This window comes from Aeromonas sp. SE22 (genome assembly GCF_038739755.1).
Lineage (GTDB): Bacteria > Pseudomonadota > Gammaproteobacteria > Enterobacterales > Aeromonadaceae > Aeromonas > Aeromonas jandaei.
This window is the reverse complement of record NZ_JBCGFD010000004.1, coordinates 1-57671: the sequence shown is the minus strand read 5'-3', so window position 1 is coordinate 57671 and position 57671 is coordinate 1. Positions and strand designations below refer to the sequence as shown.

Sequence of the window (57671 nt, the reverse complement as noted above, 5' to 3'; positions counted from 1 at the left end):
GCCCATGCTCCGGGCGCCGTCGAACCGCTTGCCAGCGCGATCAAGTATTTCCGCTCCGAGTTCGAAGCGGGGATCAAGGGCAGCGGCGATAACCGCAAGCCGGTCAAAGGGATCCAGCCCAATCTCTTGGGTGAACGCTGGTAAACGCCAAGCGCATCAGACAATAGCCGAATTCACAAAACAGGTTTCAGGGAAGTTGTATGGCGACCATTCATGTAGACGGTAAAGAGTACGAGGTAGACGGGGCAGATAACCTGCTGCAAGCCTGTCTGTCCCTCGGTCTCGACGTCCCCTATTTTTGCTGGCACCCGGCGCTTGGTAGCGTGGGAGCCTGCCGCCAGTGCGCGGTGAAACAGTATCAAAATGCCGATGACAAGCGTGGCCGTCTGGTGATGTCCTGCATGACACCGGCCACCGATGGCACCTATATCGCCATCGAAGATGAAGAGGCCAAGGAGTTTCGCAAGAGCGTGGTGGAGTGGCTGATGACCAACCACCCCCACGACTGTCCGGTGTGTGAAGAGGGTGGTGCCTGCCACCTGCAGGATATGACGGTGATGACCGGCCACAACAGCCGTCGCTACCGCTTCACCAAACGCACCCACCAGAATCAGGATCTCGGCCCCTTCATCAGCCACGAGATGAACCGCTGCATCGCCTGCTACCGCTGCGTCCGTTACTACAAGGATTATGCCGGTGGCGAGGATCTTGGCGTCTACGGTGCCCACGACAACGTCTATTTCGGTCGGGTCGAGGATGGCACGCTGGAGAGCGAATTCTCCGGCAATCTGGTGGAAGTCTGCCCTACCGGCGTTTTCACCGACAAGACTCACTCCGAGCGTTACAACCGCAAATGGGACATGCAGTTTGCCCCGAGCGTCTGCCAGCAGTGCTCCGTGGGCTGCAACATCAGCCCGGGCGAGCGTTATGGCGAACTGCGCCGTATCGAAAACCGCTTCCACGGCAGCCTCAACCACTACTTCCTCTGCGATCGCGGCCGCTTTGGCTATGGCTATGTCAACCTGGCTGATCGCCCGCGCCAGCCGCTGCTGCGTGAAGGAAACGACAAGCTGGCCATCACGGTCGATGGTGCTCTCAACCGCGCCGCCGATGCCCTGCGCACCGCCAGTGGAGTGATCGGTATCGGTTCGCCCCGCGCGTCGCTGGAGAGCAACTTCGCTCTGCGCGAACTGGTGGGTGAAGAGAACTTCTATTGCGGCATGGAGCAGGCCGAGTGGGAATGCCAGCAGAAGATCCTGCAGATTTTGCAGCATGGCGGCGTATCTACCCCCAGCCTGCGCGACATGGAAGAGGCCGACGCCATTCTGGTTCTCGGCGAAGATGTCACCATGAGTGCGGCTCGAATTGCACTGGCCCTGCGCCAAGCCGTCAAGGGCAAGGCCCGCGAACTGGCCCGCAAGATGAAGGTGGATCTGTGGCAAGTCGCTGCCGTTCAGACCCTAGGTCAGAACGAGCGCTATCCGCTGCTCATCACAAGTCTCGACACCACCCGTCTCGATGACGTAGCTGCCGACAAACTGCACTCTTCTTACGCCGATCAGGCGCGCCTCGGCTTTGCCATCGCCAATCTGCTCGACAATGCGGCGCCAGCTATCACCGACCTCTCTGCCGAGCAGCAGGCTCAGGCTGCACGCTGGGCCGAACTGCTGGGCAACGCCAAAAAGCCGCTCATCATCGCCGGCTCCAGCGCACGCAGCGTGGCGCTGATTGAAGCTGCCAGCAACATTGCTCGTGCCCTGAAAGGGCGTGGTCTGGAAGCCAGCATCGCGCTGGTTGCCCAGGAGGCCAACTCGCTCGGCCTGGCCATGCTGGGTGGCAAGCCGCTTGAAGCTGCTTTCGAGCGCATTGAAGCGCAAGAGAAGCTGGCGCTGGTGACACTGGAGAACGATCTTTATCGCCGTGCACCGCGCAACCGTGTGGATGCTGCACTGGCAAGACTGCAGCACCTGCTGGTCATCGATCATCAGGACACCCGGACTGCACAAAAGGCAGATCTGATCCTGCCGGCCGCCAGCTTTGCCGAAGCCGATGGCACCCTGGTGAACATGGAAGGTCGCGCCCAGCGCTTCTTCCAGGTCTATTCCCCAGCCTTCTACAACGCCGATATTCAGGTGCGTGAAGGGTGGCGCTGGCTGGCGGCGCTGCAAGGTGCTCTTGAGCACACATCTCTGCGCTGGCAGAACTTCGACCAGATCAACCATGACTGCGCCACCAGCAATCCGCTGCTGGCCACCATGCTGGAAGCTGCCCCCAACGCAGGCTTGCGCATCCGCGGCATGCGTCTGGCTCGTGAACCGCACCGCTACAGTGGCCGCACCTCCATGCTGGCCAACCAGAACGTCAGCGAACCACGGGTAGCTCAGGATCCGGACTCCCCCTTCAACTTCTCCATGGAAGGGTATGCCGGGGCCCGTCAACCGCTGCCGCAAGTACCGTTCGCCTGGGCACCGGGCTGGAACTCTCCTTCAGCCTGGAACAAGTTCCAGGATGAGGTGGGTGGCAAACTGCGCGCCGGTGATCCGGGTCGCCGTCTGCTGGAAGCAAGCGAAGATACCCTTGGCTGGTTTGCCACCATCCCCTCCCCCTTCAAGGCAGAGGATGCGCTGCAAGTGGTCAACTATGTCCAGTTGTTTGGTGGCGAGGAGCTCTCCGCCCGCAGCCCGGTCATCCAGACCCGGATGAACGAGCCCGAGCTGGTGCTGAATCCGGCAGATGCGCAGCGTCTGGCCCTGCATGCAGGCAATCAGGTCTCTTTCTCCTGGGGTGGCAGCCACTGGCAACTGCGTCTGCGTCTGAGCGAGCAGCTGGCAGCCGGTCTGGTCGGTCTGCCCCTTGGCGTCAACGGCCTGCCAACTGCGCTGCAGCAGGCATATATCAGTAACCTGCAGGAGGTCATCGCATGAGCGACTCGCTGATTGATCTGTTGCTGGAGGTCGGCAAGGCACTGCTCGTGCTGGTGGGGATCGTGGGGGCTGGCGCCTTCATGAGCTTCATCGAACGCCGCCTGCTGGCGCTGTGGCAGGATCGTTACGGCCCCAACCGGGTTGGCCCGTTCGGCCTGCTGCAGCTGGCGGCCGACATGGTCAAGATGTTCTTCAAGGAGGACTGGATCCCGCCGTTCGCCGATCGGCGGATCTTCATCCTGGCTCCCATCATTGCCTTCACCGCCTTTATTCTGGCGTTTGCGGTGGTGCCGATCAGCCCGACCTGGGGCGTAGCGGATCTCAACGTGGGTCTGCTTTACATCCTGGCCATAGCGGGGCTGGCGGTCTATGCGGTGCTGTTCGCCGGCTGGTCGAGCAACAACAAATACTCCCTGCTGGGTAGTTTGCGCGCCTCGGCCCAGACCCTCTCCTACGAGGTGTTCCTCGGCCTATCCCTGATGGGAGTGGTGATCCAGACCGGCAGCTTCAACCTGCGCGACATCGTCGAGGCTCAGGCTGGTCTGTGGAACGTGGTCCCGCAGATCCTTGGCTTTGTCACCTTCCTGTTTGCCGGCGTTGCCGTAACCCACCGCCACCCGTTTGACCAGCCGGAGGCCGAGCAGGAGCTCGCCGATGGCTATCACATCGAGTATGCGGGGATGAAATGGGGTCTCTTCTTCGTGGGCGAATATATCGGCATCGTGCTGATCTCCTCGCTCATCGTGACCCTCTTCTTCGGTGGTTGGCATGGTCCCTGGTTGCCCCCCTTCATCTGGTTTGCTCTGAAGACCGCCTGCTTCATGGTGTTCTTCATTCTGCTGCGGGCCTCCCTGCCTCGCCCGCGCTTTGACCAGGTGATGGCGTTTGGCTGGAAAGTCTGCTTGCCGCTGACCCTGCTTAATATGCTGGTCACCGCGGCAGTAGTGCTGATGAATGTGCAGTGAGGCACGAGATGAAAATTTTTAGCATTATCCAGGGTGTTGGCACCCAGTTACGCAGTCTGGCCATGGTCTTCTCCCATGCCTGGCGGCCTCGTGAAACCCTGAACTATCCGGAAGAGGCGGTCTATGTGCCGCCCCGCTACCGCGGCCGTATCGTGCTGACTCGCGACCCGGACGGTGACGAGCGCTGCGTGGCCTGCAACCTCTGCGCGGTTGCCTGCCCGGTCGGCTGCATCTCGCTGCAAAAATCCGAGCGGGAAGATGGTCGCTGGTACCCGGAATTCTTTCGCATCAACTTCTCCCGCTGCATCTTCTGCGGCTTGTGCGAAGAGGCTTGCCCCACCACCGCTATCCAGCTGACGCCGGATTTCGAAATGGGCGAGTATCGCCGCCAGGATCTGGTGTACGAGAAGGAAGATCTGCTGATCAGCGGGCCAGGCAAATACCCGGACTACAACTTCTATCGCATGAGCGGGATGGCCATCGACGGCAAACCGAAAGGGGAAGCCGAAAACGAAGCCAAACCCATCGATGTCAAGAGCCTGCTGCCCTGAGGAGTCAATCATGGAACTGGCATTTTATGCCTCGGCCTTGGTGGCCATTTACAGCACGCTGCGGGTGATCAGCACCAGCAACCCCATGCATGCGCTGCTTAATCTAATTATCTCCCTCATCGCCGTGGCCATGATCTTCTTCTGCCTGGGTGCCGCCTTTGCCGGCGCCCTGCAGGTGATCGTCTACGCAGGCGCCATCATGGTGCTGTTCGTGTTTGTGGTCATGATGCTGAACCTGGGCTCTGCGCAGGCGCAGGAGAAAAACTGGCTCACCCCCATGACCTGGGTGGGGCCAGCCCTGCTCTCGCTGATCCTGCTGGGCTTCCTGGCCCACGGCATCCTCGGGGTGACCGGCGGCCTGCTCGGGGTGACCGACGTCACCGCCAAACAGGTGGGTGTCGAACTCTTTGGCCCCTATGTGCTGGCAGTGGAGCTTGCCTCAATCCTGCTGCTGGCGGGTCTGGTGACCGCCTACCATCTGGGCCGGGAAGACAAGAGCGGCGAAGTGCTCTCTGTCCCCCGCAATCAATCACGTCCGTCACATGAAGGAGGTCAGCAATGAATGGAATCCCCATGGAGCACGGCCTCCTGCTGGCCGCGGTGCTCTTCTGCATCGGGCTGTGCGGCCTGCTGATCCGCCGCAACCTGCTCTACATCCTGATGAGCATCGAAATCATGATGAATGCGTCGGCACTGGCATTTGTGGTGGCGGGTAGCCGCTGGGCTCAGGCCGATGGCCAGATCATGTACATACTGGTGATTTCTCTGGCAGCAGCGGAGGCCAGTATCGGCCTTGCCCTGTTACTGCTGCTCTATCGTCGTTACCACACCCTTAACGTGGATACTGTGAGCGAGATGCACGGATGAGCCTCTTATATCTGACTTTTCTATTTCCGCTGCTGGGGTGGCTGGTATTGGCCTTCTCCCTCGGCCGTCTGGGGGAGCGCACCTCGGCGCTGATCGGGGTAGGTTCCATTGGTCTCTCGGCGCTTACCACACTCTGGGTCGGCATGGACTTTCTGGCCAACCCGCCCGAGGGTGGCGTCTATATCCAGCACCTGTGGCAGTGGATGGCGGTAGGCCACTTCACCCCCACCTTCAGCCTGGCGCTGGATGGCCTGTCACTGACCATGCTGGGCGTAGTGACAGGGGTGGGCTTCTTCATCCACCTGTTCGCATCCTGGTACATGCGCGGTGAAGAGGGCTACTCCCGCTTCTTCACCTACACCAACCTCTTTATCGCCAGCATGCTGTTTCTGGTACTGGCCGATGACCTGCTGTTTGTCTACCTCGGCTGGGAAGGGGTGGGGCTGTGCAGCTACCTGCTGATCGGCTTCTACTACAAGGATCGCAACAATGGCGCGGCGGCCCTCAAGGCCTTCATCGTGACCCGTGTGGGTGACGTGTTCCTCGCCATCGGCCTGTTTATCCTTTATCGCGAACTGGGCACTCTCAATATTCACGAGCTGCTGGTTCGTGCGCCGACCATGTTTGCCGAAGGCTCCCCAGCCCTGTCACTCGCCTGCCTGATGCTGCTGGGCGGTGCGGTCGGCAAATCAGCCCAGCTGCCGCTGCAAACCTGGCTGGCAGATGCGATGGCAGGCCCGACGCCGGTCTCCGCGCTGATCCACGCCGCCACCATGGTGACCGCCGGTGTCTACCTGATTGCCCGCACCCATGGTCTGTTCCTGCTTGCGCCGGAGATCCTCCATCTGGTCGGGCTGGTTGGCGCCATCACCCTGGTGCTGGCCGGTTTTGCCGCGCTGGTACAGACCGACATCAAGCGGATCCTTGCCTACTCCACCATGAGCCAGATTGGCTACATGTTCCTGGCGCTCGGTGTCGGTGCATGGGAAGGGGCCATCTTCCACCTGATGACCCACGCCTTCTTCAAGGCGCTGCTGTTCCTCTCCGCCGGTGCCGTTATCGTCGCGACCCATCACGAGCAGAACATCTTCAAGATGGGTGGCCTGCGCAAGAGCCTGCCGCTGGTCTATGCCTGCTTCCTGGTGGGTGGTTCAGCGCTGGCCGCGCTGCCGCTGGTCACCTCTGGTTTCTACAGTAAGGACGCCATCCTGTGGCAAGTAGAAGCCTCTGGCCAAAGCGCTCTGCTGTGGGCCGGTCTGGTAGGGGCATTCCTGACCTCCCTCTACACCTTCCGACTGATCTTTATCGCCTTCCATGGCAAAGAGCAGACCAAAGCTCACGCTGGTCACGGCCTGGCTCATCATCTGCCGCTCTTGGTTCTGCTGGTGCTCTCCACCGGCATTGGGGCTCTTATCACCCCGCCACTGGCAGGTGTGCTGCCGGCAGGCCCGGGGGATCATATCGAAGAGGGTCGTCATGCACTGGAGATAACCTCCGGCATCATCGCCATTGCAGGGATCGCGCTGGCCGCGTTCCTCTTCCTTGGTGAGCGCCGTCTGGCCACATCCATTGCCAACAGCGCCCCGGGCCGTCTGCTCAGCACCCTCTGGTTCAACGCCTGGGGCTTTGACTGGCTCTACGACCAGCTGTGGGTCAAACCCTATCTGCTGGCAACCCGTCTGGTCGGACAGGATCCGCTGGACTGGATGATGGGCCTGCCCGCCTGGTTCGCCCTGCGTGGCAACCAGCTGCTGGCCTGGACAGTCACCGGCAAGTTGCGCTGGTATGCCGCTTCCATGGGGATCGGTGCCGCATTGGTGCTGGCACTGCTGCTACTGGGGTAAACGCGATGAACAACACGAAAATCGTACAGCCGGGCTGTTTGCCGACCTTGATGGAACAGGGCGTGCAATCTCATATGAACTTGAACGAGAGCTGATACCGTGACCTTACTCTGGATCTTGTTAATTCCTTTCATCGGCGGCTTGCTCTGCTGGCAGATGGAGCGTCTCGGCGGGCAGTTTGTCCGCTGGGTTGCCCTCCTCTCCATGAGCGCCAGCCTGCTGCTCTCCTGTGCCATCTGGCTAAGTGGTGATTTCTCTCTTGCCACCACCGGCCTCGATAGCGCGGGCGTCACTGGTGCCGCTTCCCCATGGGCTGCCGAATGGCGTCTGCCCTGGATCCCCCGCTTCGGCATCTCCCTGCATCTGGCAGTGGATGGTTTGTCACTGCTGATGGTCATCCTCACCTGCTTTATCGGGGTACTGGCCATCCTCTGTTCGTGGAAAGAGATCGTGCAACGCATCGGCTTCTTCCATCTGAACCTGCTCTGGATCCTGGGCGGCGTGCTCGGCGTCTTTATGGCGCTGGACCTGTTCCTCTTCTTCTTCTTCTGGGAGATGATGCTGGTTCCCATGTACTTCCTGATTGCGCTCTGGGGCCATTCGGTCACTGACGGCAAATCACGGATCAACGCGGCGACCAAGTTCTTCATCTACACCCAGGTGAGCGGCCTGATCATGCTGGTGGCCATCATCGGGCTGGTGCTGACCCACCAGCATGCCACCGGTGTCTTCACCTTCAACTATCTGGATCTGCTCAATACCCCGATGAGCAAGGGTGTACAGTGGCTGCTGATGCTGGGCTTCTTCATCGCCTTCGCGGTCAAGATGCCGCTGGTGCCGCTGCACGGCTGGCTGCCGGATGCCCATAGTCAGGCGCCGACCGCAGGCTCGGTGGATCTCGCCGGTATTTTGCTGAAAACCGCGGCCTATGGTCTGCTGCGCTTCGCCCTGCCGCTGTTCCCGGAGGCCTCAGCCGAATTTGCCCCCTACGCCATGGTGCTGGGTCTTGTCGGCATCGTGTATGGCGCCATCGTGGCCTTTGCCCAGACCGACATCAAACGGCTGGTGGCCTACACCAGCATCTCCCACATGGGTTTTGTGATGATCGCCATCTACTCGGGTAGCGAAGTGGCCCTGCAGGGTGCCGTTGTGCAGATGATCGCCCACGGTCTCTCCGCCGCCGGCCTCTTCATCCTCTGCGGTCAGCTCTATGAGCGGCTGCACACCCGCGACATGCGCCAGATGGGTGGTCTGTGGGGACGCCTGCGCTATCTGCCGGGCGTGATGCTCTTCTTCTCGGTCGCCTCTCTGGGGATGCCGGGCACCGGCAACTTCGTCGGCGAGTTCCTGATCCTGATCGGCAGCTTCCAGGTCGCCCCGGTGATCACTGCGGTCGCCACCTTCGGTCTGGTGCTGGCCTCGGTCTACTCCCTCATCATGCTGCAGCGCGCCTGCTTTGGCCCGGCCAAGGACGAGAGCATCCTGAAAGGACTGGATCGCCGCGAACTGACCATGATGATGGTAATTGCGGGCCTGCTGGTTCTGCTGGGCCTCTATCCCCAACCCGTGATTGATACCGCCAGCAGCAGCCTCATCAACGTGCTGCACTGGTATCTGCTGCCAACTGCTGGAGCTCTGCAATGACTTTCTCCGCTTCCCAACTGCTGGCACTGCTTCCCCTGCTGCTGACCACCGGGGCCATGGCGGCCCTGATGCTGGCCATCGCGTGGCGCCGCTGTGTCACTACCGCCTTTACCGTCACCATCATTGGTCTCAACCTGGCGCTCTTCTCCCTGCCCATCGTCATGGCGCAAGGAGATCAGGGGGTCACCCCGCTGCTGCAAGTCGATGGCTATGCCGTCTTCTACATGGGATTGGTGCTGATTGGTGCGCTGGCAACCTGTACCTTCGGCCAGTCGTGGCTGAAAGCCTACCCGGATAACCGGGAAGAGTTCTTCCTGCTGCTGCTGATCGCCACGGCCGGTGGTCTGGTGCTGGCCTGCTCCCGCCACCTCGCCTCCCTCTTTATCGGGATCGAGATGCTGACCCTGCCGATGTTCGGTCTGGTCGGGTACGCCTATCGCGAGCGCCACTCGCTGGAAGCCGCGGTGAAGTACATGGTGCTCTCTGCCGCTGCCACCGCCTTCCTGCTGTTTGGTATGGCGCTGCTCTATGCCCAGGCTGGCAGCCTGAGCTTTGATGCCCTCGGGGTGACCATGGCCCAGAGCCCGGCTCACCATCCGCTGCTGATGGGCGGTCTTGGTCTGATGCTGGTCGGTTTTGCCTTCAAGCTCTCCTTGGCTCCCTTCCATCTCTGGACGCCGGATGTCTACGAAGGTGCACCGGCACCGGTCGCCACCTTCCTTGCAACCGTCAGCAAGGTCGCCGTGTTTGCCGTACTGCTGCGCTTCTATCTGGCCGTACCGGCTGCTGCCGATCCCATGATCCACTGGTTGCTGGCCGCCATGGCCTTCATTTCCATCCTCATCGGCAACCTGCTGGCACTGGTACAAAGCAACATCAAGCGGATGCTGGGCTACTCCTCCATCTCCCACTTTGGTTATCTGCTGGCGGTGATCGTGGCGAGCCGTATCGGCCAGATGCCGGTGGAAGCGGCCGGGATCTACCTGCTGATGTATCTGTTCACCAGCCTGGGCGCCTTTGGCGTCGTCAGCATGATGTCGAGCCCCTATCGCGGCAAGGATGCGGACTCTCTGCACAGCTATCGCGGCCTGTTCTGGAAGCGTCCCTACCTGACCGCCGTGCTGACCGTGATGATGCTCTCTCTGGCCGGTATCCCGATGACGCTCGGCTTCATCGGCAAGTTCTACCTCATCGGTGTGACTGTCGAGGCCCAGCTCTGGTGGCTCTCCGCTGCCATCATTTTGGGCAGTGCGCTGGGTCTCTACTACTACCTCCGTGTGATGGTGACCCTCTATCTGCGCGAGCCGGGCATGCAGCAACGCGATGCCAGCGCCAACTGGGCGCTCTCCTCCGGTGGCGTGGTTGTGCTGCTCTCGGCCGCGCTGGTGGTATTGCTCGGCCTCTACCCACAACCGGTCATCTCGCTGGTACAGGGTTTCCAGAACGTCGTACTGCAGTAACTCAAACTGCGGCTCAATCAAAACCGGCTCCTGTGGCCGGTTTTTTATTGCCACCTAACCGGATACATCCTGCCACGACTCAAATTTGTCAGTTTTTAGAAAGGCTTATACCGACACATTAAATATTGATAGGTATTCACCCAGCCCCCTTACTGATATATTGATGACTGGCAGGAATGGAGTTCCGAGCGATGATGCAGCCTACTTTTCATCAATTTGATGCGCATCCACTGACCGACACACTGCTTCCCTACCGAGGGGGACGACTCGATGTGTTGCTGGCCGAGCGGGATGCCGCACGTGTTGCCGAACTGCAGCAGCAGTGCCAACGCCTCGATATTCAGCTTTGCGGGGCCATCTTTCCAAGCCTGGTCAGCCAGCATGGTTTCCACGAAAAGGGGGCCTGGCTATTGCCCCGCCCGGCATCTCACAACCCTCTGCTGATCCCACTCTCCTATACCGCCAGCGCCGATGAGCTGGCCGCCATCATCTGCGAGCAGCTGGCCCCTCGGCTCTCACAATGGCCAGCTCCACAGAAAGTCCCCACCCTATTTCTTACTTTCGACGCCATGATCCCCAATATTGCCTCCATTCTCGAAGGGCTTTATCTGCGGCTGGCGGACAGGGTCAACTATGCCGGCGTCAATGCTGGCAGCGGCCAGTTCACGGCAATGCCCTGCCTCTTCGACAACCAGACATTGCTGGAACACGGAGTCAGTTGCGCACTGCTTCCCTACCAAAGTTACTCACTGCTCGAGCACGGCTACCAACTCACTGCCCAACCCATGCTTGCCACCAGCAGCGAGGGCAACAAGATCTCCTTTATCGACTGGGAACCTGCCTTCAGCCGTTATCAGTCTCTGATCCGGCAGCAATTCCAGCAGAGCCTCACGCCGGAGCTGTTCTACAAGTACGGCGTCCACCTGCCGCTCGGGTTACTCAGAGCCAATGGCGACGTGATCGTACGCATCCCGGTCGCCGTCACCGAAGAGGGTGCTCTGCTCTGCGTCGGAGAGGTGCCTGACCACAGTATCCTCACTCTGCTCAAGGCGCCGCAAAGTCCGACCGCCCATGCCATCGAGCTGGCTGGGAAACTCAGCCAGCATGGTGTGCCTGAACGCATCGAGATCTACTACTGCGCCGGGCGTCAACAGCACTTCGGTGAGCAGAGTGCGCTTGAGCTGGAGACCCTCTTCACCCACAGCGGAGCCCACGAGCTGGTCGGCGCCCTCTCACTTGGCGAAATAGGCAGCCTGCGACCGGGGGACTATCCGCTGTTTCACAACGGCGCCATTCTCTGCAATGGGGAGGGGTCTCGGTGAACAACGATCACGCCATGGCCATTGTCTGCGACCTTTCTCTCTGTATCGGGCGTGAGGTCACCCTTGATGCCTTGCTGACCAAGGTGCTGCAACGCTTCCTATTTCACTGTGCCTGTCCGGTCGGGGTGGTACTGCAGCAGTTGCCGAAAGGGGGGCAGAGGATCGTCAAGGCTATCGGGGACGAGCGGTTGCTCCAGCATCAAGGGCAATCCGTGAGCCTCCCTTCCTGGGTCATCGACGGCGATCAATGCATCCTGCGTGCCCCGATCCCTCTGCCCGGCTCTCGCACCTATCCATTTGCTTATCGCCTCAAAGTCGAGGGGGGATATCTGATGCTGCTGCTCTCCCCCAATCCGGAGCATCAGGGTGAACAGATCTGCCAACTGTTCAGCCCGATCCTTGGCAACCTGGCCCGCGCCATCCAGTTGTGCCGTGACAGCGAGCAGCTGGCGCTGCGCCAGCAGGCAGAGCTGGTCGATATGCAGCGCTTCAACGAATCCCTATTAAGGGCCATCCCCATCCCGGTGTTCAGCAAGGATGTCGAGGGGCGTTTCATCAGCTGCAACCCGACCTTCACCCAGATCACCGGTATCAGCAAGGCCGAGCTGCTGGGCAAACGAGTGGACGAAATACTGCCGCCCGAGCTGGCCGAGGAGTATATACAGCGCGATCTGGAGGTGTTGCGCAGCAGGCAACCGCAATATTTCGAACACCTTCTGCTGGATCGCAATGGCAGGCGCTATCAGGTGCTCAACTTCAAGGATCTCTTCTATGACCATCAGGGCGAGGTGGCCGGCATCATAGGGGCGCTGGTAGATATCACCCGCATAAAGGAGAGTGAACAACAACAGCGAGCCCTGTTGTTTCAAACCATAGCGGCGCTCTCTTCTGCCATTGCCCACAAGGATCCCAGTACCGCAGGCCATGAGCGGCGCGTGCACGATCTGGCACTGGCCATCGGCCAGCATCTGCAACTTTCTCAGGATCGGCTGGATGGACTCGGGCTCGCGGCCATGGTGCACAACATCGGTCTGCTGCAGATCCCGGCGGAGATCCTCACCCGCCCCCGCGAACTGAGGCCCGTTGAGTTCGAACTTATCAAGCAGCATCCGCAGGCCGGTTGCGAGATCCTGCAACAGATAGACTTCCCCTGGCCCATCACCACCATAGTGCTGCAGCACCATGAAAACATGGATGGCAGCGGCTACCCGCATGGACTGCAGGGTGACGACATCTGTCTGGAGGCACGGATCATTCGGGTGGCCGATTCTCTCGCTGCCATGACGGCCCACCGTCCTTTCCGGCGGGCCATGTCCCTCACCGAGGCCTTCGCCGAGCTGACGCGCTATGCCGGCGTTCGCTATGACGAGCAGGTAGTCAGTGCCTGCTTTACCGTGTGGCAAGCGGGCGACCGCTTTACCAACTGATCCAGGTGGTCCCAGATGACGTCAAAGCAAATCACTTGCCCAACCTCACCACAGACAATCAACCTGCCACCCGATGTCTTCCTGCTCAGTCAGGTGATGGATCAACTGCCTTATCGTGTCCTGCTCAAAGACACACGATCCATCTTCATCGCCTGCAACAGGTTGGTAGCCGACGATCTTGCCCTCCCTCCGGAACAGATCATCGGCAAATGCGATACCGACTTTTTCCCGGCCGAGCTGGCCCAACGCTATCGGGATGACGATCTCAGGGTCATGGTCAGCGGCACGCCCCAGCATCACGAAGAGCCCTATCTCAGAGGTGGCGAGGCTCGCTGGCTCAGCACCACCAAGTTTCCCCTGCGCGACAAGCTGGGCGAAGTGGTCGGTGTCGGCGTCTTCTTTGACGACATCACAGAAGCGAAGCAACAGCAGGAGCGGTTGCAACAATACACCTGGACCCTGGAGGCCATCGGTCGCGCCCACCATGCGATGCTGGAGCAGGACGATGAGAAGAAACTGCTGCAGGAGATCTGCGACGCCATCACCTTTGATGGCCGCTTCCCCCTCGTTACCGTATTGCAGGAGGTAGCTGGCCAGAGCGTACTACAGGTGCTGGCACAGGCGGGCAATGCGGTCTGGTTCTCCAACGATGAGTGGCTCACCCGGGATCGGACTCTGCACCACGCCATCCGCGAGGGATCCGTGTGTAACGAGGCGCTGGCCAACGAGTTTGTTCACCATACCGCGACCCTGCGCGCTCGCCTGCTGCTGCCGCTGCAGTGGCACGACAGCTTGCGGGGCGGCCTGCTCATTCACAGCGAGCAGGCACGCGCCTTCACCGATGAGGAGATGCATCTCTTCAGCCGGCTGGCTGACTACCTTGCCTACGGTCTGCAGGCCCGTAGCACCCAGCAGGCCTATCTCGCCGCCCAACGCGACAAGGTGTTGCATGCACGTCAGCTGGAGCTGGCACTGGAAGATGCCCTCGGAGCCATTGCCGCCGTGCTGGAGCAGCGCGATCCCTACACCGCCGGCCACCAGAAGCATGTCGCGACCCTGGCGCTGGCCATCGGTCGCGAGCTGCAGCTCGATGAGAAGCGGCTTAGAGGGCTGTATCTGGGAGCCATGGTGCACGATATCGGCAAGATCCAGGTACCGGTCGACATCCTCACCAAACCGGGCAGGCTGACACCTCAGGAGTTCAATCTGGTCAAGGAACACCCGATCGCCGGCTATCAGGTGCTCAAGGATGTCGCTCTGCCCTGGCCCATCGCCCAGATGATCCACCAACACCACGAGTATCTCGACGGCTCCGGTTATCCATCAGGGTTAAAGGGCGAGCAGATCCTGCTGGAAGCGCGCATTCTCACGGTGGCCGATATTGTGGAGTCCATGTCCTCCGATCGTCCCTACCGCGCCGCCCTTGGCATTCCTCAAGCCAGAGCCCACATCATCGAGCTGCGCGGCACCAAGCTGGATGAAGCAGTAGTGGACGCCTGCCTGCGCATTCTCGACCGTGGGGACTTCACCCCCCATGAGCTGGGTCACGGTCAAACCTGAGGTCGTACATGCCATAAAAAAACCGGCCAATTGGCCGGTTTCTGTTGTTACGCGCTAGCGCCGTCTCTATTAACCCAGACGAACCCGGGCGTTGCGGAACATCCGCATCCAGGCACCGTCCTCGCCCCAGTTGTCAGGGTGCCAGGAGTTGGCCACGGTGCGGAACACCCGCTCCGGATGTGGCATCATGATGGTGGCGCGACCGTCGGTGGTAGTCACTGCGGTGATGCCGTCCGGCGAGCCGTTCGGGTTGGCCGGGTACTGCTCGGTCACACTGCCGCGGTTATCGACAAAGCGCAGCCCCACCAGCCCGCTGGTTTGCAGTGCGTTCAGGTGAGCGGCATCGCGCACCTCGACGCGCCCTTCCCCGTGGGAGACGGCAATCGGCATCACCGAGCCAGCCATGTCGGCGAAGAAGGCTGACGGGGACTCCTGTACCTTAACCAGACTGAAGCGGGCCTCGAAGCGCTCGGAGCGGTTGCGCACGAAGCGCGGCCACAGATCGGCGCCCGGGATGAGATCCCGCAGGTTGGACATCATCTGGCAACCGTTGCATACACCCAGGGAGAGGGTATCACCACGCTCGAAGAAGCGCTGGAACTGCTCGCGAGCGTTGTCATTGAACAGGATGGACTTGGCCCAGCCTTCGCCCGCTCCCAGCACGTCACCGTAGGAGAAACCGCCACAGGCCACCAGGGTCTGGAACTCCTCCAGCTTGATACGGCCGGAGAGGATGTCGCTCATATGGACATCCACTGCCGCAAAGCCGGCACGGTCAAACGCCGCCGCCATCTCCACGTGGGAGTTGACACCCTGCTCGCGCAGCACCGCCAGACGAGGGGAGACCCCACGGGCAATGTAAGGTGCCGCAACATCTTCGGCCGGGTTGAAGCTGAGCTTGGCCTGCAGGCCCGGATCAGTGGCGTCCTGACGAGCAGCATGCTCCTGATCCGCGCACTCGGGGTTATCGCGCAGACGCTGCATCTGCCAGCTGGTCTCGCCCCAGATAGTGCGAAGGGCAGTGCGGCTGGCGCGATAGACCTCCTGACCGGCCCGTTGCAGGGTGATGAGATCCCCCTCGCGCACCGTGCCGAGCACGTGGGAGCAAGCCGCCAGACCGTGACCGGCCAGCAGGGTCATCACCGCCTCTTTATCTTCACGGCGCACCTGAATAACGGCGCCCAGCTCCTCGTTAAACAGCGCAGGCAGCAGCTCGCCGCCGATGCGATCGAGCTGGATGTCGAGACCACAATGACCGGCGAAGGCCATCTCCACCAGAGTGACAAACAGGCCACCGTCGGAGCGGTCGTGATAGGCGACGAGTTTGCGATCGGCCACCAGCGCCTGAATGGCGTTGAAGAAGCCTTTGAGCTGAACCGGATTGTCGAGATCCGGCGCCTTGTCACCCAGCTGGCGGTAGACCTGTGCCAGTGCGGAGGCACCGAGGCGCTGCTTGCCATTGCCAAGGTCGATGAGGATAAGGTCGGTCTCACCGAGATCGGTACGCAGTTGCGGCGTGACGGTGTTGCGCACATCCTCGACCCGGGCAAACGCCGAGATGAGCAGGGAGAGCGGCGAGGTGACGCTGTGCTCCTTGCCATCCTGCTGCCAGCGGGTCTTCATGGACATGGAGTCCTTGCCCACCGGAATGGTGATGCCAAGTGCCGGGCAGAGCTCCTCACCCACCGCTTTGACCGCCTCATAGAGGCCGGCATCTTCCCCCGGATGGCCGGCTGCGGCCATCCAGTTGGCGGAGAGCTTGACCCGCTTGAGGGAACCGATGTGAGCCGGTGCCAGGTTGGTGAGTGCTTCCGCTACCGCCATGCGGGCAGAGGCGGCGTGGGAGAGCAGCGCCACCGGGGTGCGCTCGCCCATCGACATGGCTTCACCGTGGTAGCTGTCGTAGGTGGCCGCGGTGACGGCGCAGTCAGCCACCGGGATCTGCCAGGGGCCAACCATCTGGTCGCGGTTGACCAAACCGGTCACGCTGCGATCGCCGATGGTGATAAGGAAGGACTTCTCCGCTACGGTGGGCAGACGCAGCACCCGCTCTGCAGCCTCGCCCAGGGTGATGCCATCGAGTTGGAGCGCTTTGCCTTGGGCAGGCAGGCTTGCAACATCGCGATGCATCTTGGGGGTCTTGCCCAGCAGCACGTCCAGCGGCAGATCGATGGGGTGGTTGTCAAAATGCTGGTCGGAGAGCGTCAGGTGCTTCTCTTCGGTGGCGGTACCGATGACGGCATAGGGTGCGCGCTCACGCTCGCACAGAGCCTTGAACAACGGCAACTTCTCCCTGGCCACCGCCAGCACGTAACGCTCCTGGGATTCGTTGCACCAGATCTCGAGCGGGCTCATGCCCGGCTCGTCGTTCGGGATGGCACGCAGGTCGAAGCGACCGCCGCGATCGCCATCGCTCACCAGCTCCGGCATGGCGTTGGAGAGGCCACCGGCGCCCACGTCGTGGATGAAGACGATGGGGTTGTCGTCCCCCAGCTGCCAGCAGCGGTCGATCACCTCCTGACACCGGCGCTCCATCTCGGGGTTGTCACGCTGCACCGAGGCAAAATCGAGATCTTCGGCCGACTGGCCGGAAGCCATGGAGGAAGCTGCGCCGCCGCCCAGACCGATGTTCATCGCCGGGCCGCCCAGCACGATCAGCGCCGCGCCGACCGGGATCTCCCCTTTCTGGACATGCTCACTGCGGATGTTGCCGATACCGCCCGCCAGCATGATGGGTTTGTGGTAGCCACGCACCTCGACGCCGTTGTGGCTCGGCACCTCCTCTTCGAAGGTACGGAAGTAACCGAGAATGGCCGGACGGCCGAACTCGTTGTTGAAGGCGGCGCCGCCAAGCGGCCCCTCCTGCATGATGTCAAACGCGCTGACGATGCGGCTCGGCTTGCCGAAATCCTGCTCCCAGGGCTGCTCGAAGCCGGGGATGCGCAGGTTGGAGACGGAGAAACCGACCAGACCCGCCTTGGGCTTGGCACCGCGACCGGTGGCACCCTCGTCGCGGATCTCGCCGCCTGAGCCGGTGGCCGCCCCCGGGAACGGGGAGATGGCGGTCGGGTGGTTGTGGGTCTCTACCTTCATCAGGATGTCGACCTGCTCCTGATGATACTGGTACTCGCCGCTGGCCGGGCTCGGGAAGAAGCGGCCCCCCTGGCTCCCTTCCATCACGGCGGCGTTGTCTTTATAAGCAGACAGGACATGATCCGGCGTCTGCTCGAAGGTGTTCTTGATCATCTTGAACAGCGACTTGGGCTGCTGCTCACCGTCGATGGTCCAGTCGGCGTTGAAGATCTTGTGGCGACAGTGCTCGGAGTTTGCCTGGGCAAACATGTAGAGCTCGATGTCGTTGGGGTTGCGACCCAGCCTGGTGAAATTCTCCACCAGATAGTCAATTTCGTCGTCGGCCAGGGCCAGACCGAGCGCCACATTGGCCTCGGCCAGCGCGGCGCGACCACCGCCCAGCACATCGACCTGGGTGAAGGGACGCGGTTCGTGGTGGGCAAATAGAGCGCTCGCCGCTTCCATGTCGGCAAACACCGTCTCCATCATGCGATCGTGCAGCACGGCCGCCACATCGGCACGCTGGGCAGCTCTCAGCTCACCCTTGGCCTGCACGTAATAGGCAATGCCACGCTCCAGCCGCTTGACCTTGTTCAGGCCGCAGTTGTGGGCGATATCGGTTGCTTTGGAAGACCAGGGGGAGATAGTGCCGGGGCGGGGGGTAACGAGAAACAGCTGACCGCTGGGGGTGTGTTCGGGGATAGTCGGGCCGTAGCGCAGAAGCTGGCCCAAGGTCGCTCGCTCCGGGGGCGACAGCGGGCTCGAAAGCTCGGCAAAGTGCACGTATTCGGCATAGACATCCTCTATCTCTACTCCTCTCTCCTGTTGCATCTGCGCAAATCGCTGCAGCAGTTTTTGGACACGAAACTCAGACAGTGCAGGGGCACCACGCAAGATATCCATATGACCTTTCTCACCAAGTTTTGAAGTGGGGGGAATTGAGACGCGCGTATTATAGGGAGCTGGCTCACAGCGGACAAACGTTTTTCTCGTTTTGTGTAGTGTGACTCGGCGCACACTCTCTGGTATAAAGGTGCTTCTTTTTTGACAAATGCCGATTTTTTCAACAAAGGTACTCACCTACTTGCGCTGCATTTTTCGACTATTTATCGGGCTGACGTTGCTGCTGACCCTGGTCGGTTGTGACTTCTACACCCCCTCCAGCCAGCTGGAGCAGATCCGCCAACGGGGCGAGATCCGGGTTGGCACCATCTACGGCCCCACCTCCTATTACCAGCGTGACGACACCGCCCAGGGGTTCGATTACGAGCTGGCGAAAAACTATGCCGACTGGCTGGGGGTCAAACTCACCATAGTGCCGGTTAACAGTTCGGATGAACTGGTAAACCTGCTCAAGAAAGGCAAACTCGATCTGGCTGCAGCCGCCATCATGGTCACCCCGGAGCGGCGCCAGCTGTTTCGCTTCGGACCGGGCTTCTATCAGGTTTCCCCCAAACTGGTTTATCGCAACGGCAAGCCAAAGCCGGACTCTCTCGATGATATCAAGGGCAAGCTGGTGGTGGCTGCCGGTTCGACCGGTGAAGATCTGCTCAAAGAGCTCAGCAAGACCAATCCTGACCTCAACTGGAGCGTCAGCAACAGCGCCGATCTGGAAGATCTGCTGAGACAGGTGGTTGAAGGCAAGATTGACTACACGGTTGTGCAGGACACTGTGCTGGCCCGCAGCCAGCGCTACTACCCGGAGCTCACCGAGGGGCTGACCCTGGCCCAGAAGCAGACCGTCGCCTGGGCCATGAGCAAGCTTCCCGATGACAGCCTCTATGCCAGCGTCATCGACTTCTTCGGCCAGCGCTTCATGGATGGTGCCATTGCCAAACTCGACGAGAAGTACTTCGGCCACGTGCAGAACTTCGATTTCGTCGATACCCGCACCTTCCTGCAGCGGGCCAAGAGCCTGCTGCCCAAGTACCAGTCGCTGTTCCAGAACCATGCCAAGAACATCGACTGGCGCCTGCTGGCCGCCATCAGCTATCAGGAATCCCACTGGGATCCGCAGGCGCGCTCCTACACCGGCGTGCGCGGCATGATGATGCTGACCGAACCCACCGCCAAGGCGATGGGGGTCAATGACCGGCTCCATCCGGAAGAGAGCATCAAGGGCGGAGCCCTCTATCTGCAGCAGATGATGGATAAGGTGCCCGACTCGGTGCCTGATGACGAGAAGGTGTGGTTTGCCCTCACCGCCTACAACATAGGTTACGGCCACATGATGGATGCCCGTCGCCTCACCAAGGATCTGGGCAAGAACCCGGATGCCTGGGGCGACGTGAAAGAGGTGCTGCCGCTGCTGCAGCAGGCGCGCTGGCATCGCAAGGTGCGCTACGGCTATGCCCGTGGCGGCGAGGCACGCAACTACGTCAACAACGTGCGCCAGTATTACCAGAGCCTGCTCTGGCTCGACAACGAGAAACAACGAGCACAACAGCGCGAAAACATCGACAACGCCAGCGAACCTGAGCTGGCGGAGCGCCCCACCGTCATCGCCGAGGTGGTCAATCAGATCACCATGCGCTAACAAACTATTATTCGACTGTTTTCACGCAAACTTCTCTGTTACCATCGAATTACATCGGAGCCTATCCGAAATCGCATTGTTTTCATTATGTTGAGAGATTAAATAACAGCAATTTCGGATGGGCTCCATCAATGACCCAAGGCCCGGATGGCCACCTAAGTTGGGAGGAGACCAAGATGCAAAAACGTAGAAAAATCAGTCTGGTCAGAAAAGCAAAGTGCAGCTGGAGCCCCAGACGCAAACTCAAGCTTAATGACATCAAGCGCAACCTGTGGCGCAGAAATCGATCCTATACTCTGCTTATCGCAGAGCACACAGCATAAACCCGGCATTAGCCGGGTTTTTTATGCTCTGGATTTCTCAGGCTTGCTGGATGTCGGCGCTAAATTGCACCGAGCGCTTGGAGACCAGCGAGTTGCAGTGATTGCAGAAGTAATCGACCGCACCACACGCCTTGAGGCGCTCCAGCTCCTGATGACAGGTGGGGCAGAGTGCAGTGACCCGCACAATGGCCTTGCAGTTACCGCAAGTTTGCTCCTTGCTGCGGGTATCCAGTTCACTCTGGCAGGATGGACAAAGCAGGGCTTCCATAATCAACTCCTCGAAAAGTGGATCTGCCATGGTCTGGCTCCATGGCAGATCCCCCTCCCCCTTATCACACAACTTAACATGGCGAGGATAACAAAGCGGCTGCCGGTGAGGGCAGCCGCCAGGGCTTATTTTTTCTTCATCTTCAGCAGCCGTTTGCGCTGGCGCTCCTGACTCAGGGTCAGGGTATTCTTCTTGCCTTCAAACGGGTTGACCGACTCCTGGAACTCGACCCGGATCGGTGAGCCCATGATCTTGAGGGACTTGCGGAAGTAGTTGATCAGATACCGCTTGTAGGAGTCCGGCAAGTCGTTGAGCTGGTTGCCATGGATCACGATGCGCGGCGGGTTGTAACCACCGGCGTGAGCATATTTCAGTTTGACGCGGCGGCCGTTGACCATCGGCGGCTGGTGATCTTCCTGCGCCATCTGCATGATCCGGGTCAGCATGGCGGTACTGGTACGGCGAGTGGCGGACTGGTAAGCCTCCTGAATGGATTCAAACAGGTGACCAACACCGCTGCCGTGCAGGGCGGAGATGAAGTGAACGCGAGCGAAGTCGATGAAGCCCAAGCGACGATCCAGCTCGTTCTTCACATCCTCTTTCACTTTCTGATCCAGACCATCCCACTTGTTCACCACCAGCACCACGGAGCGGCCGGTGTTGAGCACGAAGCCAAGGATGCTCAAGTCCTGATCGGTGATGGTCTCCTGAGCGTCGATCACCAGCAGGCAGACGTTGGCATCTTCGATGGCCTTGAGGGTCTTGATGACGGAGAACTTCTCCACCGTCTCGTGCACCTTGCCACGACGGCGCACGCCGGCGGTATCGATGATGACGTACTTCTGCTCGTCACGCTCCATCGGGATGTAGACGGAGTCACGGGTGGTGCCCGGCATGTCATAGACGATGACCCGATCTTCACCCAGCATGCGGTTGGTCAGGGTTGATTTGCCGACGTTGGGACGACCGACGATGGCGAACTTGATGGGCAGATCGGCGAACGGCGTCTCCTTGGTGTCCTCTTTGGTATCGAGTTCACCGGCAGCCACCATGCGCAGCAGGGCTTCTTCGTCGAAGTCCTCTTCTTCCTCGTCCTGCACCTCTTCGCCACCAGCGGCTTCGACCAGCGTCTCCAGGTGAGGAGCCAGCGCCAGCTCCAGCAGGCTCAATACGCCACGACCGTGGGCGGCCGCCATCTGGTAGACCTCACCCAGCGCCAGACCGTAAAACTCGGAAACGGCAGAGTCACCGTCGATGCCGTCGGTCTTGTTGGCGACCAGAAACACCTTCTTGTGAGTCTTGCGCAGGTGCTCGGCGATGGCCTGGTCCGCAGCAGTCAAACCGGCACGAGCATCCACCATGAACAGCACCACATCGGCTTCTTCGATGGCCAGCAGGGACTGCTCGGCCATCTTCAGCTCGATCCCCTCCTCGGTGCCATCGATACCGCCGGTATCGACCACGATAAATTCCAGCTCGCCCAGCTTCGCCTGGCCATATTTGCGGTCCCGGGTCAGGCCGGGGAAGTCGGCAACCAGGGCATCCCGGGTACGGGTCAGGCGGTTAAACAGGGTGGATTTCCCCACATTGGGGCGGCCCACCAGGGCAACAACAGGAGTCATAAAAGCCTCATTCTCAAGACGACAAAGGCTCCGGGTCCGAAGACCAGGAGCCGGATATTCAAATTAACGGACGATCAAGGACGCTTTAGCGCGTACAGCTTGCCGCCACGGCTCTGCACATACAGGGTATCGCCATCCACAAGTGGGGCGGCATACAGACCACTGCTGTCGAGCTGCTGCATCGCCTTGATGGTACCGTCGGTACGATCAAGCCAGTACAGGTATCCTTCCACATCACCCACCACCACATAGTCACCGAAGATGACAGGTGCAGTGACGGTACGATTCTCCAGCTGGGTGTTGGACCACAGCTCCAGACCATTGCGACGGTCGATGGCAAACAGGTGGCTGCGACTGTCGGTCAGCACGATGGCATTGCCGGTGATCGCCAGATCGCGATAGCCGGAATACTTGCGCTTCCACACCTCGTCACCGCTCATCAGCTTGCGCGCCATCAACTGGCCATTGTAGGCGATGGCGTAGAGCTCATCACCGGCAATCAGCGGGCTGGCATCGACGTCCACCATGCGGTCAAGCTCGGTAGCACCGCGCGGGTCGGCCACCTTGGACTGACGCACCGGCTGGCCGTTGCTCAGCAGCGCGATGCCAACCTTGCCATCGGCGCGGCCATAGATGACGGCGCCATTGGTGATCACCGGGGCACCGGCACTGCGCAGGGTCAGCGGCGGCTGCTCTTCGGAGAGCGTCCACTGCATCTTGCCTTCGTCGGTATCGAGCGCAATCAGGCGACCGGAGGTGGTCAGTACCACCACGCGACCATCTTCAACCGCAGGGCTGGCGACCACTTCGCCGGGCACATTGGTCTGCCACAGCACTTCGCCGTTCTCTTCGTTCAGGGCGTAGACCACCCCGTTCTCGGAGCCGAGGAACAGCTTGCCGTAACGGGAGACCAGACCGCCGGAGAGACGGGCGCTGCGCTTGTCGGCGTTAACCGGCAGGTCGGCCAGATCGACGGTCCAGAGACGATCGCCACTGGCACGGTCGAAGGCGGTAACATCGCCATCTCGTGCAGCGGCATAGATGCGCTCATCTTCCACTGCCGGCTTGAGCTGGGAGTAGAAGTCACCGATGCCGTCACCGACGGTGGAAGACCACTCGGTATCGGCACTGAAAGCGGACTCGACCTTGGGCAGCGGTGCCATGGGGTTCAAATCCTCTTCCGAGCTGAACAGGGAGCAGCCCTGCAGGGCGAAGGAGACCGCAGCCCCCAGCGCCACCATTTTGAATAGATTACGCATCCGGTGCCTCACCCGTGGTCATGGCCGGCAGGGCCAGATCGTCCATCTTCAACTTGAGCTCCTGGCTACCCTGCAGGCCGCCGGCATCGGCCGCTGCCTGATAGGCATCGCGAGCCTCCTCAATCTTGCCCTGCTTTTGCAGGATATCACCGCGCACTTCGGCCACCTGGGCCTTGAAGGCGTCGCTATTGATCTTGCCAAGCTGGGCCAGCGCGTCATCTGCCTTGCCCTGATCGTTCAATACGCGAGCCAGACGCAGTGCAGCGATGGGACGAATGCTCTCGTCACCGCTGGTGGCCACCTGGGTCAGCTGCTCGGCAGCCAGATCCAGCTTGCCGGCCTTGACGGCGGCAGCAGCCAGTTGCAGCGCGGCCAGCTCGCCATAGGAGTCGCCCTTGTTGGCGGAGACAAACTGCGCTGCCTGCTCGAAACCGGCGGCGTCGCCTTTAGCCAGCTGGGTAATCACCTGGTTGTAGGCGTGTGAGGAGGCCTCCATGGTCTGTTGCTGGTACTGGTTGTAGTAGCGCCAGCCAAACAGGCCGACCAGACCGATCACGGTACCGGCGATCACCGAAGTCCCGTTCTCTTTCCACCACTCCTTGATAACCTCAACCTGTTGTTCTTCGGTGGTATAAACTTCCACAGCTTACTCTCCTTTGGCTGCCAGCAGGGCAATGGCGGCGTCAACCTTGACGGTCTGTTGCTCGGCCTGACCACGCAGATATTTGATAGTGATCTCCCCGTTTTGCACCTCGGTCTCACCAAGGATCAGGGCGATAGACGCGCCACTCTTGTCGGCACGCTTGAGTTGTTTCTTGAAGTTGCCGCCGCCGCAGTGGCTCATCAGGCGCAAATCCGGCAGCGCATCACGCAGACGCTCGGCCAGCTGGAAGCCAGCCTGCTCGGTCCCCTCGCCCACCATCGCCAGATAGACATCAACCGCCGGGCGAATGTCGCCGTTGAGCTCAAGGGTCTCCAGCATCAGCACCAGACGCTCCATACCCATGGCAAAACCGACTGCAGGCGTCGGCTGGCCACCCAGTTGCTCCACCAGACCGTCATAGCGGCCACCGGCACAGACGGTGCCCTGGGCACCCAGGCTGTTGGTCACCCACTCGAATACGGTGAGGTTGTAATAGTCGAGGCCACGCACCAGACGTTCGTTTACTTCGTACTTGATGCCGGCAGAGTCGAGCAGGCGCTTGAGCCCCTCGAAGTGAGCCAGACTCTCTTCACCCAGATGGTCGAACAGACGGGGCGCACCGACCAGCACGGCCTGCACTTTCTCGTCCTTGGAGTCGAGCACTCGCAGCGGGTTGCTGTACATGCGGCGCTGGCTCTCTTCATCCAGCTGATCCTTGTACTGCTCCAGATAGGCAACCAGCGCATCACGGTAAGCGGCACGCTCGGCGCTCTGACCCAGGGTGTTGAGCTGCAGAGTCACATGATCGCTGATACCGAACAGGCGCCACAGGCGGTTGGTCAGCATGATGAGCTCGGCGTCGATATCCGGCCCGTTGATGCCAAACAGCTCGACACCAAACTGGTGGAACTGGCGATAACGGCCCTTCTGGGGACGCTCGTGACGGAACATGGGGCCCATATACCACATCCGGCGCTCCTGGTTGTAGAGCAGGCCGTGCTCGATACCGGCGCGGACGCAGCTGGCGGTCCCTTCCGGACGCAGGCTCAGGCTGTCGCCATTGCGATCTTCAAAGGTATACATCTCTTTTTCGACCACGTCGGTCACTTCACCGATGGCGCGCTTGAACAGATGGGTCTGCTCGACAATCGGCATGCGCACTTCGCTGTAGCCATAGCTGGCAACGACCTGGCGCAGGATCTGTTCAACCTTCTGCCATACCGGGCTCTGCTCCGGCAGGCAATCATTCATACCGCGAATAGCTTGGATCTGTTTTGCCACGTTGATACTCGAGAAAAAGAGGTAAAATTTGGCCGCATTATAGGGATTTTCACCCCTGAGGTAAAATCAGGGAATCCGCAAGCGGGGTGTAAAATCAGTCACCTGGAAAGAGGGCCACCCGAAGTGGCCCCTGTCCGTTCAATCCTTGTCCACCATGATCCGGTTAACCGGGTCCAGCATGGCGGCGCGGGCACGAATGCGGCGCTCAAGGGTCGGGATGAGATCCTTGTTGTCGAGCCGGTCAACCCGCTGGCCTCCTTCGTAGAAGGCACTCTTGTTGGCCGCACCGGCAAGACCGAGATCGGAAACCAGCGCTTCGCCCGGCCCGTTCACCACACAGCCGATGATGGAGACATCCATCGGGGTGATGATGTCTTCGAGCCGCTCTTCCAGCGCATTGACAGTGCCAATGACGTCGAACTCCTGACGGGAGCAGGAGGGGCAAGCGATGAAATTGATGCCACGGGAGCGGATCCGCAGGGATTTGAGGATGTCGAAACCGACCTTCACCTCCTCTACCGGATCAGCCGCCAGCGAGATGCGCAGGGTGTCGCCGATGCCATCAGCCAGCAGCATGCCAAGACCAATGGAGGACTTCACCGCACCGGCACGGAAACCGCCCGCTTCGGTGATTCCCAGATGAAGCGGCTGCTCAATCTGCTTGGCCAGCAGGCGATAGGCGCCCACGGCGAGGAATACATCGGACGCCTTGACGCTCACCTTGAAGTTCTGGAAATCGAGGCGATCGAGATACTCGACGTGACGCATGGCGGACTCTACCAGAGCCTCCGGGGTCGGCTCGCCATACTTCTCCTGAATATCCTTCTCCAGCGACCCGCCATTGACCCCGATACGGATCGGGATATTGAGGTCGCGCGCGCAATCGACAACAGAGCGTACACGCTGCTCGTTGCCGATGTTGCCCGGATTGATGCGCAGGCAGTCAGCGCCATACTCGGCCACTTTCAGGGCGATGCGATAGTCAAAATGGATATCGGCAACGATGGGGATACGAGTCTGCTGTTTGATCAGCTTGAAGGCTTCAGCCGCTTCCATAGTGGGCACGGAAACCCGGACGATATCGGCACCGACCCGCTCAATCCGCTGGATCTGCTCGACAGTGGCGGCGACATCGGTGGTTTTGGTGTTGGTCATGGTCTGCACCGTAATGGGGGCATCGCCCCCTACCGGTACATTGCCAACCATGATCTGCCGTGATTTACGACGAATAATGGGAGATTCGTGTGCGGACATGACGAACAGATTACTCCTGCGGCAGTGAGAAGCGGGCAGTACGGCCGTTGTTGTAACGGCTCATATCAAAGGATTTGCCCTTGTAGTCGAGCTTGACCGCCATCGGCGCGCCAATGATGAACTTCAGGGGCTCGGCACCTTCCAGTACCAGCTCGTCATTTGCCTTCTTCAGACCGCTAAAGAGAGTCTTGCCCTTGGCATCCTTCACATCCAGCCAGCAGTCGGCAGTAAAGCTCATCTTGAGTTGCGGCGCAGTTGCCGGATCAACGACCGTCTCTTCAGATTCGGTCGCAGTGGCACCGGAGGCGGCAACATCGGCCACCGTGCTGACGGCGCCGCTGGCGTCGGTCAACGCCACGGCAGCAGAAGCTGGAGCCAGGGTGGCAGCCGCGTCGGAAACAGCAGTAGTCGGGGCCACGAGGGTAGCCGCTGCGGCAGAGACCTCCTGAGCCGGCGCAGTTGCATCATTTGCCACCGCAACGGTTGCGGTGTCAGCAGTTGGCGCTGCGGTTGTGCTCATTTCGGTCGCGGCCAGCGCCTCATCTCCGGCAGAGCGGCGGGTCGTGCTCTGCCACCACCAGGTAACGGAGAGCGCAATCAGCACCAGGATCACCAGCCAGGTCACGACTTTCAGACGGCTGTCGCTTGCCTGCTGACGGGAGCGGCGCGAGAAGCTCTGCATGTCGATATTGTCGGGCGGCGTCAGCCCCAGCTTGTCGTAGGCAGCAAGAATGGTCTCCTCCGGGATCCCCACCAGCTTGGCGTAGGTGCGCAGATAGCCCCGGATAAAGGTATGAGACGTATGCTTGTCGTACGTATCCGATTCGATAGCGGCAATCAGGGTCAGACGAAGGTGAATGCGGGACGCAACCTGTTCTCGTGTCCAGCCGAGCTGTTCACGGGCGTTGCGCAGCAGCTGGCCTGGGCCAACTGCCTGGGTGTCGTCTTGAAAATCGTGTTGCTGTTCAGTAGTCATTGGCTAAATAACGCTTGGCTTGTTGCGAAGTGGGATATTGCCTTACCAGCTCATTCCCGAATTGGTGGAGTAATGCCGGTTTGTCCATTGCCTGTGCCAGCCGCAATCTCAACCAGAGACTGTCCTCGTTCTCGTCTGACACTTCTGCAAAACGGGCGAGGTAGGACTGCACATCAGGCAGCTTGCCATCTTTCATGGAAAGCTCGGCCAAGTCCAGCAATAACCTTGGGTTGCGGGGATTATACCCCAAGGCCAGGCGATAGTACTCGCTTGCTTTATCATTTCTATGATTTTGCTGGGCGCAAAGTGCCGCATTTTCATAGGTATCGGCAATTTTCACGTAGCCTGGTTGAATAACAGCCTGGTTGAACGCCTTGTCAGCCTCGTCATAGCGGCCGCGGTCACACAAAAAGGCACCATAGTTGTTCATTGCGTCAGCATTGGACGGATCCATGGCCAGGGCGTTCTTGTAGCTGGTCTCTGCCGCCTTGAAATCACCGACCTGTTGATAGAAATAGGCGAAGCCGATCTGAACCGCTGGATTGGAGGGGTCATATTTGAGGGCACGATCAAGATTGAACTTGGCCTGTTCGGCATTGCCCTGCTGCAGATATTGAATACCGAGATCGATGCGGGTCTGGGCCGCCGCCTTCAGATCGGGCCCCGACTCACGCTGGGTGGAATTCTGGCCAGCGTAAGTGGTCTCGGTCACACAACCTGGCAGCGCACTGAGCGCTGCCACTACCATCAATGTACGTGTATCCATTCCCTGTCTATACAATGGCTTAGCAATTAAACCATTTTGACGGAAATCCCATCCTGTTGCATCCGATTTTTGATGGTGCGCTTGGTGCGGTCAATCACGTCACCCACCAGCTGGCCGCAAGCGGCATCGATATCATCACCACGGGTCTTGCGAACGATCACGGTGAAACCGTACTCCATCAGCACCTTGGAGAAGCGGTCGATACGGCTGTTGCTCGGCTTGCCGTAGGGGTTGCCCGGGAAGGGGTTGAAGGGGATCAGGTTGATCTTGCTCGGAGTATCCTTGAGTACCTTGGCCAGCTCGTGAGCATGCTGCATATCGTCATTGATATGATCGAGCAGCACATACTCGACGGTCACCCGACCACCGTTGGCATTGGATTTGCCCAGATAGCGACGAACCGCAGCGAGGAAAGCCTCGATGTTGTATTTGTCGTTAATCGGCATGATCTCGGAGCGCAACTTGTCGTTCGGTGCGTGCAGAGAGATGGCCAGCGCCACGTCGATCTGGTCGCCCAGCATGTCGAGCGCCGGCACCACACCGGAGGTGGAGATGGTGACGCGACGCTTGGAGATGCCAAAGCCGTAGTCATCCATCATCAGGCGCATGGCCGGCACCACGTTGGCGAGGTTGAGCAGCGGCTCACCCATCCCCATCATCACCACGTTGGTGATGGGGCGCTTGCCACCCACGACACGGGCCGCACGCCACACCTGACCGATAATTTCGGAGACTTTGAGGTTGCGGTTGAAGCCTTGCTGAGCCGTGGAGCAGAACTTGCACTCCAGCGCACAGCCAACCTGGGAGGAGACGCAGAGGGTCGCGCGGTCATCTTCCGGGATGTAGACAGTCTCTACTTCCTGATCGCCCACCTGCAGCGCCCACTTGATGGTGCCATCGGAAGAGCGCTGCTCGCGGCTGATCTCGGGCGCCTTGATCTCGGCGATCTCTTTCAGGCGCTCCTTGAGCACCTTGTTGACGTTGGTCATCTGATCGAAATCATCACAACCAAAGTGATAGATCCACTTCATGACCTGATCTGCCCGGAATGGCTTCTCGCCCAGTTCGACGAAGAAGGCACGCATGGCATCCCGATCAAGATCCAGCAGGTTGATTTTTGTTTCGCTCATCAATGGCCTCGGTTCAAACACTTCAATCAATTATTGGCTGACGATGTCAGGGGGCGGCATTGTACAAATTATGGGTGCGGCTTTCCACCTGGAGAATAGAGGGATATTGGCAGAACGACCAAAACAACAAAGGGAGCCGAGGCTCCCTTGGGTCATCATCCACGAAAATCAGCCGCGCGGGCAGATCTCGTTGTCAGAGAAGAAGTAAGCAATTTCACGGGCAGCGGAAGCCGGTGCATCGGAGCCGTGCACGGCGTTGCGATCGATGCTCTCGGCGTAGCAGGCACGCAGGGTACCGGCCAGCGCCTCTTTCGGGTTGGTTGCGCCCATGATTTCACGGTTGCGACGGATGGCATCTTCCCCTTCCAGCACCTGTACCATAACGGGGCCGGAAGTCATGAAGCTGACCAGTGCGTCATAAAAAGGCTTGCCCTGATGTTCGGCATAGAAACCGGCTGCCTGCTCGCTGCTCATCCGCAGCATTTTGGATGCCACCACCTTCAAGCCTGCGCTTTCGAAGCGGCTATAGATGGCACCGATCAGGTTCTTGCTGACAGCATCCGGCTTGACGATAGAGAAGGTACGTTCGATGGCCATTGATATCTTTCCTTAACTACAGTGTTTTATTGTTAGAATCCATGTTCGCTGGCGATTATACGTAAACAAAAACCGGAAAAACACACAAACAAGCAACTTTTTATTAAACATCACTCCCCTGCATTCAACATTCATACTCATCTTGACCGGGCTGAGCGGGAAAATATGTGCGCTTGCGCACGATAGTCTCCTTAAGCCAGCAAAACGACATCTTTTGCTCACTATTCAACCATCACTAAAAAGGCACCCGAAGGTGCCTTGTCATGCTTAAAGTACTTCTGCCAGCAGCGTGCGCGCTATGGTACGCATCCCCAGGGTATTGGCCCCTGGTGCCCACAGGCTGTCGCCGTTGTCACTGAAGCAGGCAGCCAGATCGATGTGAAGCCACCCCTCCCCCTCATTGCCGACGAAACGGGAGAGGAAACCCGCAGCATTGGAGGCGCCACCCGGTCCGCCCCCCTTGACCGGACGGCTGTTGGCCGTGTCGGCATAGTGGGAAGGACACTGCTGGCGGTGCCAGGGCTCCAGCGGCAACGGCCAGGCCGGTTCCTGCTCTGCATCGGCATACGCCATGGCCCGGCTCACCAGCCCCTTGTCGAGACCGAACAGGGCGTTGTAACGTCCACCCAGCGCCATCACTGCCGCACCGGTCAGGGTTGCGGCATCGATGATCAGCGGTGCACCGGACTCGCTAGCCAGCTGCAGGCCGTCCGCCAGCACCAGCCGCCCCTCAGCATCGGTGTTGACGATCTCGACCGTGGTGCCGTTCTTGTAGGTGAGGATGTCCCCCAACTTGTAGGCGTGACCGGAGACCAGGTTCTCGGCGCAGCAAAGGATGAGCTTCACCCGCTTGTCGAGCCCGCGCAGCATGGCCAGCGCCAATGCGCCGGTCACAATGGCGGCGCCGCCCATGTCACATTTCATGGTGAGCATCCCCTCGGAGCTCTTCATGGAGTAGCCACCTGAGTCAAAGGTGATCCCCTTGCCCACCAGAGCCGCCGCCACCGGCGCCTTGGGATCCCGCCCCGGATTGAAGTCGAGCTCCAGCAGCACCGGCTCGCGCTCGCTGCCACGGCCGACCTGATAGAGGCCGACCCAACCCGCCTGTTGCAGCGCTTCACCCTTGAGAATGCGATGGCTCACCTTGTCCGGTGCCAGCTCGGTAATAAAGGAGGCGGCTTCAACCGCCAGCTCCAGCGGCCCCAGCTGCTCCGGCGTGGCATTGGTCATCTCCCGCACCCAGCGGCCACAAAGCCAGCGTGCTTCCAGCTCCTCTCTGTCCTCTTCCGAGGACATGGCCCACTGCAATTGCACCTCGGCCTTGGGGGTTTGCAAGCCCTGGGCAAAGGCCCACTGCTGTTCGCGCTCCCAGTGGCCAGCCAGCGTCACCTTCTGGATCCCCTGCTGGCAGAGACGACGCGCCGCTTGCTGGATATCCAGCAAGGCATGGGTCGTTGTCAGATGGATCACCATGCCATCGGCGCGGTGCGAGAGCAGCGCCCCCTCCCCCCACTCGGCAGGGGCCAATTCCCGGCTCAACCAGACGTTCATGCGCTCACCTCCTGCAGCCAGCGGGCGATGGTACGCAGGCCATGGCCCTTGGCACCGGTTGCCCACAGATCGTTGCCCGCTTTCTGGTAAGAAGCGGCCAGATCCAGGTGTACCCAGCCCTTACCCTCATCGCGCACAAAGCGGGAGAGGAAGGCCGCTGCCGTAGTGGCACCAGCAGTCCCTTCAGCCGAAGCTACGTTACCCAGATCGGCAAAGGCCGAGGTGAGCTGGCCAGCATGCCAGGGCTCCAGCGGCAGCGCCCAGGCCTGCTCGTTTTCCGCTTTGGCAGCGGCCAGTGTGCGGGCCTGCTCGGATTCATCGAGGGCGAACACCGCATTGTAGTCGCGACCCAGCGCCATCTTGGCCGCACCGGTCAGAGTGGCAGCATCGAGGATATAGGCCGCGCCACTGTCAGAGGCCACCATCAGGCCATCGGCCAGCACCAGACGCCCTTCGGCATCGGTATTCTGGATCTCGACCGAAATGCCGTTCTTATAGGTGAGAATGTCGCCCAGCTTGAAGGCGTGGCCCGAGACCAGGTTCTCGGCGCAGCAGAGGATCAACTTCACCCGCTGGTTCAAACCGCGGCTGATGGCCAGTGCCAGCGCACCGGTCACCATGGCGGCACCGCCCATATCGGACTTCATCGGCAGCATGTTGTCAGAGGACTTCATGGAGTAGCCACCGGAGTCAAAAGTGATCCCCTTGCCCACCAGCGCTGCAACGACCGGGGCGTTGCGATCACCGGTCGGGTTGTAATCAAGCTCCAGCAGCACAGGCTCGCGCTCGCTGCCACGGCCCACCGACCAGATCCCGATATGGCCCGACTCGCGCAGCGCTTCACCGGCCGTGATGCGGGCGGTCACCTTGTCGCCAGCCAGACCGCGGATCAGCAGCAGCGCCGACTCCGCCAGACTCATGGGGTAGATCTCCTCCGGGGTGCCATTGGTGATCTCGCGTACCCAGCGGGTCGCCTTGAGCAAGCCATCCAGCTCGCGGGCATCCGCGTCGCTCTGCTGGCCGAAATCCAGTTCACGGGCTCCCTTGGCGGCGTAGAAACCCTGGGCGAACGCGTAGCGACGTTCCAGATCCCAACCTTCACCGGCCAGCGCAACCCGCTTGAGCCCGCTCGACTCGAGACGACGGGCAGCACGCTGCACAGCGCGCAGCACCTCTTTCTCAACAGAGAGAGCGCCGAGGTGAATAGTGGCTTCATCGCCATTGAAACTGAGCAGGGCACCCTCGCCCCAGTGAGCGGCCGCAGCCTGGGTGGACAACCCTACCTTCATCATGTCAGCCATCTTCTCTTGCTTCCTTTTTTACTGGCACTGTTTTAATGCGCAAACAGGTAAGAACGAATACAAAAAAGGCCGTGCCCCAAAGGGGTCACGGCCTTCACCATATCACTGAAGCACCGATGGATGCTGCACGTGCAATTCACTTGTGTGTAATTAATGGCGTTCAGAGGCGAGGTTCAGGGTGTACTTGGGCAGTTCCACCACCAGATCTTCGTCCGCCAGTTTTGCCTGGCAGCTGAGGCGCGATTCCGGCTCCAACCCCCACGCCTTGTCCAGCATGTCGTCTTCCAGCTCGTCACTTGGCTCGAGCGAGTCGAAGCCTTCGCGCACCACACAATGGCAGGTAGTGCAGGCACAGGACTTCTCACAGGCATGCTCGATCTCGATGCCGTTGCGCAGCGCCACATCCAGAATGGTCTCGCCGCTCTCGCCTTCGAGGGCAGCGCCATCCGGACAGAGCACGGGATGAGGAAGAATGATCAGTTTTGGCATATTACACCTTGTTGACGTTTTGTCCGGTCAGCACCTTGCGAATGGAAGCATCCATCCGGCGGGCTGCAAACTCACCACTGGCAGCATCCGCCGCCTCGATGGCTTCTTTGATTTGGTTGGTACTCCCCGCCTGACGCATGGCCAGCAGATGGGCGATGGCGCCGTCGATTTCGGCGCGCTCTGCCGCATTGAGCAGTGCATCGCCATCAGCAGCCAGCGCGGCATTCAGGCTCTCGACCACCCGGTCGGCCTCGACCTGCTGTTCTGCCAGCATGCGGGCATCCATATCCTGCTGAGCATTCTCGATGGAGGCGCTCAGCATGTTGAGGATATCCTCCTCTGCCAGCCCGTAAGAGGGCTTGACCTGGATCTCGGCCTGCACGCCGGAGGATTTCTCCATGGCGCTGACCGATAGCAGACCATCCGCATCCACCTGGAAAGTGACGCGAATATGGGCGGCACCGGCGGCCATCGGCGGAATGCCGGTCAGGGTAAAACGGGCCAAAGATCGGCAATCCGCCACCAGCTCGCGCTCACCCTGCACCACGTGGATGGCCATCGCAGTCTGACCATCCTTGAAGGTGGTGAACTCCTGAGCGCGGGCCACTGGTATGGTGGTATTGCGCGGGATCACCTTCTCAGCGAGCCCCCCCATGGTCTCAAGACCCAGGGAGAGCGGGATGACGTCCAGCAGCAGCATCTCGGCATCTGGCTTGTTGCCCACCAGAATATCGGCCTGAACGGCAGCGCCGATGGCCACCACCTTGTCGGGATCGATACTGGTGAGCGGCGTGCGACCAAAGAACTCGCCTACCATCTCACGCACCAGCGGCACCCGGGTGGAGCCCCCCACCATCACCACCTCCAGCACTTCCACCTGCTCGAGACCCGCATCGCGCAGGGCGCGGCGGCAAGCCAGTAGAGTGCGTTTCACCAGCGGCGCGATGAGCTCATCAAACTGGCTGCGGCTCACCGAGCCCTGCCAGCCGGCAAAGGTGCAGGGAACACTGTCGGCATCGGTCAGACCATGTTTGACGGCGGCAGCCACATCCAGCAGCTCGCGCTGCAGACGGGCATCCAGCTCGCCGGCCAAACCGGCTTTTTCTTTAATCCAGTCAGCCAGCAGGTGATCGAAATCATCGCCACCGAGGGCGGAATCACCGCCGGTCGCCATCACTTCGAATACACCGCGGTGCAGACGCAAAATTGAGATATCGAAGGTGCCGCCACCCAGGTCATAGACAGCGATAACCCCTTCCTGACCGGAGTCGAGGCCATAGGCGATGGCTGCGGCGGTCGGCTCGTTGAGCAGACGCAGCACGTGCAGACCGGCCAGACGGGCCGCATCCTTGGTACCCTGACGCTGGGCATCATCAAAATAGGCGGGCACTGTGATGACCACACCATCGAGATCGCCACCCAAGGTCTGGGCGCCGCGCTCGGCCAATTTTTTGAGGACCTCGGCCGAGACTTGCATCGGGTTGACCAGCCCCTGACGGGTCTGCAACTGCGGCATGCCGTTGTCGGCTGCCACGAATTGATAAGGCTGCTGGCGGGTATCAATATCGGCCAGCGCCTTGCCCATCATCCGTTTGACCGAGACGATGGTATTGTGCGGGTCGAGCGCCGCTTCACGCTTGGCATCGAAGCCCACCCGGATTGCATCCGCCTGATAGTGAACGACAGAGGGGAGCAGGTCGCGCCCCTGTTCATCACTGAGCGTGGCGGCCTGACCGCTGCGCACTGCAGCGACGAGAGAATTGGTGGTACCGAGATCGATGCCGACGGCACGTTTATGCTGATGGGGAACAGCGCTCTGGCCGGGTTCGGCGATTTGCAGTAATGCCATGGGTAATGAGACTTCCAGCGTTAAAGGATCAAGACTCGAGGAGCGAGTCTTCGAATCGTTCCAGCTCTTCGAGGAGCTTGTCGACAAACTTGAGTTTGCGAACGCAGTCGGCGGCGACAGGATCGTTGCCAGTGGCAAGCGAGTCGGTCAGCTGCTGCATCAACAGCTGGTGATCATGCCTGATCTCGCTGCGAAAATCCTTGATGGCGCGCTCAGGGTCAGCGTCACCTTTCAGATCGGCCAGACGCTCGCGCCATTCAAGCTGCTGCATCAGAAAAGCCGTGTCTTGCAGGGTTTGCTGTTCGCCGCGAATATCGGTGCCACGCAGAGAGAGCAGATATTCGGCACGGCGCAGCGGCGCCTTGAGGGTGGTGAATGCGTCGTTGATCTGGGCGGCACGCTGTACCGCTGCCAGCTGCTCCCGCTCGGGAGCAGTGGCGAAACGATCGGGATGAAACTGGGTCTGCAGCTGACGGTAGGTGTCGGCCAGCTGCCGGGTATCGAGCTCGAAGCCTTCAACCAGCCCAAACAGCTCGAAATGGTTCATGCAATCCTCTTAGACACTGAAGCTTTCGCCACAACCACACTCGCCTTTGGCGTTGGGGTTGTTGAATTTGAAGCCCTCGTTGAGCCCCTCTTTGACGAAATCCAGCTCGGTGCCATCCAGATGGATGAGGCTCTTGGCATCGACAATAATCTTGACGCCCTGCTGCTCGAATACCTGATCTTCTCCGGTCAGCTCATCGACAAACTCGAGCACATAGGCAAGGCCCGAGCAGCCGGTGGTCTTGACGCCGAGGCGCAGGCCAATGCCCTTGCCCCGGTTGGTCAGAAAAGAGGAAACCCGTGCCGCGGCGGCATCTGTCATGGTAATAGCCATACTGCTCTCCGGCGCTTAGAGACCTTTCTTCTGCTTGTAATCGGCGATGGCGGCCTTGATGGCATCCTCGGCCAGAATGGAGCAGTGGATCTTCACCGGCGGCAGAGCCAGCTCTTCGGCGATGTCGGTGTTCTTGATGCCAGCCGCTTCGTCCAGCGTCTTGCCCTTGACCCATTCGGTCACCAGGGAGCTGGAGGCGATGGCAGAACCGCAGCCATAGGTTTTGAACTTGGCATCTTCGATGATGCCCTCTTCACTGATCTTCAGCTGCAGCTTCATCACGTCGCCACAGGCAGGTGCACCCACCATGCCGGTTGCAACGCTGGGATCATTTTTGTCAAAACCACCGACGTTGCGCGGATTTTCGTAGTGGTCGATTACTTTTTCACTGTAAGCCATATCTAACTCCTGCTAATTCTGTTGCTCACTGAAGTGATCAGTGATGAGCCCATTCGACCGTGTTCAGATCAACGCCATCCTTGTACATCTCCCACAGCGGAGACATCTCGCGCAGACGACCGATAGAGTCACGAATGAGCTTGACCGCGTAGTCAATCTCTTCTTCGGTGGTGAAGCGACCGATGCTGAAACGGATGGAGCTGTGAGCCAGCTCGTCGTTCAGACCAAGCGCACGCAGCACGTAGGAGGGTTCCAGACTGGCAGAAGTACAGGCAGAACCGGAAGATACCGCCAGATCCTTGAGCGCCATGATGAGGGATTCCCCTTCCACATAGGCGAAGCTGACGTTGAGGTTGCCGGAGACACGCTGCTCCAGATCACCGTTGAGGTAGACGGCTTCGATATCTTTCAGGCCATCCCACAGACGCTGACGCAGTGTCATCACGCGCTCGTGCTCGCTTGCCATCTCTTCCTTGGCGATACGGAAGGCTTCACCCATGCCGACGATCTGGTGAGTCGGCAGGGTGCCGGAACGCATGCCGCGCTCGTGACCGCCACCGTGCATCTGGGCTTCGATACGTACGCGCGGCTTGCGGCGTACGTAGAGCGCACCAATCCCTTTCGGACCGTAGATCTTGTGGGCAGAGAGAGAGAGCAGGTCAATCTTCATCGCTTCAACGTCGATTTCTACCTTGCCCACGCTCTGGGCGGCATCGACGTGCAGCAGGATCTTGCGGGAGCGGCACAGCTCGCCCAGCCCTTTGATGTCCTGAATCACGCCGATCTCGTTGTTCACGTGCATCATGCTGACCAGAATGGTGTCGTCACGCATGGCGTTCTCAATCATCTCGAGAGTGAAGAGACCATTGGGCATTGGCTCGAGATAGGTCACCTCGAAGCCTTCACGCTCCAGCTGACGACAGGTGTCGAGCACTGCTTTGTGTTCGGTTTTGGAGGTGATGATGTGCTTGCCTTTGCTGGCATAGAAGTGAGCAACACCCTTGATTGCCAGGTTGTCAGACTCGGTCGCACCGGAGGTAAAGACGATCTCGCGCGGGTCAGCACCAATAAGCTCTGCCACTTGATTACGGGCCAGATCTACCGCCTCTTCGGCCTGCCAGCCGAAACGGTGAGAACGGGAAGCCGGATTGCCAAACAGGCCATCCATGGTGAGACACTGCATCATTTTTTCTGCGACACGCGGGTCCACCGGACAGGTTGCCGAATAATCAAGGTAAATAGGCAGTTTCATGTTTTTCTCCGTCACAGTTCGGGTCATACAGAATCCCGCTGTGGAAAGCACGTTTATAGTTGGACTTTCAAGCTCACATCGCCGTGTTCTGCCCGTTCAATCAGGGACAACACGCTTTTCATCTGTTCATCTTGCTTGCCGGCAATCCGGCGTACATCGGCCTGGCGAACCAGCTCGGCCAGGGTGATCTCGCCGAGGAAACTGGAGATCCGCTCGCTCAGATCACGCCACAGGGAGTGGGTCAGGCACTGGGTACCACCATGACAGCCCCCTTTGCCGAGGCACTTGGTGGCATCCACCGACTCGTCAACCGCAGTGATCACCTGGCCGACCGAAATCTCGTCAGGGGCCAACCCGAGGCGATAACCGCCACCGGGACCGCGCACGCTGCTCACCAGGCCATGTTTGCGCAGGCGGGCAAACAGCTGCTCGAGATAGGACAAGGAGATGCCCTGGCGCTCGGAAATATCGGCGAGGGGAACAGGCCCCTGCTCTGCATGCAGCGCCACGTCGAGCATGGCGGTTACAGCGTAACGTCCTTTTGAAGTCAGTCTCATGTGCCTTACCGTCTTGCGAACCAATTCAATGGGCACATGGTCACATACCCGACCAAATCAGTCAAGTATATGGTTGAGTAATCCAGTCGGGTTTATCCCTGCGGTCTCGTCTTTTGCACCGAGGTAAGAATGCCCCGCAGAATATTGAGTTCTACCGACTCCGGACGAGCCCGGTTGAACAGGCGGCGCAACTTGTTCATCACCTGCCCCGGATGGTCGTCGGTAATGAAGCCTGTCTTTAGCAGCGTCTGCTCCAGATGCTGGTAAAACCCCTCCAGCTGTTCGGCACTGGGGTAATCCGGAGCCGTCTCTTCAGCAACCTCTTCCTGCCCCTGCAACCAGTGCATCCGCACTTCGTAGCAGAGGGTCTGTACCGCCATGGCCAGGTTGAGGGAGCTGTATTCGGGGTTGGCCGGAATGGCCACATGGTAGTGGCACTTCTGCAGCTCGTCGTTGGTCAGGCCGGTCCGCTCGCGACCAAAAACCAGCGCAACAGGATGCTTCATCCCTTCTGCTACCGCCATCTTGCCCGCTTCGCGGGGATCGAGCATAGGCCAGCTCAGAGTGCGGGAGCGTGCGCTGGTGCCAATCACCAGACCACAGTCAGCGATGGCTTCATCGAGGGTCGGGACGATACGGGCATTGGCCAGAATGTCGCTAGCACCTGCGGCAAGGGCGTTGGCGTTGCCATCCGGTAAAGCTTGCGGATCAACCAGTACCATTTGGGTGAGCCCCATGGTCTTCATGGCGCGCGCCGCAGAACCCATGTTGCCGGTATGAGAGGTATTAACCAAAACGATACGAATCTGATCCAACATGCCCTATCAATCTTCAGTCAAAAATGGCGCGCAATTATAACATAAGAGAGCGTTATTTTGGCACCGTTAAAGGCATCCCATTTCAGAACAAAAGCGGACGTTGGTATAACAAACCGGCATGAGGCAAGGAAGAGGAAAAACTAGACTTAATGGATATGTGGAATTGTTCACGGGAGAGATCCGGCTATGTTGCCTCCGTTTATCTACGAGAAATTGCCCAGCCTCTATCTGCTGGCGGCCACTGCCATTATCACCCTCGGTAACCAGCCCCTACTCTGGTTTGCAGGTGCACTCTTATATATCGCAGGAGCGGTTACCTGGATGATGCGCTCCAGCTACCGGCGCACCGACCTCATCATCTTTCCAGCCAAACGCTGGCTGCAACCGGAATGGCTTTATGAAGCCCAGCCCTTTGTCTGGCTCGCGCTGGGACTGGCCATGGCGCAGCTGCCTGCGCCACAAGCCCTGCTGGCACTGGTGCCTTGTCTGTGGGCTTGTCACTGCCTTTGGGCACGGCACCGTTACCGCCACCATGCCCACGGCGTGACGATTCACTTACGACGGGATCCCGCCCGCCGCCGTATGAACCGGAGTCTGCGCTGATTCAGTGCGAGCCTGCTCGATAAAGGTGGCCAGATCCATCAGGGGGTACTTCATCAGCACTGGCAGCCCATCGATGTCCAGGCTGTCCATCAGGTTTTTCACTTCCAGTCCCAACTCGGTATCCCCTTCAATCTTCAGCTTGCGCTGGAAGAAGAGCGCGTCCGGATCCTCCTTGCGACCGGCAATCAGGATCAGATCGTTGGCAGTGCCGCTAAAACAGACATCGGCCTGCTCGCAGCTTTTTGCCACGACCAGTTGACCGCTCTGCTCACTGATATACCAGCAGAGCTCCAGATCGGTGACCTCTACTTTCAGCCACTTGTCTGCCAGGAACTCGAAATCGCCATCCGCGATGGCCTCCTTGAATACCCGTGCCAGCAAGCTCTCCATCAGCTGCTTCTGCAGATTGAAGGGAACCAGCTTGAGCGGATGACGCAAGAGACGGGGCGCCTGCTCGACCAGGCGACGTTGCAGTTGTTGAAACACGATGGACTCCTTTGTTTTGCGCATTCAAACACAGGGATGCCGGCAAGATCCTGTTGGAAATCAAACTTGTGCAGAGTTGGGTCAAGATGGGGAAAGCCACACAAAGCTGCCTCAGGTCAAAAAGCCAAGGGGCGGCGGTGCATACAATCAGGGCTCGTTTGCCCTTCATATGCACTCTCGGAGCGTACCAATGGAATTACTCTGTCCGGCAGGCAGTTTGCCGGCTCTGAAAACCGCCGTGGATAACGGGGCCGATGCCGTTTATATCGGTTTCAAGGATGACACCAATGCCCGCCACTTTGCCGGTCTCAACTTTACCGACAGCAAGCTGGAGAAGGCGGTAGATTATGTGCATCAGCATGATCGCAAACTTCATATCGCCATCAATACCTTCGCCCATCCTGGCGCCGATGCCCGCTGGAAGCAGGCGGTCGACCGCGGGGTGGCTCTCGGTGCCGATGCTCTCATCATCGCCGATCTTGCCGTGCTCGATTATGCCAGCCGCCGTTATCCCGACATGGAGCTGCATGTCTCGGTGCAGGCCAGCGCCACCAATGCTGCCGCCATCCGCTTCTATCAGCAGCAGTTCAATGTCAAACGGGTGGTGCTGCCACGGGTGCTCTCCATGCATCAGGTGAAACAGCTGGCCCGCGAGACCGATGTCGGCCTTGAAGTGTTTGCCTTTGGCAGTCTCTGCATCATGGCCGAGGGACGCTGCTACCTCTCCTCCTACATGACTGGCGAGAGCCCCAATACCGTCGGCGCCTGCTCGCCGGCCAAATTCGTGCGCTGGGAAGAGACCCCGAACGGCCTCGAATCACGGCTCAACGAGGTGCTGATCGACCGCTACGGCCCCGGTGAGAATGCCGGCTACCCGACCCTGTGCAAGGGGCGTTTCGAAGTGGATGGCCAGACCTACCACGCGCTGGAGGAGCCCACCAGTCTCAATACCCTGGGTCTCTTGCCCGAGCTGTTCCAGACCGGTATCCAGTCGGTCAAGATCGAAGGTCGTCAGCGCAGCCCTGCCTACGTGGAGCAAGTAACCCGGGTCTGGCGCGCCGCCATCGACGCCTATCAAGCCAATCCCGAAGCCTATCAGGTCAAAGCCGAATGGGATGCCCAACTCGCCCGTGTTTCCGAAGGTAGCCAGACTACCCTTGGCGCCTATCATCGTCAGTGGCAATAAGGAGCCCCTATCCATGAAATTCTCTCTCGGGCCCCTGCTCTTCTACTGGCCCAAAGCCGATACCGAAGCCTTTTACCGCGCCGCAGCCCAAAGCGAAGCAGATATCGTCTATCTCGGGGAAACCGTCTGCAGCAAGCGACGCGAACTGAAAGTCGATGACTGGATCTCCCTCGCCCGCGAAGTGGCGAGCTCCGGCAAGCAGGTGGTGCTATCGACGCTGGCGCTCATCTCTGCCCCCTCCGAGCTGAAAGAGGTGAAACGGCTGGTCGACAATGGCGATCTGATGGTCGAAGCCAACGATTTGGGCACAGTCCAGCTTGCCCATGAAGCGAACCTTCCATTTGTCTGTGGCCCGGCCATCAACGCCTACAATGCCGATGTGTTGCGCATGCTGATCAAACAGGGGATGAAGCGCTGGGTCATGCCGGTGGAGCTTTCACGGGACTGGCTGGTACAGCTTGAGCAGGATCTGGGGGCGACGCGCCAGCAGTTCGAAGTGGAGGTGTTCGCCTACGGCCACCTGCCGCTCGCCTACTCGGCACGCTGCTTTACCGCCCGCTCTCTCGACAAGCCGAAAGACAACTGCGAACTCGCCTGTATCAACTACCCTACCGGGCGACTGGCAAACAGCCGCGAGGGGCAGCGCGTCTTCAACCTCAACGGTATCCAGACCCAGTCCGGTTACTGCTACAACCTGGGTAACGATCTGGCCGGGATGGCAGGTCTGGTGGATGTGGTGCGACTCTCTCCGCAAGGGATGGAGACCCTGGAGATGCTGGCTCGCTTCAAGGCCAACCAGCAAGGTGACGCGCCCCTCCCCCTGTACAAAGGGAGCGAGTGCAACGGCTACTGGCGCCAGATCCCCGGCATGAGCCTGGTGGAATAAACGCAAACCACGCAAAAACAAAAAGGCCTCGCAATGAGGCCTTTTTTACACTTTCACGCTCCCTCAGGAGGGGCGGTCGCTCTTGCTCTGGCCACTCTGGGCACCGGGAGGCAGCGGCTTGCGTGCCATCAGCTCCAGCTCCAGCAAGGCATAGCGATGCTCGATGAAGTCGTAGACGTTGTTGGAAAGCGCCAGCTTGAAGTAGCTGATCGCCTCCTTGCGGTTGCCCCGACCCAGCTCGTACTTGCCCAGATAGAAGTAGGTTTCGCACAGGCGCTCGGCGAGCTCCCGGTTATCCTTCACCCCTTTGACCACATTGCCCATCAACTCGGTGGCATTCATCTCGCCGGTGTAGAGACGAACCAGATCCCAGTTCCAGGCATCGTCATCGTACTTGTTGAGACGCTCGCGCATACGGCTCATGGCCGCTGCCGGATCGAGTTTCTGCTCGGCCAGATAGAGCCAGATCACCCGATAAGGGTCTTCCGGCTGCGCCTCGTAGAAGCGCTTCATATCGGCGGCTGCCAGCTCCGGGCGATTGCCGTAGTAGAGCGCGATGCCACGGTTCAGGTAGGCATAGTCGTAATCGGGCGCCAGTTCGAGCGCCGAATCGAATGCCTCGTAGGCTTCGTCATAATTCTGCTGCTGCACCAGATAGACGCCGATGAAGTTGTAGGCTTCGGCGAAATCGGGCTTCTCCCGCAAGGCACGGTTGAAATCGAGCCGCGCAAGGGAGCGCAAACCAACGCGATCAAAGACCACTGCACGCTCATAGAACAGCTCGGCACGCTGCTCCGTGGTCAACTCCATCTCGCTGAGCATCTGCCCGAGTCGAGCTAGCGCCAGCTCGCTCTGGTAGGAGACCTGCAAAGGGGTCGCCAACACCAGAGATGCAGGCTGCGGCTTGGGAACCTGAGGGGCATTAACCTGACTGCTACTGCTGCAACCCCACATAGGGAGCAGCAACAGGATACCGAGGAGGTATCCAATCCCTTTCCTGACGTTCAATGAACACTCCGACGCTTACGCTTGACCCCGCATATGGTAAAGGTCAACCGTCGCTTTGTCATGTAGCTCAGCCTATCTCTCTCAAATAAATCAGGATTCGACAGGGTATCCGGCCTCCAGCCAGCCGCGAAAACCACCATCGACGCTGATCACCTTGCGATAACCCATCTGTTGCAGATTGTCTGCCGCCAGAATGGAGCGAAAACCGCCGCCACAGTAGAGGTAAAGCTCGGTATCGACATCGGGAAAACGGGTCTCGATATCGCGCTCAATCACGCCACGGCCCAGATAGAGGGCGCCAGGCAGATGGCCTTTGGCCCACTCGCTCTCTTCCCGCACATCGATCAGATGAAAAGCGCGCCCCTCATCCTGCCAGCGCTTGATCTGGTGAACATCGGTCTCGGCTACGCGGGAGCGGATCCCTTCTACCAGCGCCAGAAAACGGGGATTATGTTGCATGGCAAGCTCCTTTTGTTGAAATCATCTGCGTCAGCATACGACAACAGCGAAAAAGAAAAGAGCGCCTTGCGGCGCTCTTTCGTGGTTTACGGCAGGATTTCCTGTTGATCCGCACCCTCTTTCTCTACCTGGGTTGGCAGCATGTGCTCGCGCTTGACGCCGAGGAACATGGCAAACGCACTCGCCACATAGATGGAGGAGTAGGTACCGAAGGCCACACCGATCACCATGGCCACGGCAAAACCGTGGATCAGCGCACCGCCCTTGAGCAGCAGCGCCAGCACCACCACGAAGGTGAGGCCGGAGGTGATGATGGTACGGCTCAGGGTCTCGGTCATGGAGAGATCCAGAATGTAGTCGGTATCCCCTTTGCGCACCTTGCGGAAGTTCTCCCGCAAGCGGTCGAACACCACGATGGTATCGTTCAGGGAGTAACCCACCAGGGTCATCAATGCCGCCAGTACGGTCAGGTCGAACTCGTACTGGAAGTAGGCAAAGACACCGAGGGTGATCACCACGTCGTGCACCAGCGAGAGGATGCCGCCCATGGCCAGACGCCATTCAAAGCGCACCGCCACGTAGATCAGGATACAGATGATGGAAGCCAGCATGGCCAGTGCACCATCGGTCGCCAGCTCGTCACCCACGGAGGGACCGACGAACTCGACGCGCTTGAGCACGGCACCGGGATCAAGCAGCTTGGCAGCAGCCAGCACCTCGTTACCCTGCTCCTCGACCTTGACCCCCTCTTTCGGGGTCAGGCGGAACAGCACATCACGGCTGGAGCCGAAGTGTTGCAGGCTCGCCCCTTCAATCTTCTGCTCTTCCAGTACCTGGTGCATCTTGTCCAGGCTCACCGACTGCTGGAACCCCACTTCGATGGTGGTACCACCGGTGAAGTCCAGACCCCAGTTCAGGCCCCGATCAAACAGAAAGAAGAGGGCGATCACCATCAGCACGGAAGAGAAGACCACACCCGTTTTGGCATAGCGCATAAACGGGATCGGTTTTTCAAAATGTAGAATCTGAAACATCTCTCTATCCTCAGATGGGCAACTTGTCGATGCGCCGTCCACCCCAAGCCAGGTTGATAATGGCGCGGGAGACCGTGATGGCAGTAAACATGGAGGCGGTCAGACCGATGCCCAGCGTCAGGGCAAAGCCCTTGATGGCGCCAGTACCGATACCGAACAGGATCACACAGGTGATGAGCGAGGTGACGTTGGAGTCGGCGATGGTCGAGAATGCCCGATCAAAGCCCAGATGGATGGCCTGCTGAACCCCGCGACCGTTGCGGATCTCTTCACGAATACGTTCGTAGATCAGCACGTTGGCATCCACCGCCATACCAAGCGTCAGCACGATACCGGCTATGCCTGGCAGGGTCATGGTGGCCCCCGGGATCATCGACATGATACCGACGATCAGCACCAGGTTCATACAGAGCGCCAGGTTGGCAACCCAGCCGAACGCACGGTAGTAGATCCCCATGAACAGCACGATCACCAGCATGGCCCAGCCGATGGCTTGCATACCGCTGTCGATGTTCTGCTGACCCAGGCTCGGGCCAATGGTGCGCTCTTCCACGATCTGGATCGGGGCGATCAGGGCACCGGCACGCAGCAGCAGCGCCAGGTTGTGGGCTTCGTTGGCGTTGTCGATACCTGTAATGCGGAACTGGCTGCCAAGGCGCGACTGGATGGTGGCGACGTTGATCACCTCCTCCTGCTTGCGGAACTTGCGCTTGCCATCCGGACCCGGCTGACCGACCGGCTTGTACTCGATAAAGACGGTCGCCATCCCTTTACCAACGTTGTCCTTGGTAAAGTTGGCCATCTTGTTGCCACCCTGGCCATCAAGCTTGATGTTGACCTGGGGACGGCTGTACTCGTCGAAACCGGACTGGGCACCCACGATGTGGTCACCGGTCAGGATCACCCGCTTTTGCAGCACGACAGGACGACCATTGCGATCGTTGTAGACCTTGGAGCTCGGCGGTACACGACCGTCGGCCGCAGCCTGAATGTCGGCAGTCTCATCGACCATGTGGAACTCCAGGGTCGCGGTCGCGCCGAGGATCTCCTTGGCACGGGCGGTATCCTGGATACCGGGCAGCTCAACCACAATGCGCTCGGCGCCTTGCTGTTGTACCAGCGGCTCGGCGACACCCAGCTCGTTGACCCGGTTACGGATGATGGTGATGTTCTGCTCGAGGGCGTACTTCTTCACTTCCTTGATCTTCGCTTCGCTCAGACCGGCCATCAGGATGAATTCATCCCCTTTCTGCTCGGTGGTGAAGGTCAAATCAGGGTTCTGGCGACGCAGATGGGTGACAGCACGCTCTTGATCCGCTTCGTCACGAAATACCACCTGTACCTTGTCACCAACCCGGCGCACGCCGGAGTAACGGATCTTCTGGGTACGCAGCTCGGAGCGGAAATCCTGCACCATCTGCTCTTGCTGCTTGGTCAGCGCCTCGGCCATGTCCACTTCCATCAGGAAGTGCACACCACCGCGCAGGTCCAGACCCAGTTTGAGCGGGTTGGCACCAATGGCTTCGAGCCAGGCAGGAGTAGAGGGGGCAAGGTTGAGAGCGGTAATGAAGTTGTCACCCAGCTTGTTGGCGACGACATCGCGCGCCTTGAGCTGATCTTCGGTGTTCTTGAAACGGATCAGGATCAGACCGTGCTCGAACGCAGCATGTTTGACCGGGATCTTGGCCTCATCGAGACTCTCTTTCACCAGGTCAAGGGTATCTAGCTTGACTTCGGCACCGCGGCTGGCAGAAACCTGCAAGGCCGGGTCTTCGCCGTAAAGATTGGGGGCTGCATATAGAAAACCGATGGCGATCACCACGATCACCATCAGGTATTTCCACAGCGGATAGCGATTCAACACGCTGTGCTCCTTGGGAGATTAAAGGGACTGGATAGAACCCTTGGGCAGAACGGCAGAAACGAAGTCCTTTTTGATGGTGACTTGAGTCTGGTCGTTCAGGGCGATCACCAGGTAATCGCTGTCGGCAGCCACTTTGGCAATCTTGCCAACCAGACCACCGGAGGTGAGCACTTCGTCACCCTTGGAGAGAGAGGTCATCAGATTGCGATGATCTTTGGCGCGCTTGGCCTGGGGACGGTAGATCATGAAATAGAAGATGAGACCGAATACGGCCAGCATGATGATCATTTCCATGCCACCACCCTGTGCCGCCGGAGCTGCGCCTTCTGCATACGCCTTGGAGATAATGCTCATTTAACAACCTCTTATTGATGTAGATTTGAAAACTAGCTTATAAATTATTGTTATTTAACGTCATTTACAGCTAACGGAGGCACGGGCTTCCCTTGCCGACGGTAAAACTCTGTTACAAAGTCGTCTAATTTACCCTGCTCGATCGCGTCCCGCAAACCCTGCATAACACGCTGGTAGTAACGCAGGTTATGGATAGTATTCAGACGGGCACCGAGGATCTCGTTGCACTTGTCCAGATGGTGCAGATAGCTGCGGGTGTAGTTCTTGCAGGTGTAGCAATCGCAGTCAGCATCCAGAGTGCTGGTGTCGTTGCGATACTTCGCATTGCGGATCTTGACCACGCCATCGGTGGTAAAGAGATGACCGTTGCGCGCGTTGCGGGTCGGCATCACGCAGTCGAACATGTCGATACCGCGGCGTACCCCTTCCACCAGATCTTCCGGCTTGCCGACACCCATCAGGTAGCGCGGCTTGTCGGCCGGGATTTTCGGGCAGACGTGCTCAAGGATGCGGTGCATGTCCTCTTTGGGCTCACCCACCGCCAGACCACCGACCGCGTAACCGTCAAAACCGATCTCCAGCAGACCTTCCAGCGATACATCGCGCAGCGGCTCGTAGACGGAGCCCTGGATGATGCCGAACAGGGCATTCTTGTTGCCAAGAGCGTCGAACTTGTCGCGGGAGCGCTTGGCCCAACGCAGTGACATCTCCATCGACTTGCGCGCTTCTTCGTAAGTGGCCGGATACGGGGTGCACTCGTCGAAGATCATCACGATGTCGGAGCCCAGATCGTACTGGATCTCCATGGATTTCTCGGGGTCGAGGAAAATCTTTTCGCCATTGATGGGGTGGCGGAAGTGGACGCCCGCCTCGGTGATCTTGCGAATGTCGCCCAGGCTGAATACCTGGAAACCACCGGAGTCGGTCAGGATCGGGCCCTGCCAGTTCATGAAGTCATGCAGATCGCCGTGGGCGCGCATCACTTCCTGACCCGGACGCAGCCAGAGGTGGAAGGTGTTGCCAAGCAGGATCTGGGCACCGGTCTCGCGCACCTCTTCCGGGGTCATCCCCTTGACGGTGCCGTAGGTACCGACCGGCATAAAGGCCGGAGTCTGCACGGTGCCACGCTCGAATACCAGCTGACCGCGACGGGCACGGCCGTCGGTGGTTTTCAGTTCAAATTTCATTGCTACCTCGATTCAGTCAGAGAAACAGTCTGACAATTAAAGGCCATTCGGCCCGCTATAAAAGGCGAAGCTTATGCCTCGCCCCGGCGACGGGTGACGAACATGGCGTCCCCGTAGCTGAAGAAACGGTACTGCCCGGCCACGGCGGCCTGGTAGGCGGTCATCACGTTATCATACCCGGCGAAGGCGCTGACCAGCATGATCAGGGTCGACTCCGGCAGGTGGAAGTTGGTCACCATGGCATCGACAATCTGGAACTGGTAGCCCGGGAAGATGAAGATGTCGGTATCGCCAAAAAAGGGCGCCAGCGGCTTGCCCTGCGCCAGAGTCACCTTGGCGGCGCTCTCCAGCGAACGGACCGAGGTGGTGCCAACGGCAATCACCCGACCGCCGCGCGCACGGGTAGCGGCAATGGCATCGACCACCTCTTGCGGCACTTCGGCATACTCGGAGTGCATATGGTGATCTTCAATCTTCTCCACCCGCACCGGCTGGAAGGTCCCCGCCCCTACATGCAGGGTGACAAAGGCAGTTTCAACCCCCTTGGCCCGAATTTTCTCAAGCAGCGGCTCGTCAAAGTGCAGACCGGCGGTCGGCGCAGCGACGGCGCCCGGCTTCTGGTTGTAGACCGTCTGGTAGCGCTCCTTGTCGGCATCCTCGTCGGGACGGTCGATATAGGGGGGCAGCGGCATGTGGCCGATCGCCTCCAGGATCTCCAGCACCGGACGGGCGTCGAGGAAATGGATCTCGAACAGGGCATCGTGGCGGGCGCGCATTTCAGCTTCCACACCACCATCCATGATCATCCGGGTGCCCGGCTTGGGCGCCTTGGAGGCCCGCACATGAGCCAGCACGCTGTGCTCGTCCAGAATGCGCTCGACCAGCACCTCCAGCTTGCCGCCGCTGGCCTTCTGGCCAAACATGCGGGCCGGAATGACGCGGGTGTTGTTGAATACCAGCAGGTCGCCCGGGTTGAGCTGGTCCAGCACATCGACAAATTGACCGTGGCGCAGGGCGCCGGTTTGACCGTCGAGCTGCAACAAACGGCTGGCGGTACGCTCCGCCATCGGATAGCGGGCAATCAGCTCGTCTGGCAGATCAAAATGAAAATCGGATACTTGCATCTTTCACCTCGGGGGGAATCGGCGGCTAGTCTAGTTATCCCCATCTTCCAAGGCAACCCAAAAGACCAAAAACCCAAGAGAGACAAGGGGTAGCGGGCAATTTTGTGACCACCAACCAGTTAATGACTCTTTAATGTTTTGTATTGACCCTGATCATGTTTTGCCACCCATGGCTGGGCTAGGGTGGAGACAGGCGGAGAAGAAAAACCAATGCAATCAGGAGGCCTACCATGATGACCATATCCGAAATCATGACGGAACATCCCTTTACCCTGGGGCCGGAGAACAGCGTCAAACAGGCGATGGATCTGATGCAGCAGGAGCGGATCCGCCACATTCCCATCGTTGACGAACACCACCATCTGCAGGGGCTCGTCACCCTCACCGACATCCTGGCCACCCGCGAATCCAAGCTGCTGCTGATCAGCCCGGAGCGGGAGGCGGAATTTACCGACAGCGTTCACCTTGACGAGATCATGACTCGCCAGGTTGCGAGCGTGGATCCCCATGCCGGCATCAAGGAGGCAGCGCTCTATCTGCAGCGCCACCGGTATGGCTGTCTGCCGGTGCTCAAGGGACGCAAGCTCATCGGCATCGTCACTGAGTCAGACTTCATCTCGGTAGCCATCAACCTGCTGGAATTGATGGAGGAGCAGGAGCCGCCCACCGATTTTTGACACGACAATATGTAATTAAATTACAGAAAAAGCGTTTTCAGCAGTAAAAAAGAGAAATAAAGGTGAAAGTGTTTCATTTTGATTGAAAAATTACACCAATTACTTGCCATGTGATCTCCATCACACTATTATCCCCCTCATGCAATAGTTGCCGAGGGGGAGATGAAGGAGTGTGCACCCATCCTCTTCCTCTCATATGTCTGCAAGTTTGCACACCCCGTAGTTAGTCTTTGCTGTAAAGCATTTGTTTATATAGCCATTCCTTGTTTGATGACCCGGCTTTATCGTTGCGATAGCGCCGGGATTTTTTTTATCTGCGCAAAACGTGCAGCCCGCTTGCATTAGCTCGGGTCGGCTTCTGCTTTATCCCCCCCACCTCCCCTCTTGCTGCTTGTGCCGCTCTTCTTTGCTCCCGATCCATATGGCCACTCGATCCCCCAGATCGGGCGATATCCTCATCTTCTTTCGGCAAGCCCTCCCCACCGCTTTTTGCCAGACATCGGGGAGGTATAAATTAAAATATGGTCATTCTCGCCAAACACATAAATTTTATTTATAGCGACCGATTTGGTCTGCAACCCCCTCTTTGACGGCAGCAACCGGCCTTGCGAGGGGGATGCCCGACTGTTGCTACCAGCGGCACCGACGATAAGCCACCGCGTATAAATCCAATATACCGATTAAAGCGATTCAATTTTGTAGCTTTAATCGATTAGAACATCCTCCTATGATGACTCCATCGAAAGTTAAACGCCTCGTCCGACACGACTCTGCAAACCCGGACAGGCATATGTACATCACCAAGGAGCAAATCCATGTCTACCTACATCAACACTGAAATCAAGCCGTTCAACGCTACCGCCTACCACAATGGCAAATTCGTTCAGGTGTCTGACGCTGACCTGAAAGGCAAGTGGTCCGTGGTGTTCTTCTACCCGGCTGACTTCACCTTCGTCTGCCCGACCGAGCTGGGTGACCTGGCCGACAACTACGCCGAATTCCAGAAGCTGGGCGTCGAGATCTACGCCGTCTCCACCGACACCCACTTCACCCACAAGGCCTGGCACGACACTTCTGACACCATCCAGAAGATTCAGTACCCGATGATCGGCGACCCCACCGGCACCATCACCCGCAACTTCGGCGTGATGATCGAAGAAGCCGGTCTGGCTGACCGCGGTACCTTCGTCATCGACCCGCAGGGCATCATCCAGATCGTCGAGATCAACGCTGGCGGCATCGGCCGTGACGCACTGGAGCTGCTGCGCAAGGTCAAGGCTGCCCAGTATGTTGCCGCTCACCCGGGTGAAGTGTGCCCGGCCAAGTGGAAAGAAGGCGACGCCACCTTGGCCCCGTCCCTGGATCTGGTAGGCAAAATCTAAGCCTCCCCGCTCTGAAGACCGGCCCGTTCAAGGGCCGGTTTTGTTTACGGACCTCAGAAAAGGCGCCGGTCTGCTTTCTGGCCTGACAAAACGCCGACCCGCAATCACAAGAAGGAATTCGACCATGTTAGATACCAACCTCAAACAACAACTCAACGGTTACTTGCAGTACATCGTCAATCCCATCGAGATCAGCGTGTCCGGCAATGACAGCGACAAATCCGCCGAACTGCTGGCGCTGGCCAGCGAGATCGCCGGGATGTCACCCAAGATTTCCCTGACCGATGGCACCAATTCCCGCAAGCCTTCCATGAGCGTCGCGCCGCAGGGCCAGGCCCCGCGCGTTCATTTTGCCGGTATCCCCATGGGTCATGAATTTACCTCGCTGGTACTCGCCCTGCTGCAAAGCGGCGGTCACCCCTCCAAGGCCGATGCAGCCGTGCAGGAGCAGATCCGCAATCTCAAGGGCGAGTTCCACTTCGAGACCTATATTTCGCTCTCCTGCCACAACTGCCCGGACGTGGTGCAGGCCCTCAACCTGATGGCCACCCTCAACCCCGGCATCACCCACACCATGATCGATGGCGCCCTGTTCCAGGACGAGGTCAACGAGCGTCAGATCATGGCGGTACCGAACGTCTACCTGAACGGTCAGCCGTTCAGCCAGGGCCGCATTTCGCTGGAAGAGATCGTCGCCAAGCTCGACACCGGCGCCGCCGAGCGCAAAGCTGAGGAGCTGAGCGAAAAAGCACCCTACGACGTGCTGGTCGTCGGTGGTGGCCCGGCTGGCGCCGCCGCCGCCATCTATGCCGCTCGCAAGGGCATTCGCACCGCCATCGTCGCCGAGCGTTTCGGTGGTCAGGTGATGGACACCGTCGGCATCGAGAACTTCATCTCCGTGCCCTATACCGAAGGCCCCAAGCTGGCCGCGAGCCTGGAGCAGCACGTCAAGCAGTACGGCGTGGAAGTGATCACCGAGCAGCGCGCCGCCGCTATCAGCAAGGATGGCTACGTCAACGTGGAGCTCGCCTCTGGCGCCACCTTGAAAAGCCGCTCGGTCATTCTCGCCACCGGCGCCCGCTGGCGCGACCTGAACGTGCCGGGCGAGCTTGAGTACCGCACCAAGGGCGTGGCCTACTGCCCGCACTGTGACGGCCCCTTCTTCAAGGGCAAGCGGGTTGCGGTGATCGGGGGTGGTAACTCTGGTATCGAGGCCGCCATCGATCTGGCTGGCATTGTCGAACACGTTACCGTGGTGGAGTTTGCCGACACTCTGCGTGCCGACGAGGTATTGCAGAAGAAGGCCCGCTCCATGGCCAACATCGACATCATCATGAGTGCTCGCACCACCGAAGTGATCGGTGACGGCAGCAAGGTGGTGGGCATGGATTACGAAGATCGCACTACCGGCGAGATCAAACACTTGGCGGTGGCGGGTATCTTCGTCCAGATCGGTCTGGTGCCGAACACCGAGTTCCTTAAAGAGAGTGACGTAGCCCTGACCCGCTTCGGCGAGATCGAAATCGACACCAGGGGCGCCACCTCCCTGCCCGGCGTCTACGCCGCAGGAGACGCCACCACGGTGCCGTTCAAGCAGATCATCATCTCCATGGGCGCCGGGGCGACCGCCGCACTGGGAGCGTTTGATTACCTCATTCGCGATCCGGCGCCGCAGGCGAGCAAGGCTGACGCCGTCACCGCCTGATAGCCTCGCCAAAGTGAACAAGCCGACACCCTGCGTGTCGGCTTTTTTGCATCTGTTGCGTCATAAAAAAACCCGCAACAGGTGCGGGTTTTCATCAATCACGACATCAGCATCATTCGAGCAGGAAAACGGCGTCGATATTGTCAGTAACCGTGATCTGCTGCTGTTGATAGCTGTTGGCAGCCATATCCGCTGCAGGCGCGGCCATCGCCTGTGCCTTGAAGTTGCGGCTATAGAGCGGCATCGGGGATGCATTGCGGTACTCCGCGCTGTACACCTTGCCCAGCTTCATGCCAAACGCCTTGGCCAGCGACTCGGCCTTGCTCTTGGCATCTTCCACCGCCCCCAGTCGCACCTGCTCCTTGACGGTTTGCGGCGATTTCAGGCCATATTCGATTTGCGATACCGACTCGAGCCCGGCTTTGAGCGCGGTATCCATCAGCTGGCTCAGCTTGTCGAGTTGGTAGAGCTTGACCGCCAGCTGGCGCTGGGCACGGTACCCGAGCAGCTCGGGTTTCTTGTTCTCGGCATATTGATACTCGGGAGAGACCACCAGATTGCCGGCCTCCACATCGGAGCGCTTGATGCCCAACCCTTCAAGCTGGCCAAAAAACGCGGCAACCTTGGTATCGACCAGCTGCTTGGCCTTGAGCCCCTGTTTTTCCAGCGCGGTAACCGACACATTGAGCGTCAGCATATCCGGCTCCACCTTCTGCTCAGCGTAACCACTCACCACCAGATGGGGCGCTTGCGGCACTTCAAGGGCAAACAGGGGGGCACTGACAACCAGAGCCGACAGGGTAAGAAGGGGACGCCACATAGAAAAAAGCCTCAATCAACAAGATTGAGGCCATTATGCCCGCAGCAAAGTGAGATTCATATATCGTGCAGTGGCGGGATCTGATCCAGCACCTGATTGGTCAAATCAAGACTGATGGTGACAACCGGGGCGGACTCATGCTCTCCCCCTGCAGATACTGGTGTGTTGCTGACCTGCGCGACCAGCACCTCGTCATCGAAGTGGAACGAATCCCACGACAGAATATGTCCTTGTGGCTGGGCGTGAATCTCTGTCGATACACTCTCCTCCATTGCCACAGACCAGGGAATAGTCTCGGAGTGCCCCAGCAGATCCTGCAGCTGCGGGGAGTAGAGACTGGCCAGCGAGTACTCCTGCTGACCGAGATCATGCCCTACCAGAATGACGCCATGAGACTCTTCAGCATCCATTGCCGGGGTATAGGTGATCGATGCCGCGGCAAAATCGACACTGAGCGAGCCAGCTACATCACCGGCGTCGTTCTCAATCTCCACGCCATCCAGCTGATCTCCCTCGATCGATGCCTGATAGCCAAACTGGCCTGCGCAGGTAATGGTTCCCTGCCCATCCCAGCTATAACGGATACCATCAATGTCGACCCAGTTGAATGACTGCATGACGCCCCTCTCCTCTACTGCTGCTATCTTATCCATCCCTCAGGGGAAAAAACAGGGGCCAGGCAAGCCCGGCCCCGAGACAAGATTACGGATCAACCTTCAGATTGCCCTGATTCAACAGGTCTTCAATGATGGTCTGGTCATTGCGTGTTCCTCCCAGTGTCAGGTCGATATTGTCAAACTGGATGACATGGGTCGTACTGCCGCTGCCCGAGCCATCCAGATCGATGGTGAGTGTTGACTTGCCAGTGCCCGGGCCTGTGGTGAAGGTGAGATAAGCATCGAGCGAAGTCTTGTTGGCATGTTCGCCGCTAAGCAACTCACTGATATCCAGCACATCGCCGCCAGTTCCGGTGGTGAAGTCCTTGATCACATCGGTGCCACCCACATCTCCAGCGCCCCATTTGAAGGTATCGCTGCCCGAGCCGCCTGTGAGGGTGTCAGACCCGGTCCCGCCAACCAGAATGTCGATACCGTCACCGCCAATCAGAATGTCATTGCCTTTTTGGCCATAGAGCACATCATTCCCATCGCCACCTTCAAGGGTGTCATCACCACCAACTGCACCTTCCTTACCATACTCTGCATGCTGGCTGTAAAGTTCGTTGAGCAATTGCCCACCACTCTTGCCCGGATTGTCTGCTACAAACTCGAACCAGCCGCCATCCGTATTGTCTGCATGAATACTGTCACCAAAAATCACGTCGTTGCCTGCACTGCCCTGCAACAAGTCAGAGCCGACACTAACAGCGGTAAACAGCGATCCCAAGCCACTAGACAGGTCATCAAAGCTGTCTACGGCGAGGTAGTTGTCTGCAGTGTTGTCGATAGCATTGAGGTTATTGCCAAATGATGCACCGGATGGCACCCCAATCCCGACCGCATTAATCACCACATCCGAGGCAGACAGTGCGCTCAGGGTTGCTATACCGGTCGCAATCTGCGCAGAATTGGTCCAGCTCCCTGCAGTCGGCTCCCCATCGGTGAGGAAGTAGACATATTTATGATTTGCGGCTGGATCCCCGGTCATCATTGTATTGAGTTGTTTCAAGGCTGCTTCGTAATTAGTGCCTCCACCTGACTGCACTAGATTGCTTACAGCCTGCTGAGCGGCAGAAACGGAGGAGTAGGTACCAACATATTTGCTGTTATCTGCAAACGTACCAATCTCGACTTGCAGTTGCGCAATGCCACTGAACTTGGCCAGCAAGTTGTTGATGGCATCTTTCATCAACTGGAATTCCGAGTTGCTGATACTCCCCGACATATCGACCATAAATGTCAGGTTGTAACTACCCGAAGTCACCCCGCCGACATCACCGATCAACACATCTGCCCCGACGCCACCCAATATTGCGCCATCCACATCCGGAGCAAGAAGAGGGTTGGGACGAACGTGATCGTCAATGGCAGTGCTGACCCCGGAACCTGTGTCATTGGCATTGCTACCAACCACCAAGACCGGATTGATAATGGTTAACTTGGCACTGCTGGTATCTCCATCGCCATCTTTAATCTTGTAAGTGACCTCGACAGGCGCCCCCTCTGCCCCACCTGATGGCGGGGTGAATCGATAGTCACCATCATTCTCAATGTAGAGGGAGCCCTTGTTGGTACCCAATGCAATAGTGAAAGAGGTATTGCTGTTATTGAAGGTGTAGGTTGTTCCGTTGTACTCCACAGACACCAGCTTGGGCGTACCAAAACCGTCGGCACCTGCACTGTCATTGGTTGTTACATTGCCATCAATTACCTGTGTCAGGTTGGTCAGTGTTCCCGACAGCTGACCCGCTGTATTGATCACCACCACATTGTTGTTGTGAGCACCACTCGGTGACCACGCGACACTTTGCAGGTCGGCATCAAGTACGCTGGTTGAGCCAATCCCCACGGCATATGCACCATCAATGCCTTTTTGTGTCAGGAAGTTCGTCCAGTCATTGCGCTCTGTGGCGTTAATTGCCTCATCAGCCGAACTGGGCACTCCATCCGAAATGAAAAATACAAAGGTGTTATCAGCGGAAGGCGGTGTCCCATAATTGTCCCTAACCGCTTGCAACGCATCATCGTAGTCCGTGGAACCGCCAGAAGAGATGCTAGTCAGCTGACCAGTTACCTGATCCTTGGTCAGCCATACCTGACTGCCGACACTCTTGACTGTTGCCGAACTATCAAAATCAACCAGCATCACTTTGACCAGCGAGTTGCCATAGCTGTTCATCAGATTCGTTACAGCATCCTTGATAACCTGCATATTGGTATTACCAATACTGCCTGAGCTATCGATAACCAACACCAGGTTGACTGTGCCATTAGTGCCACTGGTAATGGTATCAGCCACAGCAATTGGACCATCGTCCTTGAAAGTGATATCCAGCCCGCTCGCACTGGTCGCCGTGGTGCTGTCGCCATCACGGTCGGTGACAGTCTGTACCACCTTGATGGCTGCCGCTGACGCCAGCGACACGCTGTCGTCATGGTCACTCGCACTGCTGCCATCCACCCCGTGCTCCAGCGCCGCATACTGGGTCACCGTCACCTTGCCGCTGCTGTCTATCAGCACGCTGAAGGCCTTGGTGCCACTGGTGCTACCGCCGGTCCATCCTTCATAACCGTTGGCCACGGCCACCAGTTTGATTTCGCTGGCGCTGCCACTTTGTCCCGCCAGCCACAGGCCGGTGCGGGCTCCCGCTGTCGCACTCAGGCTGTACTGCACGCTGCCTGCGCCGTCAGTGCCATACACCGGGGCATTAAACAGACCGCTAATGACGCTGCTGCTGATGTCGACTGCATCAAACCCGCCAGTTTCATCCAGAGTTGCACCTGCACTGACTGCCGCCTTGGCCGAGGCACTCGGGCCATCGTCCTTGAAGGCGATATCCAGCCCGCTCG

At 59.1% G+C, this 57671-nt stretch carries 51 protein-coding genes (1 of these 51 running past the window's edge); 19 read left to right on the top strand and 32 right to left on the bottom strand.

The features are described from left to right. From nuoF to AAHA39_RS09655, 12 genes are all read left to right on the top strand, one after another. Positions 1–144, top strand: the 3' portion of a protein-coding gene (nuoF, locus tag AAHA39_RS09710) for an NADH-quinone oxidoreductase subunit NuoF (RefSeq protein WP_042033539.1). The gene continues 1242 nt to the left of window position 1, outside the view; the window shows 144 of its 1386 coding nt (coding positions 1243–1386); its start codon lies beyond the left edge, outside the window; the stop codon is at positions 142–144. 56 nt (positions 145–200) lie between these two features. Then, positions 201–2924, top strand: a complete 2724-nt coding sequence (gene nuoG / locus AAHA39_RS09705; RefSeq protein WP_320655921.1) for an NADH-quinone oxidoreductase subunit NuoG — start codon at positions 201–203, stop codon at positions 2922–2924. Further along, complete coding sequence (gene nuoH, locus AAHA39_RS09700) at positions 2921–3889, top strand: NADH-quinone oxidoreductase subunit NuoH (protein ID WP_033114522.1); 969 nt, start codon at positions 2921–2923, stop codon at positions 3887–3889. Before nuoG ends, nuoH begins: the two co-directional genes overlap by 4 nt. A gap of 8 nt (positions 3890–3897) precedes the next feature. Further along, a complete protein-coding gene (gene nuoI, locus AAHA39_RS09695) occupies positions 3898–4440 on the top strand; it encodes an NADH-quinone oxidoreductase subunit NuoI (RefSeq protein ID WP_033114521.1) in 543 nt (180 codons plus the stop codon). Between the two features lie 10 nt (positions 4441–4450). Beyond that, positions 4451–5002, top strand: a complete 552-nt coding sequence (gene nuoJ / locus AAHA39_RS09690; RefSeq protein ID WP_033114520.1) for an NADH-quinone oxidoreductase subunit J — start codon at positions 4451–4453, stop codon at positions 5000–5002. Further along, positions 4999–5307 (top strand): NADH-quinone oxidoreductase subunit NuoK, encoded by a 309-nt coding sequence (nuoK, locus tag AAHA39_RS09685; RefSeq protein WP_033114519.1) that lies wholly within the window; start codon positions 4999–5001, stop codon positions 5305–5307. The genes nuoJ and nuoK overlap by 4 nt, the downstream gene beginning before the upstream one ends. Beyond that, positions 5304–7151 (top strand): NADH-quinone oxidoreductase subunit L, encoded by a 1848-nt coding sequence (gene nuoL, locus AAHA39_RS09680; RefSeq protein ID WP_124241258.1) that lies wholly within the window; start codon positions 5304–5306, stop codon positions 7149–7151. Before nuoK ends, nuoL begins: the two co-directional genes overlap by 4 nt. Before the next feature lie 99 nt (positions 7152–7250). Beyond that, positions 7251–8795, top strand: coding sequence for an NADH-quinone oxidoreductase subunit M (gene nuoM, locus AAHA39_RS09675; protein WP_320655920.1), 1545 nt, complete (start codon positions 7251–7253; stop codon positions 8793–8795). Then, positions 8792–10255: an NADH-quinone oxidoreductase subunit NuoN gene (gene nuoN, locus AAHA39_RS09670; protein WP_201929606.1), complete on the top strand. Its 1464-nt coding sequence runs from the start codon at positions 8792–8794 to the stop codon at positions 10253–10255. The genes nuoM and nuoN overlap by 4 nt, the downstream gene beginning before the upstream one ends. 191 nt (positions 10256–10446) lie before the next feature. Then, a complete protein-coding gene (locus AAHA39_RS09665) occupies positions 10447–11577 on the top strand; it encodes an FIST signal transduction protein (RefSeq protein WP_201929605.1) in 1131 nt (376 codons plus the stop codon). Next, positions 11574–13004, top strand: a complete 1431-nt coding sequence (locus tag AAHA39_RS09660; RefSeq protein ID WP_201929604.1) for an HD domain-containing phosphohydrolase — start codon at positions 11574–11576, stop codon at positions 13002–13004. The genes AAHA39_RS09665 and AAHA39_RS09660 overlap by 4 nt, the downstream gene beginning before the upstream one ends. 15 nt (positions 13005–13019) lie before the next feature. Beyond that, positions 13020–14564, top strand: coding sequence for an HD domain-containing phosphohydrolase (locus tag AAHA39_RS09655; RefSeq protein ID WP_201929603.1), 1545 nt, complete (start codon positions 13020–13022; stop codon positions 14562–14564). 69 nt (positions 14565–14633) lie between these two features. Here AAHA39_RS09655 and purL read toward each other — a convergent pair whose 3' ends face one another. Beyond that, the gene (gene purL / locus AAHA39_RS09650) at positions 14634–18539 is read right to left on the bottom strand and encodes a phosphoribosylformylglycinamidine synthase (protein ID WP_320655919.1); all 3906 of its coding nucleotides are present in this window, start codon (positions 18537–18539) and stop codon (positions 14634–14636) included. 148 nt (positions 18540–18687) lie between these two features. On the opposite strand from purL, the gene mltF reads away from it, so the two are divergent. Next, on the top strand, positions 18688–20172 hold the full coding sequence (gene mltF, locus AAHA39_RS09645) for a membrane-bound lytic murein transglycosylase MltF (RefSeq protein ID WP_320655918.1): 1485 nt from the start codon (positions 18688–18690) through the stop codon (positions 20170–20172). Positions 20173–20532: 360 nt separating this feature from the next. Here mltF and AAHA39_RS09640 read toward each other — a convergent pair whose 3' ends face one another. The 20 genes from AAHA39_RS09640 to trmJ form a co-directional block, all read right to left on the bottom strand. Next, entirely contained in the window at positions 20533–20763 is a 231-nt protein-coding gene (locus AAHA39_RS09640; protein WP_071910699.1) for a zinc ribbon domain-containing protein, read from the bottom strand. Between the two features lie 125 nt (positions 20764–20888). After that, on the bottom strand, positions 20889–22385 hold the full coding sequence (gene der / locus AAHA39_RS09635) for a ribosome biogenesis GTPase Der (protein WP_104014530.1): 1497 nt from the start codon (positions 22383–22385) through the stop codon (positions 20889–20891). Between the two features lie 74 nt (positions 22386–22459). After that, a complete protein-coding gene (bamB, locus tag AAHA39_RS09630) occupies positions 22460–23644 on the bottom strand; it encodes an outer membrane protein assembly factor BamB (protein ID WP_033114512.1) in 1185 nt (394 codons plus the stop codon). Then, a complete protein-coding gene (locus AAHA39_RS09625; RefSeq protein ID WP_041207428.1) occupies positions 23637–24287 on the bottom strand; it encodes a YfgM family protein in 651 nt (216 codons plus the stop codon). The genes bamB and AAHA39_RS09625 overlap by 8 nt, the downstream gene beginning before the upstream one ends. A 3-nt stretch (positions 24288–24290) precedes the next feature. Beyond that, complete coding sequence (hisS, locus tag AAHA39_RS09620) at positions 24291–25568, bottom strand: histidine--tRNA ligase (protein WP_104014529.1); 1278 nt, start codon at positions 25566–25568, stop codon at positions 24291–24293. A 138-nt stretch (positions 25569–25706) separates the two neighbouring features. Beyond that, on the bottom strand, positions 25707–26822 hold the full coding sequence (ispG, locus tag AAHA39_RS09615; protein WP_215801449.1) for a flavodoxin-dependent (E)-4-hydroxy-3-methylbut-2-enyl-diphosphate synthase: 1116 nt from the start codon (positions 26820–26822) through the stop codon (positions 25707–25709). A gap of 10 nt (positions 26823–26832) precedes the next feature. Next, complete coding sequence (gene rodZ, locus AAHA39_RS09610) at positions 26833–27798, bottom strand: cytoskeleton protein RodZ (RefSeq protein WP_320655917.1); 966 nt, start codon at positions 27796–27798, stop codon at positions 26833–26835. Further along, on the bottom strand, positions 27788–28579 hold the full coding sequence (gene tapF / locus AAHA39_RS09605; RefSeq protein ID WP_104014527.1) for a PilW family type IVa pilus biogenesis/stability lipoprotein TapF: 792 nt from the start codon (positions 28577–28579) through the stop codon (positions 27788–27790). Before tapF ends, rodZ begins: the two co-directional genes overlap by 11 nt. An 11-nt stretch (positions 28580–28590) precedes the next feature. Next, positions 28591–29694: a bifunctional tRNA (adenosine(37)-C2)-methyltransferase TrmG/ribosomal RNA large subunit methyltransferase RlmN gene (locus tag AAHA39_RS09600; RefSeq protein ID WP_041207424.1), complete on the bottom strand. Its 1104-nt coding sequence runs from the start codon at positions 29692–29694 to the stop codon at positions 28591–28593. A 168-nt stretch (positions 29695–29862) separates the two neighbouring features. Further along, positions 29863–30291, bottom strand: a complete 429-nt coding sequence (ndk, locus tag AAHA39_RS09595; protein ID WP_041207423.1) for a nucleoside-diphosphate kinase — start codon at positions 30289–30291, stop codon at positions 29863–29865. A gap of 267 nt (positions 30292–30558) precedes the next feature. Then, a complete protein-coding gene (gene pepB / locus AAHA39_RS09590) occupies positions 30559–31842 on the bottom strand; it encodes an aminopeptidase PepB (protein WP_320655916.1) in 1284 nt (427 codons plus the stop codon). Beyond that, entirely contained in the window at positions 31839–33143 is a 1305-nt protein-coding gene (pepB, locus tag AAHA39_RS09585; protein WP_203975862.1) for an aminopeptidase PepB, read from the bottom strand. Before pepB (AAHA39_RS09585) ends, pepB (AAHA39_RS09590) begins: the two co-directional genes overlap by 4 nt. Positions 33144–33293: 150 nt before the next feature. After that, positions 33294–33632 (bottom strand): ISC system 2Fe-2S type ferredoxin, encoded by a 339-nt coding sequence (gene fdx / locus AAHA39_RS09580; protein WP_033114502.1) that lies wholly within the window; start codon positions 33630–33632, stop codon positions 33294–33296. Between the two features lies 1 nt (position 33633). Beyond that, positions 33634–35481, bottom strand: coding sequence for a Fe-S protein assembly chaperone HscA (gene hscA / locus AAHA39_RS09575; protein WP_320655915.1), 1848 nt, complete (start codon positions 35479–35481; stop codon positions 33634–33636). 28 nt (positions 35482–35509) lie between these two features. After that, positions 35510–36028, bottom strand: coding sequence for a co-chaperone HscB (gene hscB / locus AAHA39_RS09570; RefSeq protein WP_042033553.1), 519 nt, complete (start codon positions 36026–36028; stop codon positions 35510–35512). Between the two features lie 9 nt (positions 36029–36037). Further along, complete coding sequence (gene iscA / locus AAHA39_RS09565; RefSeq protein WP_041207418.1) at positions 36038–36361, bottom strand: iron-sulfur cluster assembly protein IscA; 324 nt, start codon at positions 36359–36361, stop codon at positions 36038–36040. 15 nt (positions 36362–36376) lie between these two features. Then, positions 36377–36760 (bottom strand): Fe-S cluster assembly scaffold IscU, encoded by a 384-nt coding sequence (gene iscU, locus AAHA39_RS09560; RefSeq protein ID WP_033114498.1) that lies wholly within the window; start codon positions 36758–36760, stop codon positions 36377–36379. Between the two features lie 37 nt (positions 36761–36797). Further along, positions 36798–38012 carry an IscS subfamily cysteine desulfurase gene (locus tag AAHA39_RS09555; protein WP_041207416.1) on the bottom strand — a complete coding sequence of 405 codons (1215 nt, stop codon included), beginning with the start codon at positions 38010–38012 and terminating at the stop codon, positions 36798–36800. Between the two features lie 53 nt (positions 38013–38065). Then, positions 38066–38569: a Fe-S cluster assembly transcriptional regulator IscR gene (iscR, locus tag AAHA39_RS09550; protein ID WP_041207415.1), complete on the bottom strand. Its 504-nt coding sequence runs from the start codon at positions 38567–38569 to the stop codon at positions 38066–38068. A 92-nt stretch (positions 38570–38661) separates the two neighbouring features. Then, on the bottom strand, positions 38662–39387 hold the full coding sequence (trmJ, locus tag AAHA39_RS09545; protein WP_320655914.1) for a tRNA (cytosine(32)/uridine(32)-2'-O)-methyltransferase TrmJ: 726 nt from the start codon (positions 39385–39387) through the stop codon (positions 38662–38664). A 186-nt stretch (positions 39388–39573) separates the two neighbouring features. Between trmJ and AAHA39_RS09540 the strand changes: the two genes are divergently transcribed. Next, on the top strand, positions 39574–39990 hold the full coding sequence (locus AAHA39_RS09540) for a hypothetical protein (RefSeq protein WP_201966020.1): 417 nt from the start codon (positions 39574–39576) through the stop codon (positions 39988–39990). Here the strand turns inward: AAHA39_RS09540 and ubiT are convergent. Further along, positions 39943–40476, bottom strand: a complete 534-nt coding sequence (gene ubiT, locus AAHA39_RS09535) for a ubiquinone anaerobic biosynthesis accessory factor UbiT (RefSeq protein WP_201966018.1) — start codon at positions 40474–40476, stop codon at positions 39943–39945. The two genes, AAHA39_RS09540 and ubiT, sit on opposite strands and share 48 nt — an antisense overlap. A 190-nt stretch (positions 40477–40666) precedes the next feature. On the opposite strand from ubiT, the gene ubiU reads away from it, so the two are divergent. Beyond that, positions 40667–41662 carry a ubiquinone anaerobic biosynthesis protein UbiU gene (gene ubiU / locus AAHA39_RS09530; RefSeq protein WP_041207411.1) on the top strand — a complete coding sequence of 332 codons (996 nt, stop codon included), beginning with the start codon at positions 40667–40669 and terminating at the stop codon, positions 41660–41662. 13 nt (positions 41663–41675) lie between these two features. Further along, complete coding sequence (locus AAHA39_RS09525) at positions 41676–42548, top strand: U32 family peptidase (protein ID WP_320655913.1); 873 nt, start codon at positions 41676–41678, stop codon at positions 42546–42548. A 63-nt stretch (positions 42549–42611) separates the two neighbouring features. Here the strand turns inward: AAHA39_RS09525 and nlpI are convergent, their stop codons facing one another. The 7 genes from nlpI to queA form a co-directional block, all read right to left on the bottom strand. After that, positions 42612–43556 carry a lipoprotein NlpI gene (gene nlpI / locus AAHA39_RS09520; RefSeq protein ID WP_280136025.1) on the bottom strand — a complete coding sequence of 315 codons (945 nt, stop codon included), beginning with the start codon at positions 43554–43556 and terminating at the stop codon, positions 42612–42614. Between the two features lie 90 nt (positions 43557–43646). Beyond that, positions 43647–44015 carry a rhodanese-like domain-containing protein gene (locus AAHA39_RS09515; RefSeq protein WP_033114489.1) on the bottom strand — a complete coding sequence of 123 codons (369 nt, stop codon included), beginning with the start codon at positions 44013–44015 and terminating at the stop codon, positions 43647–43649. 86 nt (positions 44016–44101) lie between these two features. After that, entirely contained in the window at positions 44102–45049 is a 948-nt protein-coding gene (gene secF, locus AAHA39_RS09510; protein WP_033114488.1) for a protein translocase subunit SecF, read from the bottom strand. Between the two features lie 10 nt (positions 45050–45059). Then, positions 45060–46913, bottom strand: a complete 1854-nt coding sequence (secD, locus tag AAHA39_RS09505) for a protein translocase subunit SecD (RefSeq protein WP_139394537.1) — start codon at positions 46911–46913, stop codon at positions 45060–45062. Positions 46914–46931: 18 nt separating this feature from the next. After that, entirely contained in the window at positions 46932–47267 is a 336-nt protein-coding gene (gene yajC / locus AAHA39_RS09500; protein ID WP_041207407.1) for a preprotein translocase subunit YajC, read from the bottom strand. Between the two features lie 50 nt (positions 47268–47317). Then, a complete protein-coding gene (gene tgt, locus AAHA39_RS09495; protein WP_041207406.1) occupies positions 47318–48454 on the bottom strand; it encodes a tRNA guanosine(34) transglycosylase Tgt in 1137 nt (378 codons plus the stop codon). A 71-nt stretch (positions 48455–48525) separates the two neighbouring features. Further along, the gene (gene queA / locus AAHA39_RS09490) at positions 48526–49578 is read right to left on the bottom strand and encodes a tRNA preQ1(34) S-adenosylmethionine ribosyltransferase-isomerase QueA (protein WP_042033560.1); all 1053 of its coding nucleotides are present in this window, start codon (positions 49576–49578) and stop codon (positions 48526–48528) included. Positions 49579–49808: 230 nt separating this feature from the next. On the opposite strand from queA, the gene AAHA39_RS09485 reads away from it, so the two are divergent. From AAHA39_RS09485 to ahpF, 3 genes are all read left to right on the top strand, one after another. Next, positions 49809–50255 (top strand): CBS domain-containing protein, encoded by a 447-nt coding sequence (locus AAHA39_RS09485; protein ID WP_040066530.1) that lies wholly within the window; start codon positions 49809–49811, stop codon positions 50253–50255. An 815-nt stretch (positions 50256–51070) separates the two neighbouring features. Beyond that, positions 51071–51637, top strand: coding sequence for an alkyl hydroperoxide reductase subunit C (gene ahpC, locus AAHA39_RS09480; RefSeq protein WP_005299724.1), 567 nt, complete (start codon positions 51071–51073; stop codon positions 51635–51637). Between the two features lie 124 nt (positions 51638–51761). After that, positions 51762–53342, top strand: coding sequence for an alkyl hydroperoxide reductase subunit F (ahpF, locus tag AAHA39_RS09475; RefSeq protein WP_320655912.1), 1581 nt, complete (start codon positions 51762–51764; stop codon positions 53340–53342). 112 nt (positions 53343–53454) lie between these two features. Here ahpF and AAHA39_RS09470 read toward each other — a convergent pair whose 3' ends face one another. The 3 genes from AAHA39_RS09470 to AAHA39_RS09460 form a co-directional block, all read right to left on the bottom strand. Beyond that, the gene (locus AAHA39_RS09470) at positions 53455–54162 is read right to left on the bottom strand and encodes an SIMPL domain-containing protein (RefSeq protein ID WP_071910669.1); all 708 of its coding nucleotides are present in this window, start codon (positions 54160–54162) and stop codon (positions 53455–53457) included. A 56-nt stretch (positions 54163–54218) separates the two neighbouring features. Further along, the gene (locus tag AAHA39_RS09465) at positions 54219–54779 is read right to left on the bottom strand and encodes a hypothetical protein (protein WP_320655911.1); all 561 of its coding nucleotides are present in this window, start codon (positions 54777–54779) and stop codon (positions 54219–54221) included. An 85-nt stretch (positions 54780–54864) separates the two neighbouring features. Continuing rightward, positions 54865–57671 (bottom strand): VWA domain-containing protein (locus AAHA39_RS09460; RefSeq protein WP_342690015.1); only part of this gene is annotated, 2807 nt, incomplete at its 5' end.

Coding starts and splice junctions, on each gene's coding strand:
- nuoG (WP_320655921.1), top strand. CDS start 201: ATGGCGACCATTCATGTAGACGGTAAAGAGTACGAGGTAGACGGGGCA.
- nuoH (WP_033114522.1), top strand. CDS start 2,921: ATGAGCGACTCGCTGATTGATCTGTTGCTGGAGGTCGGCAAGGCACTG.
- nuoI (WP_033114521.1), top strand. CDS start 3,898: ATGAAAATTTTTAGCATTATCCAGGGTGTTGGCACCCAGTTACGCAGT.
- nuoJ (WP_033114520.1), top strand. CDS start 4,451: ATGGAACTGGCATTTTATGCCTCGGCCTTGGTGGCCATTTACAGCACG.
- nuoK (WP_033114519.1), top strand. CDS start 4,999: ATGAATGGAATCCCCATGGAGCACGGCCTCCTGCTGGCCGCGGTGCTC.
- nuoL (WP_124241258.1), top strand. CDS start 5,304: ATGAGCCTCTTATATCTGACTTTTCTATTTCCGCTGCTGGGGTGGCTG.
- nuoN (WP_201929606.1), top strand. CDS start 8,792: ATGACTTTCTCCGCTTCCCAACTGCTGGCACTGCTTCCCCTGCTGCTG.
- AAHA39_RS09665 (WP_201929605.1), top strand. CDS start 10,447: ATGATGCAGCCTACTTTTCATCAATTTGATGCGCATCCACTGACCGAC.
- AAHA39_RS09655 (WP_201929603.1), top strand. CDS start 13,020: ATGACGTCAAAGCAAATCACTTGCCCAACCTCACCACAGACAATCAAC.
- purL (WP_320655919.1), bottom strand. CDS start 18,539: ATGGATATCTTGCGTGGTGCCCCTGCACTGTCTGAGTTTCGTGTCCAA.
- mltF (WP_320655918.1), top strand. CDS start 18,688: ATGCCGATTTTTTCAACAAAGGTACTCACCTACTTGCGCTGCATTTTT.
- AAHA39_RS09640 (WP_071910699.1), bottom strand. CDS start 20,763: ATGGAAGCCCTGCTTTGTCCATCCTGCCAGAGTGAACTGGATACCCGC.
- der (WP_104014530.1), bottom strand. CDS start 22,385: ATGACTCCTGTTGTTGCCCTGGTGGGCCGCCCCAATGTGGGGAAATCC.
- bamB (WP_033114512.1), bottom strand. CDS start 23,644: ATGCGTAATCTATTCAAAATGGTGGCGCTGGGGGCTGCGGTCTCCTTC.
- ispG (WP_215801449.1), bottom strand. CDS start 26,822: ATGTCCGCACACGAATCTCCCATTATTCGTCGTAAATCACGGCAGATC.
- rodZ (WP_320655917.1), bottom strand. CDS start 27,798: ATGACTACTGAACAGCAACACGATTTTCAAGACGACACCCAGGCAGTT.
- AAHA39_RS09600 (WP_041207424.1), bottom strand. CDS start 29,694: ATGAGCGAAACAAAAATCAACCTGCTGGATCTTGATCGGGATGCCATG.
- ndk (WP_041207423.1), bottom strand. CDS start 30,291: ATGGCCATCGAACGTACCTTCTCTATCGTCAAGCCGGATGCTGTCAGC.
- pepB (WP_320655916.1), bottom strand. CDS start 31,842: ATGAACGTCTGGTTGAGCCGGGAATTGGCCCCTGCCGAGTGGGGGGAG.
- pepB (WP_203975862.1), bottom strand. CDS start 33,143: ATGGCTGACATGATGAAGGTAGGGTTGTCCACCCAGGCTGCGGCCGCT.
- fdx (WP_033114502.1), bottom strand. CDS start 33,632: ATGCCAAAACTGATCATTCTTCCTCATCCCGTGCTCTGTCCGGATGGC.
- hscA (WP_320655915.1), bottom strand. CDS start 35,481: ATGGCATTACTGCAAATCGCCGAACCCGGCCAGAGCGCTGTTCCCCAT.
- hscB (WP_042033553.1), bottom strand. CDS start 36,028: ATGAACCATTTCGAGCTGTTTGGGCTGGTTGAAGGCTTCGAGCTCGAT.
- iscA (WP_041207418.1), bottom strand. CDS start 36,361: ATGGCTATTACCATGACAGATGCCGCCGCGGCACGGGTTTCCTCTTTT.
- iscU (WP_033114498.1), bottom strand. CDS start 36,760: ATGGCTTACAGTGAAAAAGTAATCGACCACTACGAAAATCCGCGCAAC.
- AAHA39_RS09555 (WP_041207416.1), bottom strand. CDS start 38,012: ATGAAACTGCCTATTTACCTTGATTATTCGGCAACCTGTCCGGTGGAC.
- iscR (WP_041207415.1), bottom strand. CDS start 38,569: ATGAGACTGACTTCAAAAGGACGTTACGCTGTAACCGCCATGCTCGAC.
- trmJ (WP_320655914.1), bottom strand. CDS start 39,387: ATGTTGGATCAGATTCGTATCGTTTTGGTTAATACCTCTCATACCGGC.
- AAHA39_RS09540 (WP_201966020.1), top strand. CDS start 39,574: ATGTTGCCTCCGTTTATCTACGAGAAATTGCCCAGCCTCTATCTGCTG.
- ubiU (WP_041207411.1), top strand. CDS start 40,667: ATGGAATTACTCTGTCCGGCAGGCAGTTTGCCGGCTCTGAAAACCGCC.
- AAHA39_RS09525 (WP_320655913.1), top strand. CDS start 41,676: ATGAAATTCTCTCTCGGGCCCCTGCTCTTCTACTGGCCCAAAGCCGAT.
- AAHA39_RS09515 (WP_033114489.1), bottom strand. CDS start 44,015: ATGCAACATAATCCCCGTTTTCTGGCGCTGGTAGAAGGGATCCGCTCC.
- secF (WP_033114488.1), bottom strand. CDS start 45,049: ATGTTTCAGATTCTACATTTTGAAAAACCGATCCCGTTTATGCGCTAT.
- yajC (WP_041207407.1), bottom strand. CDS start 47,267: ATGAGCATTATCTCCAAGGCGTATGCAGAAGGCGCAGCTCCGGCGGCA.
- tgt (WP_041207406.1), bottom strand. CDS start 48,454: ATGAAATTTGAACTGAAAACCACCGACGGCCGTGCCCGTCGCGGTCAG.
- queA (WP_042033560.1), bottom strand. CDS start 49,578: ATGCAAGTATCCGATTTTCATTTTGATCTGCCAGACGAGCTGATTGCC.
- AAHA39_RS09485 (WP_040066530.1), top strand. CDS start 49,809: ATGATGACCATATCCGAAATCATGACGGAACATCCCTTTACCCTGGGG.
- ahpC (WP_005299724.1), top strand. CDS start 51,071: ATGTCTACCTACATCAACACTGAAATCAAGCCGTTCAACGCTACCGCC.
- ahpF (WP_320655912.1), top strand. CDS start 51,762: ATGTTAGATACCAACCTCAAACAACAACTCAACGGTTACTTGCAGTAC.
- AAHA39_RS09470 (WP_071910669.1), bottom strand. CDS start 54,162: ATGTGGCGTCCCCTTCTTACCCTGTCGGCTCTGGTTGTCAGTGCCCCC.
- AAHA39_RS09465 (WP_320655911.1), bottom strand. CDS start 54,779: ATGCAGTCATTCAACTGGGTCGACATTGATGGTATCCGTTATAGCTGG.